Source organism: Variovorax sp. 770b2, assembly GCF_900115685.1.
Taxonomy (GTDB): Bacteria; Pseudomonadota; Gammaproteobacteria; order Burkholderiales; family Burkholderiaceae_C; genus Variovorax.
Genome location: NZ_FOXJ01000001.1, coordinates 2,439,158 through 2,494,345, shown reverse-complemented (window position 1 = coordinate 2,494,345; position 55,188 = coordinate 2,439,158). Strand labels below are relative to the sequence as shown.

The following is a 55,188-nucleotide window of genomic DNA, read 5'->3' as shown; positions in this document are numbered from 1 at the left end:
GCGTCTGGATGTGGCTCTTGCCGAGCTTGCGGCGCAGGCGGCTGATGAACACTTCCAGCGTGTTGCTGTCGGCCTCGTCGCCGAAGCCGTAGAGCGCATCGGCCAGGTTCTCGCGCGTGTGGATGCGCTCGGGGCGCGTGGCCATCACGCGCAGGAGCGCCCATTCCTTCTGGGTGAGCACGACGGGGCTGCCGTCCTTGCGCACGCGGTCGTGGGCCAGGTCGATTTCCAGCGTGCCGAACTGCAGCACGGGCGAGGTGTTGGCGCTGCGCCGGCGCTCGACCGCGCGCAGCCGTGCGAGCAGTTCGGCGGGGTCGTAGGGCTTGATGAGGTAGTCGTCGGCGCCGGCATCCAGCCCGCGGATGCGGTCGGTGACCTGGTCGCGGGCCGTGAGCACGATGACGATGGGGGGCTCGCGCAGCGCGCGCACCTGCGGCAGCAGCGAGAGACCGTCGCCGTCGCCCAGGTGCAGGTCGAGCAGCACCGCCGCGTACTGCACCGAGAGCAGCGCGCCGCGCGCATCGGCCAGGCTGGGCGCCACATCGACCACGAAGGCCTTGGCGAGCAGATAGCTGCAAACGGCATCTGCCAAGGCAGTGTCATCTTCGACAAGCAATATGCGCACGCGTTGGATCTTTGCAAAAAAGCGAAGTCTAGCGCCGCACCGGCAATGGCCTGCGCCCTTGTGTCAGGTTTCGTTCAGGTCGCTTCAGATTGGGTTCATACCGCGAACGTAGGCTCGCGCCAGTTTTTCGAGATCTGTCTTTCGGCCATGACACGCACCACGAACCTCCGCCTGGGAGCCTTGACCTTGCTTGCATTGGTCGCATTGATGACCTGGGACGCCTCCGGCGGCGACCTGTTGCTGGCGCGCTTGGTCGGCACGCCCATGGGCTTTCCGTGGCGCGAGAACCCCTTCCTGGTCCATGTGATGCATGCGGGCGCCAGGGACCTGAGCTGGCTGCTGGTGATCGGCCTCTTCGTGGCCATCCGCTGGCCGCTGGGTGTGCTGCGCAAGCTGGCTACGCGGGAGCGCGTGCAACTCGCTGCAACCGTGCTGGCCTCGGTGCTGGCCGTGAGCCTCATCAAGCATTTCAGCGACACCAGCTGCCCCTGGGACCTGAAGGAATTCGGCGGCGTCGCGCGCTACGTGTCGCACTGGTCGTGGGGCGTGGACGACGGCGGGGCGGGCGGGTGCTTCCCGGCCGGCCATGCCTCGGCCGCGTTCGCCTACGTCGGCGGCTACTTCGTGCTGCGCCGGGTGTCCGCCCGCGCGGCGTTCATCTGGCTGGGCGTGGCGGTGGTCGCCGGCCTGGCGCTGGGGTTGTCGCAGCAACTGCGCGGCGCCCACTACATGAGCCACACGCTCTGGACCGCGTGGGTCTGCTGGGTGGTGGGTTTCGCCATCGACGTGGCGGTGACGCACCGCGAGCGCCGCCAACAGAACCTGCTCGAACCGTCTGCTCCCCTTCATGCACGCTCTTGATTTCGCCCTGTTCGGATGGCTCAACGCGGACGCTTCGGCGCCGCTGTGGCTCATCGAGTTCGCACGCTTCGCCTCCGAGGTGCTGCCGGCCCTGCTGGCCGTGACGATCATTGCGGGTGCGATGTTCGACAAACGCTGGCGCTATGCGCTGTTCACCGCGCTGGTGAGCGTGCTGCTGACGTGGCTGGTCGTGAACGCCTTCCGCTCGGCCTTGCCATTCCCCAGGCCCGCGGCCTACGGGCTGGGCATCCAATGGGCACCGCAGGGCGCGCGGCCGGGCTTTCCGAGCCTGCATACGGCCACGACCTTTGCCGCCGCGTTCTCGCTGTGGTGCCTGCCGCATCGCGCGCCGATGCTGGCGGCGCTCGCGGTGGCGGCGGTGGTGGGCTGGAGCCGCCTCTACCTGGGGCTGCACTTCCCCTCGGACGTGGCCGCGGCCGTGCTCCTCGGGGCGCTGGTGTCGATCATGGTCGAGCGCGGCGCGAGCCGTCCGTTGAGCCTCGCTCTGGCCAGGATGCCGGCCCGCCGTAGGCGAGCGCGCGCGCGGCGAGCCTGAACACGGACTGAACCGGGAGTTCAGGTTCCTTTCAGGCGCGGTCCCTACATTCGCTGTATGTCTTTTTCGCGTACCGAGCCCGCACCCGCGCACCGCGCAGCTTTTTCCGAGGCATCGGCGCCACACTTTTCTTCGGCCGATGCGCCGTGGAAGCGCCTGGACCAGTGGCTCGCGCGCCCGCGGTCCGCCGGACAGGTCGTGCTCTGGCTGGGCCTGTACCTGGTGCTGACCACCAACTGGCCGCTGTGGAACGAGCTGGCCCGCATCGGCGGGGCACCCAGCACCTACCTGCCGACGGTCATCGCCATGAGCCTGCTCACGCTGTGCGGCACGGTGGCAATGTTGTCGCTCACGGCCTGGTCGCGCTGGCTCAAGCCGCTGTGGTTCGCGGTGGTCGTGCTGGCCGCGGTGGTGCAGCACTACATGCTGGAGTACCGCATCGTCATGGACCCGACCATGATCGCCAACGCGCTGCAGACCGACCCGAACGAGGCACGCGACCTGCTCAGCTGGCGCATGGCCTTCAACGTGCTGTTGGTCGCATTGCCCGCGGGGCTGCTGCTCTGGCGCGTGCGCATCGCGCCCATGCGCTTTCTTTCCAAGCTCTGGCGCAATGCGGCCCTGCTGCTGCTGGCCGTGGTGGTGGCGCTGGGCACGGCGGTGGCCATGAACCGGCAGCTCGCGCCGCTGATGCGCAACAACATCCACCTGCGCTACATGATGAACCCGATCGCGAGCCTCTACTCGACGGGCTCGGTGTTCATCAAGCCGCTGTTCAAGCGCAGCGGCAAGCTCATTCCGATCACCGCCGGCACGTCGCTCGGCGCGAGCTACGCGGCCCAGGTGCGCCCCCCGATGTTCGTGGTGGTGGTGGGCGAAACGGCGCGTGCCGACCACTTCGCGCTCAATGGCTATGCGCGCGACACCACGCCCGAACTGGCCAAGCGCGGCGTGCTGAGCTACCGCGACGTGCATTCCTGCGGCACCAACACGCTGGCCTCGGTGCCGTGCATGTTCTCGCCGCTGGGCAAGCAAGGCTACGAATCGCGCAAGGACGACTACGAGAACCTGGTCGACGTGCTGCAGGCCTCGGGCCTGGCCGTGCTGTGGCTGGACAACCAGGCCGGCTGCAAGGACGTGTGCACGCGCATTCCGAATGCGTCGGCCTTCGACGGCCTCGACGCAGCCACCAAGAAGGCGCTGTGCGACGGCGACGAGTGCCTTGACGACGTCATGCTCAAGGGGCTCGACGCGCGCATCGCCGCGCTGCCGGCCGAGCGCCGCGCCAAGGGCGTGGTGCTGGTGATGCACCAGATGGGCAGCCACGGGCCGGCCTACTACAAGCGCTCGGCACCCGATGTGAAGCGCTTCACGCCCGAGTGCAAGACCAACGCGCTGGCCGAGTGCGGGCACAACGAGCTGATGAACGTCTACGACAACTCCATCGCCCAGACCGACCGCTTTCTGGCCGACACCATCGACTGGCTGAAGACGCAGTCGAAGCAGTACGACCCGGCGATGCTGTACGTGAGCGACCACGGCGAATCGCTCGGCGAGTACGGCCTGTTCCTGCACGGCGTGCCGTACAGCTTCGCGCCCGAGGCACAGAAGCACGTGCCGATGGTCACCTGGTTCAGCGAAGGCATGAGCGAGCGCCGCAAGCTCTCGCGCGCATGCATGGAAGCGGGGCTGGATGCGCCGCTCACGCACGACAACCTCTATCACACGGTGCTGGGCGTGATGGACGTGGACACGCCCACCTACAAGCCCGCGCTGGACGCGCTGGCTTCGTGCCGCGCGAAGGCCTGAAGGCCCTTCGCTCTACTTCTTCTCGCGGGGCAGCCGCCCCATCAGGAAGAACTCGTGGTTCGGCTGCATGCCGCTGAAGCTCGCGAGCCGGTTGCTCAAGCCGAAGAACGCGGTGATGGCCGCAATGTCCCAAATGTCCTCGTCGTCGAAGCCGTGGGCGTGCAGCGGCGGAAAGTCGCTGTCGTCGATTTCGTGCGAGCGGTCGCAGACCTTCATCGCGAAGTCGAGCATCGCGCGCTGGCGCGGGGTGATGTCGGCCTTGCGGTAGTTGACCGCCACCTGGTCGGCCACCAGCGGCTTCTTCTCGTAGATGCGCAAGAGTGCGCCGTGCGCCACCACGCAGTACAGGCACTGGTTGGCCGCGCTGGTGGTGGTGACGATCATCTCGCGGTCGCCCTTGGTGAGCGAGCCTTCTTCCTTGAGCATCAGCGCGTCGTGGTACGCGAAGAAGGCGCGCCACTCGGCCGGGCGGCGCGCGAGGCCCAGGAACACGTTGGGCACGAAGCCGGCCTTTTCCTGCACGGCGAGGATCGCGGTGCGGATGTCTTCGGGCAGGTCCTTGAGTTCGGCGAGGGGGTAGCGGGCAGCCATGGTCTTTGTCTCCTGGTGTTCGATGCCAGGATCATAGGCACGTGCGGCACGTGCGGCACGTGCCCACCCGCAGCCCGCCATCGGGCCCCCGGGGCGCTGTCTACTTGAGCGCCTTGCCCTGCGTCGCGCCCAGCGGCGTGTGCAGTTGCGAGGCCACCCACTCGCCGGTGTTGTCGTCGCGGCCCTGCAGCAGGTAGCGCGTGTCGGGCTTGCCGTAGTTCTGCACGGCCATTGCCGAGAACTTGCCGATGTCGGTCTTCGGATCGCGCAGGCGGTTGACGATCAGCACCTTCTTCGTGTCGGCGAAGTCGGCCATCATGTTCTGGTCGCCCTCGCTGTCTCCGGCGATGAAGCTCGGGCCGTAGCCGTACTTGCTCACCAGGAAGCGCTGGATGTTCTTCGTCTTGCCCGGCCCCTGCGTCTGGTCGTAGCCGCGGCGGTACTCGGGCTGGATCACGCCGTTGGCGTCGCGCTCCAGCTCCATCGCGAGCACGCGCTCGGGCGGGTTGTTGTAGCCGAAGGCGGGGTTCGAAGAGATCTCCTTGATCACGTCCACGAACGACGCCGAGCACACCCACACATCGAAGCCCGCGTTGCGGAACGCGGCGTACAGCGCCTGCATTTCGGGCTGCAGCCGGAGGCCGTTCTTCCAGCTCACCGAGACCACGCCGGCCTGGCCCGGCAGCGCGGCTGGCGAGGTCCACTTCACCTTGGCGACCGGCTCCTTCAACTGCCAGGCCACCGTGTCGGCCGTGAGCTTGCGCACCTGCGCCTCGGTCATGCCCACGAAGAGGTACGTGACCCAGGGGTAGGCCGTGTCATGGTCGAAGGTGTCGCCGATGGCCTCGTAGAGATAGCGCACCTTGGTGGTGAAGGCGATGTAGTTCGCATCGAGCTTCACGGCCGCCAGCGGCTTGTTGCCCTTCAGCGCGCTGCAGTTCTGGTAGAGCCAGGTGTAGCTGGCCACGATGTCGGGCACCAGGAGATCGATGTTGACCGGCTTGCCCGCCGCGTTGTTGTACGCGGGCAGGAAGTCTTTCTTCGGGATGTTCTTGCGCAGCGCCACTTCGAGCTGCGCGGGCGTGGCGCCGAAGGCCAGGTTCTCCAGTTGGTAGATGAGCGAGGCTTCCTCGATGTCCAGGAAGACGCTGGTGTTGTCCCAGTCGAACACCACGTAGGGCGGCTTGGCGGCGTTGTAGCCCGCGCTGCCTTTGCCGAGACTGGCGATCAGGCCCTCGATCTGCGCGCGGTTGAAGGCGTCCCAGTGGGCGGGCGACAGGCCCTTGGTGGACGAAAGACTGGCGCAGCCGGTGGCGACGAGCGCGGTGGCGAGCGGGGTGAGGAGGACGAGGCGGCGTTGCATGCGTTCCCTGTTGTTGTGCGTTGTGGATGAGAAGCACCGAGCGTATGCAGCGCCCGTGACACTTCCGCATCGACCTACGCATCAGCCGTGCCAGGCTCGCGGGCGAGCGGCACGCGTTTGCGCTGCGCGGTGGAAGCTGCATTTGTTGGCGCGAATCGAGACTTCGTGCCGCACGCAGCAGCCGCACGGCAGGCGCTCTTCCTTAAAGTGAATGCCCCTGTCACTCAGCACCCCACCAAGGGGCGCAGCAAGGCGCAACACACAGCAAGCCGATCGATTGAATGAAGAACCGCTACGCCTCGCGGCGGGTTGTCGGTGCGCAGGCACCGATGCAAAAGCGAGGTATCAAAAGGCGACGGCCGGGGTGTACCAAGCACCCCAGCCGTCTAACCAAAGACGTGCAACAACCTCTTAAGGACCGCACCCCAATGGCTACCAAGACTATAGCCCGGCCTCGCACGCCGGTATCCCCCGCCGACCCCGACCAGGACCCGACGGATCTGCTCGAAACCACGCTCGCGCAACTCGAAGCCCTGATGTGGACATGCCACGGCGAGGACATCGACTGGCGCACCGGCGACGGGCCCCGACAACTGGCCAACCTGCACTGGCTCGCAGCCGACCTGACGCGGCGGGCCGTGGAGTTCTTTCAGTTGAGCATGAGGGCGCGACGCAATGCGCCTGAGACTGGCCGGTAAAGGCTGGTTTGGCAGGCTGCGGGTTCTTCGCGGCCTGCCATTTGCGAGTGGGGCAGGGAGTTCGCGAGAAGGGCGTGGATGGGTACCATCCGCCATCGCCCGACATCCGTCGACCAATTCCAATTTCCCAAGCCGACGCACCATCACGACTGGCCCTCCACGTTGGAAGCATATGTCCCTGCGCTCCCTCTTCTCGAAACTCGGCCGGAACCCGCCCCCTGTGCAGTCGGGGATGTCGTCGGTCCACGCAACGTCCGGCTGCACACGCCACGACCATCCCGAGTTTCAGATTCGCGTCTCGAACGGCGCCGTGCCGGCTGAAGACATCTCCTGGCTTCTGCGGTTCTTCGAGCAACGTGTAGCCCAGGGCGCGAAGTTCCAAAGCGGCGAGAGCCTGCAGGTCGGCTGGATGCTCACGATGCTCGAGGACGGACCGCAAGGATTCCTGCGGGTTCTGGAGCCCGACATGAAGGGTGTTCCGGTGAAGTTCGTCGACTCGGTCGACAGCACGCTGATGCACCTGCGAAATCAGCAGGACGTCGCGAGGAGCCTCTCCCTCCCGGTCGAGCCGGCGTTTCCGTCGCTTCGCCAAAGCGCTGTCGTGCATGTGAACTACAAGGAAGCGAACCGGGTCCTGCTCACCCGAAGCGAAGCCCTGGACGGGGCGGACTCCGGCTGGTGGCTATCGGACCTGGACGATGAGGCGGGCTCCGAGGACCCGGCCCGTTTCATCAAGACGTCCCTCTATCAACTCGGCATCGACCGTCCGGAGCTGGTCAAGTTCTTCGCTGTGCCGGCGGGATTGCAGGTTTTCGTGGACGGCGCGCGCATCGGCGTGCTCGGGGAAGATGGCGAGGTGCCGCAAATTCCGGGCTCGTATTTGAGCGAGTTGAACAAGCTCCGGCAACATCGGGTGTCCTCGGAACGCGGGTCTTCTGGGGGCTGAGGCCAGCTACCGGCCAGAAGCAGACGATTGCGGATTGCAGAACGAATTAATGCGCTATGACCTTGCCTGCTGAACCTGAACTGCTGGTTCTCTTCAAAAGAGTACAGAAAGTTTTGCCCTTTGAGTCGACTGATCTTCGCCAAGCGAACGTTCGCTCGACTCCCCTTGATCTTGATGAACTCATGGATCATCCCAGCGAGTATTTGGCCGGAATAGCTGAAGCTGCCCTCGAAGAGAAGGGATCCTTCTGGTCAGACGTGCAACTGATGCTTGAGCGCTGGAAATCCGAGCCATCTGCCTTCGATCTGATTCTCGGCGACGAGGGATTTGTTGCAGTCTTAACTGCGCTGGCCGATTTGCCTGGGCAAGCATTCCAGGGCTCGCTAGGAGTCAGTCGCCATCTGCCTTCGAAGATCGATGATGCGGCTGCCTATCGATGTACTGCGCTGCTTGTGCTCATTAGCCTTCGTTCGATCTGCTTCGGAGAACGCCGTGGACTCGATCAGGTTGCGGATTTCGTTGAGCGCAAGGGATGGCGATTCGCGAGGCTCTTGCCCGATCATGTTGGCTTCGCTATCAGCGGATTTCGGGTGTTCTATGGGTTCACGCATAGCCTAGAAGATGCGGACGCCCTTCTGGACTGGTCTCGAAATATCCTGAGCGCAAAACAAAATCGGTACGTTCAAGTCTCTCTGCTTGCTGCCATCTATTTGCTTTTGACAACGGTCGGACGAACTGCGCTGGCCAACGACCCCGAAATCCTTCTGCGCTTTGCACGATAGTCCACTTTGTGGCGTTGTAGCCAGTGGACATGCTCATGCTTGAACGTCAGCTTTTGGGCGAGTTCGATGACTGCAATGGGCCTGACGCCGCCGATCTCCCTTCGACTACAGTCGGCCAGAAGCCAGACCTTCAACCTCAGCTTCCAATTTCGATGAAATCTGCGCTTTCCGTGAACGCCGCGCTTGATGGACTGGCGACCTTAGTCGGCCAAGACATCGCTTTGGTGGGCATCCTGCGCTTCGAGTTCGAGGGGACGGCCCTGGACCATTTCCCAAAGTCAGAGCGCCGCAATGCTGAAGATGACGGGCCGCTCGAGCCATCGAGCGTGTGGCTAAGTGTCGGGTCGGGCGCCCTTCAATTCAACGAAGAGCAGCTTCGGCGATGGCACGGAAAGCGTGTCACGGTACTTGGCACCTTGCTAGGTCCCGATGAAAAGCTCGGAGGGTGTGGCCATTTCTCAGCTTTTCCCGCCGAGGTATTGGCTCGCTCCATCGAGCGGCTCTAGCCGGCCACAACCAGTCACTCATCACCTACCGTCACATGCATTCATTGATCACTGCCGTCGTCTTTTTGGTCGGATTAGCAGCGTCAATTTTCAGTTGGATGTGGTTCCTTGAAAAGAAAAACGCCACAGCTCTTCCAGCCGGTCTTGCCCTCAACTTTGCCCTTTTCGGCGCTTTGGGCCTCTTGGGAGGCCGTACTTTTGACTTTGCTTCCGGCGGAGCGGCCGCGGTCTTCATGTTCGCAGTGGGCGCGTTCTATGCATGGATGGAGTACAGAAAGAAGCGCTAGATTTTGCTTGTTCGAACCTGTGAGTGCGCCCGACCTGCCTCGTCCTGGTTGACTGCTTCCGAGCATCACGTAAGCCCGCTTCGGGCCCGAAGCGGAAGTTGCTACGGCTTATGAGCGGTCACTCAGCGGCCCTCAGATGCGCCCTGTTCCCAAAAATTCTTCCCTATTCGATTCCTCTGCCCGGCTGCGCTCGCGCTGATTGCAGCTCTTCATCAATCTGGAAGAGGCTGTAGCACCTTGGCGCCGCCCTTGTGAGGTCCTAGCACATAGCCTTCGGGTGATTGGGGAAGCACATTCACGCATGCACTCGAACAAGCATTGACGAGTAACGGCAGCACGTCTGTTGCCATGCCAAGAGAAATCCAGACCTGCTCGAAATTCGCGGGGTCAATTTGTCCGTCACAGACGCTACAGCGTGCCGGAGCCAGTTCCGCAATCACTGGTGTGAGCACAGGAAAAGGTTGCCGGAGTTTGTAGTTCCCATAAAGCGCTCGGGTGCTGACCGTGCTCGAACGAAGATGATGGCATCTAGTAATTTCATACGGAAACCAATGGAGGCCATAGGAGGTATATGGAATGAACTGCCTTAGGTTTTCCATCGCACCTATCTCTGGAGGGATGCGAACAAGGCTGCTTCCGTAGAGGTCTAGCTTCTCAACGTGCTTGAGATTTTTTATGGATGGAGGCAGCGTAAGTACTTGGCTCCAGAGTTCAGGTCCTAAGTCTTTTTTAGGCGCGAACACTTTTCGCTGATCGTTGACAGCTGCTTCAATAAGCTCCTGAATCGCTGCCCAACCAGGCAACGACGTGTCCTGTGCTTGAAGATGGAATTTCATTTCCGGCCACGAAGGTTGGCGCTTCTCTTCTATTGCGTCGTAGAGCAGGTCCAACGCTTGATCGTCGGGATACATCGAACATTCATGCATAGTCGCACGCACTCCTTTTTTCCATCCTCGGGTCTATGGCGCCTTCCACTGAGGACACGCATCCTCTCAAAGATGCGACCAAGGCGAACGTCTGGTCATGGCCGACTCATTCTGGCCTTGATGCAAACTGGCTTGAGCGGGCCCGAAGCAGGCGATCAAGACCGCTCTCGCAAGAACGATTCTTCGTCGCCATAGAGACTGCTTGAAGCAAAACGCACAACGAAACCGGCACCTTCATCTCGAGCTTCGTAGCCCGGTGAGCCATCGTCCCGCTGGCTCTCCTGCACCACCAGCTTCATCGCTGTCCAGGAAACGGGGCCAGCCAAATAGATGCAGTTGAAAAATGCCAGTCCGACCGGCTCCCGTCGCTCGGTCGTATCAGTCAATTTCACAATGAGGCGGTCTTGGTCGTCCCTAAATGAATTAATACTCGCAGCCGCTCCGCGCCAGCCATCAATACGTTGCTGAAACGCCGTCATGTCCAAAGCTTTGAATTTCATCTCGATGTCTACTTGTGGCCGAATTCTGCCTTCGCCTACACATGTCCCAAGTCATCGAGCCGGCGAAGCTCCTCGGCGTCCTCCTCGGACGCCTGGAAGATGTTTCGCAGAATCTGCGGAGTGATTGGCCGACCAGCCTCACTGACAAGAGGCTGATGCCCGCCACACTCCAGAGCCGAAAGCAGCGCACGCGCTTTTGCAAAGACGTCTTCTGTTCGATTGAAAAAAAGCTCCTGGTCGAACACGGGCTTCCCGGCGGAAAGACGGTCTCGCACGTCGAGAACCCCGAGATTTGTAATGCGCCGAACTTCGCTCACCAACGAGGCGGACGGGTCGCACGGCGCTGTAGAAATGGTCACGCGGCTCATCTTCGTTGAGAGGTGATAGGGAATGACTGGTCTTGGCCGCATTCTGCCGTCGCGCTCAAGTGCCCAGTCGAACCAGGTCGCCGAACGAATTCGACGCTTCAAGGTCCGTCGGCGTCATTGAAACTGTGACCGTATCACCTCGCTGACGTGCGCGGACCAAGTACGAGCCCGGCGCGGCATCGACGAACACGTTTCCATATTCGGCTTCCGGCTCCAGACCAGCGGAGCTCATCATCTCTCCGGCACCGAAGAAGAACCGCCCGCTGGTGTTCCGCACGACCAACTCCACGTCTGCGTCGTCCGCTAGTTCCTCGTGCGGCGCGACTTCGAGCTGATAGCGCCCGTCGGCGCTGACGTTCAAGAACGCAGCGTTCGCCCGGTTCACCTCGAGTAGTTCTTCCTGAGGCAACGACCACCAATCGGCATCCTCGTTGAGGCGATGCCTCATGCATTCCGGGTCAAAAAGGACGATGGTGGCGGTGTCGGTTGTTACGGTTGTGCGCATCGCTCAATGTCTGGTGTTGGCCGCTATAAGCAGTAAGGGGGCGTCAATCCGAGAAGGTGCGAGGGCCTCCCGAAAATTGCCAATGCGCCGGCGAAATCTTTTTATGGTCGTTGGAATGCCCATTCCATCTGTATGTGTGATTGCCGACTAGTTCCGTCTCAAGATGCACTCTCGCGTATGTGAAGTCGAGCATAGCCAGCAACCGCTCAAATTTCAGCAACCACTCAGCCCATTCCCATTCAACGGCCTTGTAGGAAGCGCCGAACGAAATCACCCTGTACAGGTATGAGCCATGTGGTCCGTAGCCAGGCGGAGTGACGCTGAACATCGAACGTGTAAGGAACGGCCAATCGTCAACCTCCGGCAAGCGCATCAATGCTTCCTCCGTACGAGCGTCGGCGCCGGGAACGTCCATGGATTGAAAGACTTCAACGGACCCATATACAACTGTTTGATGCCCCACTTCATGCACTCCGTTATGCGCCGTCCGGTCGCTGATTTTTACGTAAGAAAACCGGCTATCGCCGGTTTCTGCCGCGGCAACGATGGTCTGCTTCTGGCCGACTCCCGCCTGTCGCAACACCCTCGCGAAGGGGCCCTCGGCCGACCTTCGCTTTGCTGCCAACCGGTCGTTCATGACAGCTTCACGCACAAACCATCGACGTGAGCAGATTCGCTTGCACAGCGATCAGCCGGGGCCGCCCAGAAATTCCTTGGCCCGCGCCAGCAATTCCCTGGTCGGCTTCTTGGCCGGACGTCGATCCGCTATCTTCCCGGCAAGCCGCTCGACGATAAGGCGGTGCCCCATGCCAATGGCGATCTCCAGCAGCTCCTCCTGGTGCGGATGGATCACCGTGTAGTCCCTGTCGACTTCGGCACACCGTGACACGGCTTCATCGAACAGCCGCGCAAAGCGGTCCGTATCGTGCCGGGCGTTCAACAGCAGCTGGAAGAAAGCCCACTCCACCATGTGCTTGTCATTCGGAAGCCCTTGCCCGGCCCAATCGAAGGCGATGGCCTGGCGCAATAGCGGTTCCGCCGTCTCGATCTGCGCGGCACGATTGAATGCGATGCCCGCGCGCACGAGGTGGTTCATCGCCTGGTTGGGCCTGGACTGATTCGCACGATGTTCGGCATCCGCCCGTTCGGTTGCAAGACAGAAAAGCAAGGCGGCCTCCGCATGAAGCTGTCGGTCCTGCCGGCGATGCGCGCGATCGCCAATATCGAATGCCGAGAAAGGCGCGTCGGCTTTCTCCTTGATCAGTGCGCGTGCGGCATCGCGGTCAAAAGTCGGCAGGTTCATTGCTGGATAAAAAAAGCGGAAGGCGAATGGTGCAGTGACCGTGCAGGCCGGCTTGTGGCCGACTGCGGCTGTCGTGCCCTGCAGCGTCATGAAAAGGACCGGGCTCTCATTCTCACCCGTCGCTTGTCTCGCGGAGTTCTGGCCGACTGCTGCCACAGGACGATCGGCAACCACGCCGCAAACTACACCGCCCTGAACGTCCCATGCACTCCCAACGGAAGCGCATACGGAAGCCGGACTTGCGCCACCGGCCCATCACCGACGTGATGCACATTGAACACGGAGATCACAGTCCGCCTCTGCACCGTATCCAAGGCAGTACCGACGGCCCATTGCGAATTCCTCCCCGCGTACACATGCTCCTCGGCAATCCAGTCGTCGCCAAAACCGTATGACTGAATGGTCCCCTGCTTCACGTCGAAGCTCGCCAGATCCCCCCAGTCCGGCATGCCGCTCGGCCGCCCGGGGTTGCGGGCCACGCACAGCACCTGCTCGTAGTCGCGCCCGGAAAGCGCAGGGTCGATGACCGGAAATTCGCCTTCCAACGTATCGAACCGCGTGACCTGCGGCGACCTGCCCGCGCGGAGTTCGACCAGCGTCATCACCGGCCCCTGCACATGCACGTACTTCCCGCGCATGACGTTCCAGCCGGTGGCCATCGCCTGCGGCTCCGCGTTGGCAAAGACGTCGAAGCGGATCACCTCGTCGTCGTCTTCCCAGGCGTTGCCCACGTGGTGAATGATCCATGCCGGAAGCTGGTACCAGGTCTGCTCCCAGCTGCGCTTGTCGATCACCAGCACGCGGGTTCCGAGTTCCGGCGTCCAGTTCACCGACAACCCGAATGCCTTGCCGGCGATCAGCTTTTCCCTGTCGAACAACGCGGGAGGAAGCAGAAAGACCAGATGGTTCCGAGTGACGGCAAAGTCGTGCATCGGCGGCAGGTCCTTCACCGCGAAACGACGGCATACCTTCACCGCCCCGGTGGCCGATAGCTTGTAGACGCTCAGCTCCGATGCAATCGGGTCCGATCCAAAATTCCAGAGATCGCCATGGCCATTGGTGCCGATCTTCGGGTGCGCCGAAAAAGGCCTGAGCAGTTCGGGGCTGTCCGCGCGATAGATGCCCTTTGTCTCCAGCGTCTCGGGGTCCAGTTCATGGGGCGATCCGGGTTCCCACAACGCCAGCAGCCGGCCCGCGTGATAGACCGCGCTCAGGTTGGCCGAGTTCATCTCGTCGATGTCGGTATTGAGTTCGGTTTTTCCGGGCACTGCCGAGCCGAACGCGCTGAGCAGGTACTCGCCGGCCGCTTCCTCGGCCTGAAATTTCTTCGTGCGCACGAAGCGGCCGGTATGCGTCACCGTGCCATCCGCAAAGCGAAAGGCCTGGATCATGCCGTCGCCGTCCCACTTGTGGGCGTAGCGGCCCGCGCCGCGATCGTGCATGGCGGGGCCGTTGCGGTACAGCACGCCTTGCAGATCCTTCGGCAATTTTCCGGTGACCTCGAGCGGTCCCGTCTGCATGTCGGCGCTGACAGGTGTTTCGTAGCCCACCGTCCAGGGCTTGTGTCGCCGGGCTTGAAACGCCTTCTTGATGTCCCCGTCTTGCCAGCTCATTGTTCCCGCCTCATTTCTGTTGGCTCTTTCAACTTGCACCGCAACGCAACGATTTCGATGAACCCGCGAGGGGTCGCGAATTCATCGATCGGTCAATATAGCGGTCATGGCTCGTGCGTTGTTCGGGAGCAGGTCGGGAGTGTCCGTTCCGGGCCACATGCAAGCGTCGCGAACGACGGGTCTCCGGTCGGGAGGCTAAGCGTCGATGCGCTCTGCTTGTCGCGCGATGAAGGCCGCCACGCGCTGCACGAGTGCCCGGTCGCCGCCTGCAGCCGCCACGCTGGCCGCCGCCTGAACGGCGACGGTCTCGCCGATGGCAAGGATCACTTCCTCCGCCGCTGCAGCCGCCAGGCCGAAGTGCGGCGCCGCCTCTCGCGCCAGCGCCATGCTGGACGCGTGCTGCCCCGCAAGAACGGCCAACTCCTGATAGCCCGTGTGTCCGCCCAGCTGCATCACCAGGTCGAAGGCGGGGGCAAGGCGCCACCGTCCGTCCTCGCCCCGCAGCGCGCCGTGGTTCTTCACGTGATCGTCGCTGTTGCCCACTGCCAGGTTGAACACCAGCCGCCGGAACAACTCGGCCAGGTCTTCCTGCGGGCGGCGTGAAATGCGCCGCAGCAGTTGCGCCAGTTCGACGTAGCTGCCCCGGCTGGATTCATAGGGCACGTCGAGCAACGCCGACGCCGAGAGGTAGTGAAAGCGCCGCTCGTCGGTCACCGGTCCCGCGCGGTCGAAGCGCTCGACCAGCAAGGCGTGCCCCGACGCCAGGGGTTGCAGCAGGAAGGGCGGAACCTCGATGCCGCAGGCGTTGGCCAGCCAGAGCGTGGCCGCCTCGATCACTTCCACGTCGTGGTCGTCGCCGCGCGATGCGAACTTGGCGATGAAGCGCCGCCCCTCGTGCACGAAGGCTGCCTTGGGCCGCGCACCGCCCAGGCTGCCGCCGCGCAGCAGCCGGTGCATGTCGGGCCCGATCTCCATGCCGGCTTCGACACGCCGCGATGCCTCGGCCAGCGCCTGCAGCGACAGCAGAGCCGAAGGCGGCTCCTCGCTCTGGATGGGCAGCGATTCGGCAAACACCATGGCGCCGATGCGGTCCTCGTTGGTCAGCAGCAATGCATCGATATCGGACAGGGGCTTGCCCTGGCGTATCTCGAGCACCTTGCGGCCCCAGCTGTCGGGCAGCGCATCGCGCAGCGTGAGCGGCATGGCACCGCCTTCGCGGATGCGGCGCTCGGGCAGTGCGAAGGCCGCATCGCGCAGCGGCAGGTACTCGGGGTTGAGGGGCGCGGCGGCCGGGTCTTCCAGGTAGCGCCGGCCGTAGGCGAATTCGCCGGACTCCACCACACCGCGGCGAACGACCTTCATCAGGCCTGCCGGTTGCACCCGTTCGCCGGTGTGGTGCGCGAGGCCGACGTAGATGCGCCGCTCGACATCGGCGTCGTCAGAAGTCACGTTCGCCCTCCGCGATCACGCCCGCGGCGCCTTGCGCGGCCGGCCTGCGCACGCGGCGCTTTGCGGCCAGGCCGGCGGGGGCAAGGGCCACGCCGTCGAGCGAATCGATTTCGCCGAAGAGCCACAGCGCATGGGCCAGCAGGCCGATGCTGGTGCCGGGCTTGCCCGATTCGAGTGCGCGCAGGGTGTTGGGCGAACACAGCAGCCGCTCGGCCATTTCGGCGATCGTCCATTCGCGATGAACCCTGTGCGCGCGCAGGCGCAGGCCCAGCCTTTCAAGGGGCGCGGTGGTTTGCGAGGGCAGGGCAGAAAGGCTGTGGCTGCTTTTTGACATCAATAAAATGACTATTAAACGGCTTAAGAGTCATTTTATTGCGTATTTGTGAATATGGGAAGGCCGCCTCATCCAGGCAGCGCCGCCCTTCGCCCGTCCTGCTGCTCCAGCCCCGCGAGATCGCTCTCGTCCTTGAGCGCGACGCCGGTCAGCCCCCGGCTCAGGGACTCGCGCATCAGCCACGCCAGCTTGAACGCGGCGGCCTCGTAGGGCAGGCCCTCGGGCCGCACGTTGGAGATGCAGTTGCGCGCCGCATCGTTCAGCCCGCGCTTGGGCGAATGGGTGAGGTAGATGCCCAGGCTGTCGGGTGAACTCAAGCCCGGCCGCTCGCCGATCAGCATCACCGAGAGCATCGCGCCGAAGAGCTCGCCCACCTCGTCGGCCAGCGCCACGCGCGCCTGCGTGGCGATGACCACGGGCGAGAAGCGCGTGTCGGCCGGCAAGTGCGAGCGCAGGGCGGCGAGCAGCGGTGCGGCGTGGCGCGCGACCGCGAGCGATGAAAGCCCATCGCCGATGACCACGCAGACATCGCAGCCGTAGCGCCCGATGCCGCGCAGGCGCCCGTCGTCTTCGTCGTCGAGCTGGCGGCCCAGGTCCGGACGGCGCAGATAAGTGGTGCGGTCCGCCGCACGGCTGCGGGCGCGGGCGACTTCCCAATGCTGCGCGCCCAGCGTGGCTTCGAGCGCATCGACATCGAGCGCCGCATGGATCGCATCGCGCGCCATCGCATGCGCCCAGCCGAAGCGCAGCGTCTCGTCGGTGGGCATGCCGGCGCCGGCGCGCCCGAGCGCCAGGCGTGCGGGCGTGGCGGAGCGCCATTGCGCCCAGGGGTTGGGTGTGACGGCGTCGCTCATCGTGCGGCGAGGGCGTTGAGCCCGCTCATGTCGGCCAGCAGGCGGTTGGAAGAAGGCGGCGCGAGCTGTCCCGCCGCATCGGTGATCTGCATGCGCTGCAGCCACGCCTCGAACTCGGGCGCGCGCTTCAGGCCCAGCGTCTGGCGCAGGAACAGGGCGTCGTGGAACGAGGTGCTCTGGTAGTTGAGCATCACGTCGTCCGCGCCCGGAATGCCCATGATGAAGTTGATGCCCGCGGTGCCCAGCAGCACGAGCAGCGTGTCCATGTCGTCCTGGTCGGCTTCGGCATGGTTCGTGTAGCAGATGTCGCAGCCGATCGGCAGGCCCAGCAGCTTGCCGCAGAAGTGGTCTTCCAGGCCGGCTCGGATGATCTGCTTGCCGTCGTACAGGTACTCGGGCCCGATGAAGCCGACCACCGTGTTGATGAGAAAGGGCTTGTAGCGCCGTGCGAGTGCATAGGCGCGCACCTCGCAGGTCTGCTGGTCCACGCCGAAGTTGGCATTGGCCGAGAGCGCGCTGCCCTGGCCGGTCTCGAAGTACATGACGTTGTCGCCGACGGTGCCGCGCTTCAGGGCCAGCGCCGCCGCATAGGCCTCGTCGAGCAGTTCGGGCGTCACACCGAACGAGAGGTTCGCCTTCTCGGTGCCCGCGATCGACTGGAACACCAGGTCCACCGGCGCGCCGGCCTCCGCGAGCCTGAGCGTGTTGGTCACGTGCGTGAGCACGCAGCTCTGCGTGGGAATCTCGAAGCGCTGGATCACCTCGTCGAGCATGTGCAGCAACTGGCCCAGCACCGGCATGCTGTCGGAGGCGGGGTTCAGGCCGATCACCGCGTCGCCCGCGCCGTACAGGAGGCCATCGAGCGTGGAGGCGGCCACGCCGCGCAGGTCGTCGGTCGGGTGGTTGGGCTGCAGCCGCACCGACAGGTGCCCGGGCAGGCCGATGGTGTTGCGAAAGCGCGTGACCACGCTGCACTTCTTCGCGACCGACACCAGGTCCTGGTTGCGCATGAGCTTGGACACGGCCGCGACCATCTCGGGCGTGAGTCCGGGGGCGAGCGCGGTGAGCGTGGCGGTGGTCGCTTCATCGGACAGCAGCCAGTTGCGAAAGTCGCCGACCGTGAGGTGCGACACCGGCGCGAAGGCCGCTGCATCGTGGCCGTCGAGGATGAGCCGCGTGATGTTGTCGCTCTCGTAGGGAACGAGCGCTTCGGTCAGGAACTGCTTGAGCGGCGTGTCGGCCAGCACATGGCGCGCGGCCATGCGCTGCTGCGCGGTGGCGGCGCCCACGCCGGCCAGGTAGTCGCCCGAGCGCGCGGGGCTGGCGAAGGCCATGACCTGTTTCAGGTCGTCGAAGGTGAAGACCTGTTCTGCGATGGTGGTGCGGTAGCGCATCGTCTTTCAGGCGTCGGTTCAGGCGTTGGTGGCGGAGGAAGAAAGCATCTCGTCGGGCGCGGCCGCCTTGCGCTGCGAGGAGGTCGCAAGAAAGTAGCCGTAGGCCGCGGCCATCAGCACCAGGAACAGCACCGTCAGCATGAAGTTGAACCACACCATGGCGCCCAGGCACACCACGCCCAGGCCGAGCGCAATGGCCGGGAACACGGGATAGAAGGGCGCGCGGTAGGTGCGCAGCAGGCCGGGCTCGCTCTTGCGCAGCTTGAAGAGCGCGGCCATGGAGATGAGGTACATCACGATCGCGCCGAGCACGGCCATGGTCACGATGTTGGCGGTGAGCGTCTGGCCGCCGAACTGCACCCACTCGTCGCTGAAGATCGCGACCACGCCGATCACGCCGCCGGCCAGCAGCGCGCGGTGCGGCGTGTCGAAGCGCGGGCTCAGGCCCGCGAAGTAGGCCGGCAGGTAGCCGGCACGCGCCAGCGCGAAGATCTGCCGCGAGTAGCCCATGATGATTCCGTGGAAGGACGCGATGAGCCCGAAGAGCCCGATCCACACCAGCATGTGCAGCCAGCCGCTGTTGTCGCCCACCACCGCCTTCATGGCCTGGGGCAGCGGGTCGTTGATGTTGGCCAGCTTGCGCCAGTCGCCCACGCCGCCCGCAAAGATCATCACGCCGAAGGCCAGCACCACCAGCGTGACGATGCCGGTGGTGTAGGCGATGGGAATGGTGCGGTGCGGATCGCGCGCCTCTTCGGCCGCCATGGCCGCGCCTTCGATGGCCAGGAAGAACCAGATCGCGAACGGGATCGACGCGAAGATGCCCGAGATCGCCGCGCCATTGAGCACATTGCCGCCGGCCCAGCCGTTGGCGACGAAGTTGGCCATCGTCCAGCCGGGCGTCACCACGCCCATGAACACCAGCAGCTCGACGATGGCCAGGATGGTGACGAACAACTCGAAGGCCGCCGCGATGCCCACGCCCACCCAGTTGAGCGCGATGAAGATCACATACGCCCCGAGCGCGAACCACTTCGGGTTGATGCCCGGGAACTGCACGTTCAGGTAGGCGCCGATGGCCAGCGCGATGGCCGGCGGCGCGAAGACGAATTCGATCAGCGTGGCAAAGCCCGCAACGAAGCCGCCGGTCGGCCCGAAGGCGCGCCGCGCATACGCGAAGGGGCCGCCCGCATGCGGGATGGCGGTGGAGAGCTCGGTGAAGCTGAAGATGAAGGTGGTGTACATCGTGGCCACCAGCACCGTGGCGACCAGGAAGCCGAGCGTGCCGGCCGTGTTCCAGCCGTAGCTCCAACCAAAGTACTCACCGGAGATGACCAGGCCCACCGCGATCCCCCAGAGCTGGATGGGGCCCAGGACCTTTTTCAGGTGACCCGTGCCCTGGGCAGTCGATGCGGCCGGCGTGGCTTCGGTGGAGTGCATGAGGCTTCCTCTCTTCGTGAATGTTGACAGTGCGCATTCAGCAAAGCAAGGGTCGTTCCACTACGTACATCGCGCTACATCGGCCGCAGATGCGCGCTGGCCATAATCGGGGCCTTTCAATCCCCGAGGTGTTTCGTGAAGTCTCTTTTCTGTGCCGCTCTCGTCTCCGTCTTCGCCATCCCCGCAGCCTTTGCGCAAACCGCCGCCGTGACCACGCCCAGCGGCCTCATTTACCAGTCGCTCAAGGAAGGCACCGGCGCATCGCCCGCCGCCACCGACACTGTCAAGGTCCACTACCGCGGCACCTTCCCCGACACCGGCAAGGAGTTCGACAGCTCCTACAAGCGCGGCGAGCCGACCGAGTTCCCGCTCAACGGCGTGATCCCGTGCTGGACCGAAGGCGTGCAGAAGATGAAGCCGGGCGGCAAGGCCAAGCTGACCTGCCCGCCGTCGATTGCCTACGGTTCGCGCGGCGCGGGCGGCGTGATTCCGCCGAACGCCACGCTGAACTTCGAAGTCGAGCTGGTCTCGGTCACCAAGCGCTGATCGCCCGGGGCCTCGCGGATCGCCCAGGCACCGGCCGCCTGCATGAAGCGGTCGGCCGCCTGCAGCTGGGTGGCGCAGATCCATTCGTCCGGCTGGTGCGCCTGGGCGATGGAGCCGGGCCCGCACACCACCGTCGAAATGCCGACCTGCTGGAAGAAGCCCGCCTCGGTGCCGAACGGCAGGTCCGCCTCGGGCCAGAGCGCGCCGAGTTCGCGCGCCACCGAGACCGCCGCGTCGTTGTTGCGCGTGGACAGCGCCGGCACGCCGGCGATCTGCACCGCCTGGACCGTGACGCCGGCGGGAAGGTCCGTCAGGGCCTCGCGGACCGCATCGCGCACGAGCTGCGCCGCCGCTTCATCGTGCGGCCGGAATTCCCACAGGACCTCGCAGCAGCCCGGCACGATGTTGATGGCCGTGCCGCCGTCGATCCGGCCGATGTTGAGCGTCGCCTCGTTGCCCTGCCTGGCAAAGCTTCGCCGTAGGCCCGCCAGGCGGGTGACCAGGTAGGCCGCGGGCTCGATCGCGCTGGCGCCCAGCGACGGGTCGCTCGAATGCGCGGGCAGTCCGCTGAAGAGCGCCCGGTGCCCGAAGAAACCGCGGTGCCTGACGCCGATGCGCATCTCGGTCGGCTCGCCGACGATGGCCAGCGCAGGCGCCTGCACCTGTGTCTTCAGGCGGCTCACCAGCCGGGGCACGCCCAGGCACCCGATCTCTTCGTCATAGGAGAACGCGAGGTGGATCGGCCGGCGCAGCCGCCGCAGCTGCCACGAAGGAACGGCCGAGAGGCAGGCGGCGATGAAGCCCTTCATGTCCGCCGCGCCGCGGCCGTGGAACCGGCCATCGCGTTCCACCAGCGTGAAAGGGTCTGAAGTCCAGTTCTGGTCCGCCACGGGCACGACGTCGCTGTGCCCCGAGAGCACCATGCCGCCCGCGGCGTCGGGGCCGATGCTGGCAAGAAGGTTCGCCTTGCGTCCGTCTTCGCTGTGCACCAGCTGCACTGTCGCCCGGTGCGTCTCCAGGTAGTCGGCGATCCACTGGATCAGGTGGAGGTTCGATCGATGCGAGGTCGTATCGAAGGCCACCAGCGTCCGCAGGATCTCGACCGTGGTCATGCGGTGCGGCCGGCCTGGGTGCGGGGGTCAGACAAGACAGTCATGTTCGGGTCTCGTGGGGTTCTTGGATTTCGTGGGTCTCGCGGGTTTCGCGGGTTTCGTGCGAACGGGAACGCGGGCTAGAAACAGCAGAAGCCGGTGCAGGTATAGCAACAGCGCCATGGGACGAACATCCCATGCCTCGCTCGTGGGTGTCAGGACTTCAGGGCTTGCTTGGCAGAATGATTGCGTCATGTGGTGACCTCGCTATGAGGGACAGCATGACAGTGGAAAACGCGGTGATATTGGTGAAAATTTGGCGCTGCAAAGACTGCACGGCGCATCCCGTCTAGGCGTGCGTGGCCACGGCCGGCCCCATCGATTCGAACAGCCTTTGGTACTCGTTCAGCGCCAGATCGCGCAGTGATAGGTGATGGTTGGGATCGATCGTTATCCCATGAATGGAGAAATCAAAGTTCTCAATACTCATCAAAAAATCGGATCGAAGTTTGATAATCGACGCCAAATCGCTTGCGTCGAAATCTCCAGCGGCAGAGGAAATTTCGGGTATCTCCGGATCACCATGAGGGATCAGGCAGGTCCAGATAAGCCCATGGCGCTCCACAGCCGGGAACATCGTGACGCTGAAGCATTCCGCGGTCTTGGGCGCGAGCTTCTCGGGCACCTTGCGGCACTGCCCATCGGACCCGAAGCGCAGGCCGTGGAAGGCGCACACCAGTTCGTCCCCCTCGATGCGCCCGGCGCTCAGCGGCAGCCCGCGGTGCGGGCACACGTCGCGGCCGATGCGAATGCCATCGGGCATTCGATAGATGGCCAGTCGCAGATCCAGCAGGGTCAATTGCCTCGGCTTTGCCGGCACCACGTCGGCGCGGGCGACGGGAAACCATCGCCTGGCCAGGAGGGCCCAGTCCTGCCCGGAGAACGTGCAGCCCGGCGGCAGGAATCCGTCGGGCAGGGGGAGGGCGCGCGGGGAGGGCGGTTCCATGGCTTGCGCTGCCTCCCTGGCTACTTGACCAGGCCGATCCGGATTCTCCGGTTGTGCTGTCCCTTGTTCTCGATCTTCAGGATGCGCAACGGTGCCGATTGCGAGGTCTTCGTCAGGTGCGTGCCGCCGCAGGCCTGCCGGTCCAGCCCCACGATCTCGATGATGCGGGTGGTGCCGTCGCCCTGGGGCGGCGGTGCGACCGAGCGGCTGCGCAGCACCCCGGGTTCGCGCGCGAGCGCGGCTGCATCGAGGTACAGCGCATTCACCTGCAGCCCATCGGAGATGAGCGTGTTGAGCTCCGGCTCGAGCTTGCGCAGGTCGTTGTTGTCGACCTCGGGCAGGTCGAAATCGATGCGGGCCGTGCCGTCGGCCGCCATTTGCACGCCCGTGACCAGCGAGCCTTCGAAGCGCTGATAAACCAGCGCATTGAGGATGTGCAGGCCTGTGTGCAGCTGGCTCATCAGCGAACGGAACTCGGGGTCCACGCTGGCGGTGACCGTTTCGGCGGGCGTCGCGCCGATGTCGGCTTCGTCGAAGCAATGCCACGCATTGCCGCCTTCCATTTCGACGCGGCTGATTTTTACCTGGCCCCCGTTCCATTGCAGCGTGCCGCGATCGGCCAATTGACCGCCGCCGCCCGGATAAAAGAAAGAGCGGTCCAGCAGGACGGCATTCGGGCGACGGGCCAAAACATTGGCTTCGAAATTGAAACAATCGGGTTCGGTATGGCAAAGATAACGCGACATGATTCCTCGGTTTGCAAAAGGCCTATGAAAAACGGCGGGCCGTGACGATGCCGACCAAAATGATCGCGCCCCCCACGAATTCGGTAATGCTCAGGTATTCCTGGAATAGATAGGCGCCGAGCACGGTCGCAATCACGGGCTGTACCAGCAGCGTGATCGAAGAAAGTGCGGCGGGCAATTTGGCCAGCGCATAAGCAATGAGGCCTTGTCCGCCCACATGCGACACGACCGCCAGCGCCAGCAGCATCAACATGCCGTGGACCGTGTGCGGAACCAGCGATTCGCCGCGCAGCAGCGTGATGGGCAAAAGAACGATCAGCGTGCCGACGCTGCTCCATGCCATGACGGTCATCGTCCGGTAATTCGATCGCACCAGGCTGACCGCCAAAAGGTACGAGCCGTAAAAAACGGCCGTCAATAGCCCCAGCAGATTTCCCGTCATGTAGTTCGAACCGAAATCGAGTCGGTGGCCGATCAGGATGAATGCGCCGGCCAATGCGAATAGCATGCCGAACATGAAGCCGGAATTGAATTTTTTACCCAGGAAAATATTGGACCCGAGCACCACGAAAATAGGCGCGAGATTGGCCAGCAGATTCGAATTGGCCAACGTGGTCAGCGTCATCGACCAGTGATAGAGCGCCAGGTTTCCCGAGAAAATGAACCCTACGAGAATGAGCTTGATCGGAATGAGCGGCGTTTTTTCGGATGTCGAGCCGCTCTTGCTCACGGGCTCGGCTCTCGCCGCAAGCATATCGAGCAGAAAGAAAATGGGAATTGCCAGTGCCACCCGATAGACCGCGCTCGCGGTCGGGGGCAATTCGCTGTGGCGAAGAAAAACGCCGCCCAGCGCCAACGCCGCCGCGCCAAGCAGAAGCGCAACGAAAGAAAGGAAATTGTTTTTTGAAGCTACAGGCAGTGCAATGGTCGTCATGGTTGATTCCGATACGACCGAGTCTCCATCGGTCGTATCAGTCGGTTTGTTTTTGGTGTCAAATAAAATCTCCGGGTTGAAGCGCTAATGCCCTTCAAATCCCTCGATCACCATCAGCTGCATATCGACTGCAGCATCCTTTCGCAATCCTCGCGCAAAGGTGTATTCAGGCGATTCGTAGAATTCTCTCGCCGCATCGGCGGATTTGAATTCGACAAGAACCACGCGCCGCTCATCCATCGCGCCTTCCAGATGCATGCGCTCGCCTCCGCGTGTGAGAAACCTGCCTCCGAATTTTTCTACGATGCCGGGCGTGAGTTGCTTGTATTCGTTGTATTGATCCGGATCCACAATGGACATCCGGCCAATCAGATAGGCGACCATATCGCAACCTGATTCGATATGTGAAATGCCGTTCAAGCGCAAAAGCTCGAAAGCCGCGCGCTATACATAGGCCAATTTTCTTTCCTGGGCCACGCCGGATTGCAGCAATGCCGCATTCAGAACGTCCCAGAGGCCGGTGAGCGAATCGAGGAAATCGTCCGCACCCTCGATCACCAGGTGGGCGTATTCCGTCTTCAGGGCGAGTTCGACCGCGGTGCGGGCGTTCTGCTCGTGGTGCTGCTCGGCGCCGACTTCGCCCCAGTGCTCCAGCAGGTAGTGCATTTCGGGCACGTCCAGGTCCACGTTGTAGATGCCGCTGTCCACGAGGCAATACTTTTCGCCGGGAATCAATTGCTGGTTCGAGATCATTTCCAGCGCGAGCGTGGTGCCCAAATTCCGGTAGGTGTTGTCGATGTCCGTCATCTTGCGGTGATCGAAGACGCCGATGGCCTTGCGAACCTGCGCTGTCATTCCGGTTTCCATGTCGTAGCCGGGCAGGGAGCCGAGCAATTGATTGGAAAAATCCTTGAGCTTGGCTTCGACCTGCTCCTGGTTGTAGAGATCGGAAAACACGGGCTTCTCGCCCGATTGATTCACGATATAACCGGCCATCGTCGCCAATTCGGGGCCGTGGCCCGATTCGCTTTCGACAATTTCCTCGAGCAATTCGCTTTGCCGGTGCAGCCCGTGCGCCTTGAGCGCATCCGGAAAATTCCATCCAGGGCGCGTCGATGCGCAGAAACTCTGGATCTGGTGAAAAAGAGCTCCCACCACGGGAGGCTCGGGCTCGACCTTGACCCAATTCTGGAAAATCGGGTGCGAATAGCATCGATGACTTTTAACTCTCTCAACCAGATCGGAAATGGTAACGCTCATTTCGTGCTCCTAATTACAGTTGGTTAAAAAATGCCGTGGGAATTGACTATTTGCTTGCCATCAACATTCGCCCTCCAGGGTGATCTAGAACTTCGACCCGCACATTCGAAAAGCCTGCGCGGAACAATTTTTCAGTCCATTCTTCTTCGCTCAAGAGCTTTCTGGACATGAAATGGTTGTGCAAATGATTGAACGCCGCGGCAAATGGCTTTTCCCAGTTGGACGGTGCAACGGGAATGGCATCCACGATGATCAGCGTGCCCTTGATGGCGTGGGCGCAGCACGCGCGCAGCAGGGCGTCCAGGGTTTCTTCTTCGGCGGGAAGAAGGTCGTGCATGACGAATCCCGCGTGAATGATGTCCGCGTCCCGGATGAGGGAGGCGTCTTCCACGAGAACCTGGATGGGCGCCGTGACGAATTGGAGCCTGTCGCTCATTCCCGCTTCGCTGGCGGCGCGAACGGCTTGTTCGGTAGCCGATGCGCTGAGGTCGATTCCAACGCCTTTGGAGCCCGGAATTTTCTTGAGCATGCGAATCAAAAATCCGCCGGAACCCGATCCGAGGTCCACGATTTTCTTGGGCGCCATCGCGACAATGGCATTTTCGGGCTGGGGATAAAAGGATTTCTCGCCCATCCATTTCGATGTGCGGGCCACCAATCCGCCGCTGCGGGGGTATTTGAGCTGGGCCTCCTCGTTGTTTTCCGAGAATTCCTTGGCGTTATTGATCAAAGGAGCGCAGGCACGCAACGCCCAGGAGAGATATCCGACTTCATTGATCAATTCATCGAAATTGCTGCCGGCCTTGTAGGTTGCCGGCGCATCCGTACTCAAGACGTCGATGATTCCTGCCTTGCTCAGGGAATCGAGATAGGCGGAAATCACCGACTCCTTGATTCCGCAGGACATGGATGCCGTTGCGGCATCCACGACCGGCGAATTCTGGAGAATTTCTATGATTCCGTATTCAGCGCCTATTTCCAGCAGGATGGCAGAGCCTGCGAGTGAAGAGCCGGTAATGCTGCGATCGACGTTTTGCATGGGCCACCTGTGAGTTCAACGTTATTGGAAACCAATTGATTACTTTGCAATAAGCTGCGAACCATTGATTGCACGATAGAGAGCGTGCGCAGACCCGTATTGGCAAAAATTGCAGTTGCGGGCCATTGCGTCAAAAAGCGCGCGCACACAGGCCCCGCCGCCCGGGTGCAGCATGAAAAAAAAAGAAACGGGGTCTTCAGCGCGCGGCCCAGGCGCCGGGCGGGCGGGGTCTCAGCAGGTGCGGGCGCGCACGTACTGCAGCGGCGTCATGCCGAAGGTGCGCTTGAAATGCCGGGTGAGGGCGCTCTGGTCGTAGAAGCCGCTCGCGACGGCCGCTTCGATCAGCGGCCGGCCGGCGGTGAGGTGGGCGATGGCCGCCCGCAGGCGCAACTGCGTGAGGTAGGTGTGGGGCGTGAGCCCGATCGTGCGGTTGAACGCGCCGATCAGCTGGAACGGTGTGAGCCTGGCCGCTGTGGCCATCTGTTCGAGGCTCAGTCGTTCCGAGAAGGCATCGCGCAGCAGTTCCAGCACCGGCGCAAGCACGCGTGCATCCGTGGGGGCCTGGAGCACGCGCTGCCCCGGCTGCGCATGGCTCTGGAAGAGCGTGCCGAAGCTGTGCACGAACAGCTCCTGCTGGCGCAGCGGGTCCCACTCCGCGCTGTTGCCGTCGAACGCCCGGTGAAGGTCCAGGAAGCTGGCGATGAGGTCCTGGTCGGCGAAGACGTTCGAGCCGAAGTACCGGGGCTGGTCGATCCCCAGCGTGGCCATCAGGTGCCTGATGCCCGGGTCGGCCAGGTAGATGGAGCGGTACCGCCAGCGTGCGCTGCCGCCCATGCGGCCCGAATGGGGTTCGGCCGGGTTGAAGACCAGGAGCGCCTGCTGGTGGGCCATGCCCGTGCGGCCGCGGCTCTTGAACTCCGCGCCGCCGGCCTCGGTGACCGCGATCACGTAGGAATGGTGCACGTGCGGCGCGTATTCGTGCGTCGTGAAGTCGGCATGCAGCATGTCCATGCCCGGCATGCCGGGCACATGCCAGTAGCGCGACGTATTCAGAGGGTCCAGCTTGGCCAACGAAAGCCTCCGTTTGGATCGGCAGTTGCAGCGCCCGGCGCCTTCAACCGATGGCATGGCACCCGGATGGTGAGCCTGGCCGTCTATTTCCCGTGATTACAGCGCGATCCGGGGCGCATGGGCCACCGCCGGATCGCTGCATGTCGATTTCAAGCAAAGGCTGTGCCATTCCAGGGGCCCGGTGCGGCGGGCCTGACCCGGGAAAGATCAGATTCACGAATGCCGGGGAATGCTTCACCATGCCCCGCGGCGCAGTCACTTCCTGGAGACCTTCATGAACATGCCTCTCGAAAGCACCGAACCGGCGTTTCAGTCGACGCTGGCCGATGGCGGCGATACGCACAAGGTGTTCAACCAGGCCGATCCCTGCGTCGGCCACAACGCATTCACGGGCGACGTGGCGCTGCGGGAACTCGTCGCGCGCCATGCGGCCTGGAGCATTCCGGATGCGACGGCGCTAGGCGCGTTGGCAGGCAACGAAGAGGTGCAGGACCTTGCGCGCCTCGCCAACGAACACAGCCCGCAACTGCGCACGCACGACCGCTTCGGCAACCGCCTGGACTGGGTCGAATTCCACCCCGCCTGGCATCAGCTGATGACGCTGGCATTCGCGCATGGCGTGCCCAGCCTGGCCTGGACAACCAGCGAGCCTTCGGGGCACCTGGCCCGCGCGGTGCTGAGCTACCTGTGGAACCAGGTCGAGAACGGCACCGGCTGCCCCACGGGCATGGCCTACGCGGCATGTGCAGGCTTTGAGGGGCGGCCGGAGTTTGCGATGTGGCGCGAAAAGACGCTCTCCGGGCACTACGACCCGCGCCGCCTTCCGCTCCCGCAAAAGACGGGCGCCGTGATCGGCTACGCCATGACCGAGAAGCAGGGCGGCTCCGACCTGCGCCAGACGCAGACCACGGCCACCTTCGCCGGCACCGAGAACGGCGCCCGCATCTACAGCGTGACGGGCCACAAGTGGTTCTTTTCGGTTCCGACCTCGGACGGCTTCTACACGCTGGCCCGGACGGCATCCGGCGTCAGCTGCCTTTTCGTTCCGCGCTTCCTGCCGGACGGCAGCGCCAATCGCATCGCCGTGCAGCGCCTGAAAGACAAGTGCGGCAACCGTTCCAACGCATCGAGCGAGGTCGAGTTCAACAAGACCCGGGCCATGCTGGTCGGCGAGGAGGGACGCGGCATCCGCGAGATCCTGTCGCACGCGCACCTCACGCGGCTGGACTTTGCCGTGGGCTCGGCGGGCCTGATGCGGCAGGCGCTGACATTGGCGATCCGCCACGCAGCGACACGCGACGGCTTCGGGCGCCGCATGGCCGACCTGCCGATGCAGACGAATGTGCTGGCCGACCTGGCGCTGGAAAGCGAAGCGGCCATGTGGTCGGCGATGCGCGTCGCGCGGGCCACCGACAGCATGGCATCGAACGAACGCGAGCGGCTTCTCGCGCGCGTGGCCACGCCGGTGGTCAAGTACTGGAACTGCCAGCGCGCGACCTATTTCGTCTACGAGGCACTGCAGGTTCACGGCGGCAACGGCTTCATCATGGAGAACCCCATCGCGCGGCTGTACCGCGAGGCGCCGCTCAATTCGATCTGGGAAGGCACGACGAACATGATGTGCATGGACGTGGTGCGCGCGCTCGGCCGCGAGAAGGGCGCGCTCGATGTGTTCCTGGATGAAATTGCTCCACCGGAAATTGCCGATGCGGCGCACGCGAAGTTCATCGCCGGCCTGCGCGACGATCTTCGCGGTGGAGCGATCGACGAGGGCAATGCGCGCGCCGTCGTGACGCGCATGGCGCTTGCGCTGCAGGCGAGCGAGATGCTCAGGCACAGCACCGATGCCGTTGCGCAGCGCTTCGTGGCATCGCGCCTGGGCGGTCAGCATGCCGGCATCATGGGCACGCTGGCCACGGGGGCAGACCTGCGCGAGATCGTCGCGCGCGCGGACGTGACCGCGCCTGGCGCATCCTCTTCGTGAGACACCGCGCAACCGGCTTTGCCGGGCCGCTGGTGTCGCCCCCGGCGCGGGGAAAAGAGATGCGGCGCGAAGCCCGGGAGCGTGTCTATATCTGTGCCATGCCGCCGTCGACGTACAGCTCGATGCCGTTGACGAAACTGCTGTCGTCGGAGGCAAGAAACACGACGGCCTTCGCGATTTCATCGGGCGTGCCGACCCGGCCGAGCGGAATGTTCTGCGCCTGCCCTTCGATGAAGCCCTGCACCTGTTCCGGGGTGAGGCCCAGCAGGTCGTAGCCGGCGGTGGGCACCACGCCCGGGCTGATCGCGTTGACGCGGATGCCTGCGTCCTTCAGGTCCACCGTCCAGCTGCGCGCGAAGCTGCGCACCGCCGCCTTGGTTGCGCTGTAGACGCTGAAGGCCGGCGTGCCCTTGATGCTGGTGATCGACGCGTTCAGCACGATCGATGCGCCCCTGGGCATCAGCGGCAGCGCCTTCTGCACGGTGAAGAGCAGGCCGCGCACGTTGGTGTCGAAGGTCTTGTCGAAGTGCGCTTCGGTGATCTGGCCCAGCGGCGAGAGGCTGCCGCCGCCCGCGTTGGCGAACAGCACGTCGAGCCGGCCCTTCTGTTCCTTGATGGCCGCGTAGAGGCGGTCGAGGTCGGCCAGCTTGGAGACGTCGCCGAGCACGCCGGTCACGTTGCGGCCGATGGCCTTCACCGCCGCATCGAGCTCGGCCTGGCGGCGGCCCGTGATGAACACGTGGGCGCCTTCGGCCACGAAGCGTTGCGCGGTCGCGAGGCCGATGCCGCTGGTGCCGCCGGTGACGAGGGCGATCTTGTCGTTGAGCTTGGGTTGGGACATGACTTCTTCCTTGGAGATTGCTGCGAGGCAGCGTTGACGATGCAAGGAAGTTTGGGCGCGACCCCCTTCGAGACCAAGGTGCCGCGCGTGACTTGTTTATTTCCGAATCACTAATAATCCGCCGATGGACCAGATCACCGCCATGCGCGTCTTCGCCCGGGTGGTCGAGGCCGGCACCTTCACCCGCGCGGCCGATTCGCTGCAGATGCCCAAGCCCACCGTGACGAAGATGGTGCAGCAGCTGGAGACGCATCTGCGCGTGAAGCTCTTGCAGCGCACGACGCGGCGCGTGACGGTCACGCCCGAGGGCGCGGCGTATTACGAGCGCACCGCGCGCGTGCTGGCCGAGCTGGAAGACATCGAATCGGACCTGACGAACGCGCAGGCCAATCCGCGCGGCCGGCTGCGCGTGGACATCGGCTCTTCGCTGGCCAACCGGATACTGATTCCGCAGCTGCCCGCGTTTCATGCGCGCTACCCGGAGATCCAGCTCGAACTGGGCGTGAGCGACCGGCCGGTCGATCTCATCGGCGATGCGGTCGATTGCGTGATCCGCGGCGGCGTGCTGAGCGACCAGCAACTGGTCGCGCGCCGCATCGCGCTGCTGCCCTACGTGACCTGCGCGACGCCCGGCTACCTGAAGCGCCACGGCGTGCCGAAGGTGCCCGCCGACCTGAGCGATGGCTCGCACCGCGTGCTGAGCTATTTCTCGTCGCTGAGCAACCGACCCTTTCCGCTGCGCTATGCGCGCGGCGACGAGCGCATCGAGATCAACGGGCATTCGGTCGTGGCGGTGAACGAGAGCACCGCGCATTTGACGACGCTGCTCACGGGGCTGGGCGTGGGGCAGACCTTCGCGTTCATGGCCGCGCCGCACATGGCCAGCGGTGCGCTGGTCGAGCTGCTGCAGGGCTGGGCGCCCGAGCCGCACGCCATCCACGTCGTGTACCCGCCCAACCGGCACCTGAGCGCCAAGCTGCGCGTGTTCGTCGATTGGGCGGTGGAGATCTTTGCGCCCTACAACAAGGCCGCCAAGCGCTGAAGCGCCCGCGGCTTCGGCCCCATCACCCCGGCTGGTACTGGTACAGCCAGGTCTCCGTCAACGTCTGCTCGCCGTTCTTCAGGTAGAGCCGCATGTCGATCGGCTCGTTGCCCTCGGGCGTGAAGTCGAACTGCGCGCGCCAGTGGCCGGGCACGCCGTTGGGCACGGCCTCGGCGAACACATACGAGAACTTGCCGCGCGGCGCCGTCAGCACGAGCTCGGGCTTCACGCCGAAGGGCACCGTGGTGAGCGGCTGGCCGATGAACTCGACCATGAACTTGCGCACGCCCTGCGGACGCGGCTGGCCCGGCTGGCCGCCGCGGCCGATGCGCGTGGCCACGCAGCGCGCGAGCGGCGAGGGAAAGGGCTCCTGGTCGGTCCAGTGCAGCCGGTACTGCAGGCTGTAGCTCGCGCCGGCCTTGGCATCGGCCTTGGGCACCCAGAAGGCGACGACGTTGTCGTGGATCTCGTCGTCCGTCGGAATCTCGATGAGCTGCACCGAGCCTTCGCCCCAGTCGCCCAGCGGCTCGATCCAGAGGCTGGGGCGCTTCTCGTAGCCGACGCCGTCCTGGTAATGGTCGAACGACCGGTCGCGCTGCAAGAGGCCGAAGCCGCGCGGCCTGGTGTCGGCGAAGGCGGAGGCGCGCGTCTGCGTGGGGTTGTTGAGCGGGCGCCAGATGCGCTCGCCCGCGCCGTTCCAGATCGCCAGGCCATCGGAGTCGTGCACCTCGGGCCGCCAGTCGATGGCGGTGGGCTTGATGGTCTCGGAGTACCAGTACATCGAGGTGAGCGGCACCAGGCCCAGGCGCGCCACGTCGCGGCGCAGGAACAGGCGCGAGTCGATGTCCATGATCACGGCCTTGCCGCGCTGCATCACGAACTTGAAGACGCCCGTGACGCTCGGCCCTTCGAGCAGGGCGTAGACGGTCATCGAGGTGGTGTTGTTCGCGGCCGGCGTCTCGAAATAAAAGCGCGTGAAGGTGGGGAATTCCTCGGGCTTGTCGGGCACCGCCACGTCCAGCGCGAGGCCGCGCGCCGACAGGCCGTACTGGTACAGCTCGCCGATCGCGCGGAAGTACGAGGCACCCAGGAAAGCGACCCAGTCGTTCTTCTGCCAGTCGAGCTTGCCCTGGTCGCCCAGGCGGCTTTCCTGCAGGCGAAAGCCCGCGAAGCCCGCGCCGGGCGGGAGCGCCCGCGCGGGGCTGTCGGGGGGCATCGAGAAGTAGTCGGGGCTGTAGAGCACTTCGCGGGCGAAGGCGTCGCCGTCGGAGTTCTCCAGCACGTGCATGCGCACCGGCGTCTGGAAGAAGCGGCCCAGGTGAAAGAAGGTGACGGGGAACGCGCCGGGCCCTTCGCGGAAGAGGGCGTTGGCGGGGTCGAACCTGATCTTGCCGTGGGCGTCGTAGTCGATCTTCTCGAGCACCTCGGGTGCGAGCGGCGTGGCGGCGACATAAGGCTGCGCGGCCAGCCGCTTGGCCTGCGCGACGAGCCGATCGAACGAGAAGGGCGAAGGCTGGCTCAGTTGCAGGCCGTTGGCGGCCAGCGCCTCTTCGGGCAGTCCAAGGGCGGCGAGTGCGGCGGCGGCACCACCTGCGGCAAGGAAGGATCGGCGATCAAGCATGTGTTTCTTGAGGGTTTCGGTTCTTTGGGGGGAAGGGAAAACGGAGCGAGGCGCGGAGTGATTTTCCGCGATGGAAGCAGCCGCCAGCATGCCGCATCTGCAGCGGCACCCCGCGTCAGCCATTCCGCGCAATGCAGGCCGGACAAAGCCGTCGATTCGGAGAATTGTGCGTTTATGTATCGGCGACCTTCAGCATGTCCACGGTGCCCAGCGCATACACCGCATAGAGCGGCACGCCGAAGACCATGCGGAACACCGGGCCGAGCACCGTGGAGGCGAGGCCGAAGCCTTCCATCACGCGGTAGGTGCTGTCCAGGCGCAGGCGCGGGTGCGGCTCGGTCAGGTCCGCGGGCCGGCGCAGGCCCCAGAGAAACTCGGCGCCCGTCGGCCGCACCGACGGATGGTTGCGGGCGCGGCCGGTGGCGATCCAGCACATGGCGTCGAAGGCCAGCACCGAGCCCGCGGGCGCCCGCTCGCCGAAGGCGGCGAGCACGGCCTGCACGGTCTCGGGCTTCAGGTACATGAACACGCCCTCGGTGAAGAGAAAGACCGGCTGCGCGTTGCGCTTCTTCGGCAGGCCCAGCTGGTCCCACCAGTCGGGCGATGTCAGGTCGAGCTCGCGCACGTCGTGGCGCGGATGGGTCTCGGGGATGAGTTCGCGGCGCAGCGCGAGCACCTCGGGCAGGTCGGCATCGGTCATGCGCGACTTGTCGTCGTCCAGCCACTGGAAGTAGTGGCTGAGGCCGCAGCCCATGTTCACCACGTGCGCGCCGGGATGGCGCTTCAGAAAATCCTGCGCGAGGCTGCGAAAGCGGCGCGTGCGCGCCAGGATGCCGTAGATGGTCGCCCGGTCTTCGGGCAGGGCCTGCCCGTCGTCGCGGATCTTCTCCAGGATGGCCGCGGCATAGGCGTCCCGCACGGCCACCTGCGGAAAGATGGCGTCGCCGGACGCGCGCGCGGCCAGGGGAATCCGCAAAGTGGAGGGAACAGCCGACAGGCGCCGGGCGAGCTTGCTGGTCGTCATGAATGCAGGAGCGAGATCATGCGCAAAGTCTCGCGGCTCCCGCGCGCCCGGGCAAGTCAGTCTTTTGTACAGCCACCCGGTCAGGTGGCCGTCAAGTCTTTACTTGGCCGTCGGCATCACGAACTCGGCGCCCTTGGGCGTGCTCTCGGGCCAGCGCTGCATGATCGACTTCTGCTTGGTGTAGAAGCGCACGCCTTCTTCGCCGTAGGCGTGCATGTCGCCGAACAGGCTCTTCTTCCAGCCGCCGAAGCCGTGCCAGGCCATGGGCACCGGGATCGGCACGTTGATGCCCACCATGCCCACCTGGATGCGGCGGCTGAACTCGCGCGCCACGTTGCCGTCGCGGGTGAAGCAGCTCACGCCGTTGCCGAACTCGTGGGCGTTGATGAGGTCCACCGCGTCCTTGAAATTGGCCACGCGCACGCAGCTGAGCACCGGGCCGAAGATCTCTTCCTTGTAGATGCGCATCTCGGGCGTGACGTGGTCGAACAATGTGCCGCCCATCCAGAAGCCGTCGCCGCAACCCTCGCCGGCCACGTTGCCGTCGAACGAACGGCCATCGACCAGGAGCTTGGCGCCTTCCTTCTCGCCCAGGGCGATGTAGCCGGTGATGCGCTCGTGCGCAGCGCGCGTGACGATCGGGCCCATCTCGGCCGCGAGGTTGGTGCCGTTCAAGACCTTCAGCGACTTCGTGCGCTCGATGAGCTTGGGGATGACCTTGTCGGCCACGTCGCCCACCAGCACCGCCACGCTGATCGCCATGCAGCGCTCGCCGGCCGAGCCGTAGCCCGCGCCGATCAGCGCATCGACCGTCTGGTCGATGTCGGCGTCGGGCATGACCACCATGTGGTTCTTCGCGCCGCCCAGCGCCTGCACGCGCTTGCCGTGGCGGGCGCCCGTTTCGTAGATGTAGTTGGCAATGGGCGTGGAGCCGACGAAGCTCACGGCCTTGACGTCGGGGTGCTCGATCAGCGCATCGACCGCGACCTTGTCGCCCTGCACGACGTTGAACACGCCATCGGGCAGGCCCGCTTCCTTGAACAGCTCGGCGATGCGCAGCGACGGGCTCGGGTCGGTCGGGCTGGGCTTGAGCACGAAGGTGTTGCCCGCGGCAATGGCCACCGGGAACATCCACATCGGCACCATCACCGGGAAGTTGAAGGGCGTGATGCCGGCGACCACGCCCAGGGGCTGGCGCAGCGTCCAGTTGTCGATGCCGGTGCTCACCTGGTCGGTGAAGTCGCCCTTGAGCAGCTGCGGGATGCCGCAGGCGAACTCGACGATGTCGATGCCGCGGCTGACTTCACCCTGCGCGTCGGTGAAGACCTTGCCGTGCTCGGCGGTGATGAGGTGGGCGAGCTCGTCCTTGTGCTCGTTGAGCAGCTGCAGGAACTTGAACATCACGCGCGCCCGGCGGATCGGCGGCGTGTCGGCCCAGGCCGGGAAGGCCGCATTGGCGGCGGCCACGGCGGCGTTCACATCGGCAATGGCGCCGAGGGCGACCTTGGCGGTGACGGCGCCGGTCGCGGGATTGGTCACGTCCTGCGTGCGGCTCGATTCGCCGGGCGCGTGCTGGCCTGCGATGAAGTGGGCAATCGATCCGGGCTTTGAGGATGCAGAGGTCATGGGAGGGCCAAGAAGTGGTGGGGATGCGCCCAAGTCTAGGAAGGCGAGGGGTGCCTGCCTATACTCCAGCGCTGAATTGTTTGTTCGCCAAACTGAACAATGGAACCATGGATACGAAAAAAGCCGAGTCGCTCTGGGCCCATCTGCACTGGCTGATCGTGCTCGGCCAGCAGGGCAGCTACACCGCCGCCGCCGCGCGGCTGGGCGTGAGCAAGGCCGCGATGAGCCAGCGCATCACCGAGCTGGAGCGGGCGGTGGGCGTCACCCTGGTGCGCCGGACCACGCGCAGCATGCGGCTCACCGAGGCCGGACAGCGCCTGGTGGACCAGACCCGCGAGCCCTTCGAGCAGATCGCCCACAGTTTCCTGAACGCGCGTGACCTGGCCGGCGAGCCGCGCGGGCTGATCCGGGTCACCGTGCCGGTGGCGCTGGGGCGGCAGCAACTGGTGCCGCGACTGACCGAATTTCTCCTGGCCCATCCGTCGATCCGCATCGAGATGGAGTTCTCGGACCGGCTCAGTTCGCTGGCGATGGAGGGCTTCGACCTGGCGATCCGGCATGCGTCCGCGCCGCCCGACACGCACGTGGCCTGGCGGCTGTGCGCCACGCGCTCGGTGCTGGTGGCGAGCCGTGCCTATCTGCGCCGCAAGGGCACGCCGCTCACGCCGCACATGCTGGCCGCGCACGATTGCCTGCACTACCCGCGCGGGCAGGAGACGAACGTGTGGTCGTTCGAGCGGCGCGGTGGCCGCGCGCGCCAGGCCGAGCGCATGACCGTGCCCATCGACGGGCCGCTGGCGGCCAACAACAGCGAGGCGCTTCGCGACGCCGCGCAAGCCGGCCTGGGCGTCGCGCTGCTGCCGGACTTCAGCGCGCAAGCGGGCCTGCAGTCGGGCAAGCTGGTGGAGGTGCTGCCCGACTGGCGGCCCACGGGGGCTTTCGCCGAAGAGATCTACGCCATCCGGCCGTATTCGCTGCACATACCGCGGGCCGTGACCTTGTTTGTCGATCACTTGCGCGAAGCGCTGAAGGCGGGGTTCCAGGTGTGAATGCGAGGGTGAGCGTGGGCGCAGCTCAGAGCTTCTTCTTCATCGAGGCGAGATAGAAGCCTTTGACGTAGTCGTCGATGCGCCCGTATTCCTCATAGCCCTGCTTGAGATAGAAGCCGCGGGCCTGCCACTCGAAGGTTTCGAGCGCCGCGCCGCGCGCCCCCAGCTTCATGGCGCGCGCTTCGGCCTCGGCGAGCAGGCGCGTGCCCAGTCGTTGGCCGCGTGCGGCCTCGGCCACCCAGAGCACATCGATGCGAAGCCAATTCAGGAAGACGTAGGCGCGCAGTCCGCCCACCAGTTCTTCGCTCGCATCCCTGGCGTTGAGGCACACCGGCTGCGCCTGCGGGTACTCGCCGACGAAGCCGTAGTTGAACTGCCGCAGGTGGCGGCCGAGCACGCCGCTCCTGACTTCTTCTTCGGTGGCGATCGCGATGTGGGGAGGTGTCGGGCTGGTCATCGGCGGATCATGAATCGCACCAGTGCCGAAAGTCATGGGTGTGAAAAAAGATATTTTTTGACATGATATGTCGTCACACATATAGTGAACGCATCGAAGTCCCGATCGCTTCCAACGGGACATGACCACAAGGAGAGGTATGCAATCACTGCTCGATCAACTCAAGGGCCTCGATGCGCTGGCGGGCGCCGCAATGGGCGGGCTGCCGGTGCAGCTGCAGCCCATTCCGGGCAGCACGCCCGTGGTCCAGGTGAGCATCGAGGGGCGCGATGAGCTGCCTATCTTCATTACCAGTTCCGACATGCAGATCATCTGCATCTGCTACCTCTGGACCGAAGACGAGGTCAAGCCCGAGCGCCGCACCGAGTTGCTCGAATCGCTGCTCGACCTGAACCCGTCGGTGCCCCTGTCGTCCTTCGGGCGCGTGGATGGCCGCTACGTGCTCACCGGTGCGCTGGGACGCAATGCGCGCGTGGAAGACGTCGCACGCGAAGTGGCCGTGCTCAGCGACAACGCGCTCGATGCGCTGGACGCCCTGTCCGAATTCCTGAATTAAGCGGAGACCCCCATGACAGTCATCAAGAAGCTTGTCACCCTGCTGCGCGGCAGCGCGCGCGAAATCGGCGAGAGCGTGGTCGACAGCAACGCCACGCGCATCTACGAGCAGGAAATCATCGACGCCAAGCACAGCATCGGGAAGGCCAAGGGCGACCTCACCGGCGTGATGGCCAAGGAGATGCAGTCGGCCCGCGAGATCGAGCGCCTGAAGAACGAGATCGCGCGCTACGAAGGCCTCGCGGTGGAGGCGCTCAACAAGACGCAGGAAGGCCTCGCGCTGGACGTGGCGGCCAAGGTCGGCACCATCGAGCAGGAGCTCGAGGAGCAGGCCAAGGCCCACGCCTCGTATGCGCTGCAGGTCTCCAGGTTGAAGGAACTGATCAAGTCGGCCGAGGCGCGCATCCGCGAGCACGAGCGCGAGATCGGCATCGCCAAGACCACCGAGAGCGTCTACCGCGCCACGCAGTCCATTTCCGAGAACATCGGCAGCGGCGGCTCGCGCCTGGCCAATGCGCGCGAATCGCTCGAACGCATCCGCGCGCGCCACGAAGACCTGGCCGACCGCATGACGGCCAGCCAGGCGCTCGAAAACGAACTGGGCCACCAGGCACTGGAGAAGAAGCTGGCCGCCGCGGGCATCGGCAGCGACGCCGACCGCACCGGCAAGGTGATGGAGCGCATCCGCGCCCGCCAGGCCAACCCGAGCGGAGCCGCCTCCGAATGAACGTGCGGGTCAAGCCGGTTCGCTGGCAGGGCTCGGACGAGGCGATACGCGCCGTGCAGGTGGCGTTCGACGTGGAGGAGGCCGTGCTGGAGGCGGTGCGCACGGCGGCTTTCGAGCAGCACGTGTCCACCTCCGACCAGATCCGCCAGGTGCTGGGCCTTGCGACCACGTCCAGGCCCAAGCGCCCGCGCCTGACGGTCTCGCTCAGTGGGGCGGACTACGAATTCCTGGCGAAGCGCTACGGCCTGGCCGCCGACGACCGGCTGGCCATCAAGGAGAGGGCCACGCGCGACCTGATTGCATTTGCAAGTGGTGAGAAGAAGGGCGCCGGCGCAGGGAAGCCGGGCCGCAAATAGAACAACAAACACAACCCGCTCGCGGGAGGATCAATGGGCAATTTCATGGATGCGGTGGTGGCGTACCCCACCGCGATCTACACGGTGCTGCTGGGCGTCGTGGTGATCTATTGGGTGCTCGCGGTGCTCGGCATGGTCGACATCGAACACAGCGGCATCGACGTCGACCTGCACACGCATGCCGACGGCGACTCCAGCGATGTCGGCCAGCTCGCCAGCTACGTCGTGGCCTTCGGCCTGAACGGCGTGCCGTTCTCGGTGGCGGTGAGCCTGCTGGTGCTGGTGTCGTGGACCGTGTGCTGCCTCGGCGGCGAGTGGCTGCTGCCGCTGGTGCCGACGATGCTGCTCAAGCTCGTGGCCGGCACGGTGCTGCTGGTGGTCAGCGCGGCCATCGCCATTCCCGTCACGGCCATCGCCATCCGGCCGCTGCGCGGCCTCTTCGTGAGCCACACGGCCGTGAGCAACGCCGCGCTGGTCGGCCAGGCCTGCCGCGTGGTCACCGGCGTGGTGAACGAAAAGGACGGCCGCGCCGAAATCTCGCGCCGCGGCGCGAGCCTCAACATCCGCGTCTGGGCACCCACGCCCAACACGCTCAAGCGCGGCTCGCACGCGCTCATCCTCGAATACGACGAGGTGGCCGGGCGCTACCTCATCGCGGCGCACGAAGACATCGTCTGATCACGCGCACCCCTTACTGTTCGTCCGCTCTCAAAGCAAATCTGGAGAAAAAATGGAGCCCATCATCTTTGCCGTGGTCATACTGGCCGTGGTCATCCTTGGCCTGTTCGCGATGTTCGCCAAGTTCTATCGAAAGATCGAACAAGGCCACGCACTCATCGTGAACACGCTGCGCGCCGAGCCCGAGGTGACCTTCACCGGGCGCATGGTCTATCCGATCATCCACAAGGCCGAGCTGATGGACATCTCGGTCAAGACCATCGAGATCGACCGCTCCGGCAACGAAGGCCTCATCTGCCGCGACAACATCCGCGCGGACATCAAGGTGAAGTTCTTCGTGCGCGTGAACAAGACCGCCGACGACGTGCTGAAGGTGGCGCAGGGCATCGGCTGCGCGCGGGCCTCCAACCACGAGACGCTGGAGGAGCTGTTCTCCGCCAAGTTCTCCGAGGCGCTCAAGACGGTGGGCAAGTCGATGGACTTCGTGGACCTCTACCAGGCACGCGACGGCTTCCGCGACCAGATCATCAGCCAGATCGGCAACGACCTCTCGGGCTACGTGCTCGAAGACGCGGCCATCGACTACCTGGAGCAGACCCCGCTGTCGGAGCTGGACGCCAACAACATCCTCGATGCGCAGGGCATCAAGAAGATCACCGAACTCACGGCGGTCGAGCATGTGCGCACCAACGAGCTGCGCCGCAACGAGGAAATGCAGATCAAGAAGAAGAACGTCGAGACGCAGGAAGCGCTGCTCGAACTGGAGCGCCAGCAGGCCGACGCCACTTCGCGCCAGCACCGCGAAATTGCCAGCGTGCGTGCCCGCGAAGAGGCCGAGACTTCCAAGATCCAGTCCGAAGAGCGCACCAAGTCCGAAACCGCGCGCCTGCTCTCGGAGCAGACCGTGGCCGTGCAGCAGGAGAACGTGCAGCGCGAAAAGGAAGTGGCCGAGAACAACCGCAAGCGCGCGGTGGCCGTCGAGGAAGAAAAGGTCACGCGTGCCCGCGACCTGGAGATCGTCGACCGCGAGAAGGAAGTGACGCTGCAGCGCATCGAGAAGGACAAGGCCGTCGAAGTGCAGAAGAAGGCGATTGCGGACGTGATCCGCGAGCGCATCGTGGTCGAGCGCACGGTGGCCGAGCAGGAAGAGGCCATCAAGGAACTGCGCGTGGTGGCCGAAGCCGAGCGCACCAAGAAGTCGGTCGTGATCATGGCCGAGGGCCAGGCCGACGAGAAGATGGTGATCGACGTGAAGGCGGCCGAAACCCAGGAAAAGCGCGCGCGCCACAAGGCGGCCGAAGAACTCACGCTGGCCGATGCGAAGCTGAAGGTGGCCGAGCGCGATGCCGAATCGAAGAAGCGCGAAGCCGAGGGCATGGAAGCCATTTCCGCCGCACCGGGCCTGGCCGCCGCCAAGGTCGAGATCGCCACCGCGCAGGCGCGCCTGGCCACCTTCGAGGCCGAAGCCTCGGGCAAGGAAAAGCTGGGCCTGGCCGACGTGCACGTGCGCCAGGCCGATGCCGACGCGATCCTCAAGGCCGGCCAGGCCGACGCGCAGGTGATCGAGGCGCGCTCGCAGGCCGAAGCCGCCGGCATGCGCGCCAAGTTCGATGCCGAAGCCTCGGGCAAGGAAAAGCTCGGCCTCGCCGACGTGAACGTGCGCACGGCCGACGCCGAAGCCACGCTCAAGTCCGGCCAGGCCGATGCGCAGGTGATCGAGGCCCGCTTCAACGCCGAGGCCAAGGGCCTGCACGAGAAGTTCGAGGCCATGAAGTCGATGAGCCCCGAAACCCGCGACCACGAAGAGTTCCGCATGCGCCTGGAGAAGTCGCACATCGAGACCATGAAGGGCATCGACGCGCAAACGTCCATCGCCAAGGAACAGGCCGACGTGCTGGGCACGGCGCTGGCCAACGCCAAGATCGACATCGTGGGCGGCTCGGGCGACTACTTCGACAGCTTCGTGCGCTCGCTCTCGGTGGGCAAGGGCATCGACGGCGTCATCTCCAAGAGCCAGGCGGTGCAGGTCGCCTTCAAGGACCAGCTCTCGGGCGAACGCGACGTGGTGAAGGACCTGCGCGACATCGTCGGCGCGCTGGGCAATTCGTCGGGCGAGATCCAGAACCTGAGCGTCGCCTCGCTGATGAGCCGCATCGCCGCCGATGGCACCGACAAGCAGAAGTCGGCGCTGCAGAACCTGATCTCCACTTTCCGTCCGTTGAACGGGAACGTGCAGTGAACCCCAACCTGAAGTGCAGCTGCACCGGCCGCGCGCCGATGCAGCCGGTGGCGCTGGCCGAGGCACTGCTGGGCGTGCAGTGCGCCGATTGCAGCGGCATGGTGATGGCCATGGACGACTGGCGTGCCTGGAAGGCCGCCGACCCGAAGCGCGTGCCGCACGAGGTCGACGACGAAGTGATCGAGGTGTTCGACCTCGCCGCCGTGCGCCACTGCCCCGAGTGCGACCGGCTGATGCAGCGCCTGCGCGTGAGCGCGGGGCCCGACTTCCGCATCGACCGCTGCGTGGCCTGCCAGAACCTGTGGTTCGACGCGGGCGAGTGGCGCGCCCTCGTGAGCCGCGGCCTCGCGGGCCGGCTCGACGAACTGCTGTCCGACGGATGGCAGCGGCGCCTGCAGACCGAGGAGGTGCGCGAAGCCCGCCTGGCCGCGCTGCGCCGCCGCTACGGCAACGACTGCATCGACGAGCTGGACCGCATCCGCGCCTGGCTCGACACCCAGCCCCACCGCGACGAACTGCTCGCACTGCTGCGCGCGGCCTGACCGCGCCGATCCATGCAACCCACCGACGAAACCGGCGCGCCATCCGGCGCCCAGGCGCCAACCGACCCGACCGAAGCGCTGGTCTCGGGCAGCGGCAGCTACGACCTGCTGAAGAAGCGGCTCGAAACCCAGGGCGAGGGCCTGCTCAAGAAGACGCAGGCGCTCAACGAGCAGCGGCTGGCCGAGTTCGGCCGCTCCGACCAGACCCTGATCCTGCGCACGCGCGCGCGCACCGAGAACAACGCCGTGGCGCGCGACATCGTGCGCATCGGCGACCTGCTCTTGTTCGGCTACAACGTGTTCATCGGCCTTCGCAAGGAAACGGCCGTGGGCGACGTGTTCGGCCTCTACCGCCTCGCATCGCCGGGCGAAGCTGCCACCGAGAACGACGAGCTGCAGCCCGTGCCGCTGGCCGGCACCTTCCTGGAGGACACGCGCTTCGTCTCCGACTTTCGCGAGCTCTACGCCTACTACAAGCAGGCCACGCTGCTGCAGCTGCGCGTGACGCAGGACAAGCTGCTCGCCTCGTTCCAGATCGGCCAGCAGCTGCACGACGTGCGCGTGTTCCGCTGGGCCATCGAGCGCGACGGCAGCATCCAGTACATCGACAACCGCGGCGAGCGCGACATCGCGCTGCCCGCGAGCCACGATTTCGAATGGACCGTCGCCACGCGCGAGGACCACGTGGGCGGCAAGCACCCGCACGTGAACGTGCTGGACACGGTGTTCGTCGAAACCCTGGGCGGCGACCTCACGATCAAGATCGAGAACAACACCGAGACGGGCCTCGGAATCTACAGCGAGCCGGTGGAGGACAAGAGCCAGTCGCTCACCGATGCCGAGATCGCCTGGGCCAAGCTGGGCATGTTGATCCTGCTGCGCGTGAAGCCGTACCGCGAGCAGGTCACGCGCTACCTGGTGTTCAACATCCGCACGCAGCAGGTCGAGCGCATCGACGCCATCGGCGGCTCCTGCGTGCAGCTGCCCGAAGACCACGGCATCATTTTTCCGGGTGGGTACTACCTGCAGTCCGGCGAATACAAGCGCTTCGACCTGCCGGCAGAGGTGGTGGAGCACCTGCGCTTCAAGCGCATGCTGCGCTCGCCCAACGGCGAGGACGTGGCCTATGTCTTCTACGACCCGAAGCCGGGGCGCTACGCGCTCTTCAACTACAACCTGATCGACAAGAAGCTCGCCACGCCGATCATCGCCAACGGCTACGCGCGCTTTGCGGACGGCCGCATCCTGGTGTTCCACGACAACGACTGCGAGCCGACGCGCGTGCACCCGATGCAGCTGTGGCAGACGCCCTTCGCCAGCGAAGAGCATGTGAGCGCGCAGCCGCCCGCCACCGGCTTCTTCGGCAAGATCGGCAACGCCGAGCTGGTGCGCGGCGTGAGCGACCTCATGGGCATCGCCCGCGCGGTGCGGGAGCAGGCGCCGACCAAGGCCGCCTACGAGGACCTCATCCGCCAGTGCACCCGCGTGAGCGACGCCTATTTCTGGCTCGATGCGCCCGAGGCCACCGGCCTCATGGCCGAGCTGCGCAGCATTGCCGACGTGGCGCGCAGCACGCTGGCCGAATTCGAGAAGGTCGACACCATCCGGCGCGAAACCGCGCGCGCACTGGCCCGGGCCGAGGACGCGCAGCATGCGCTGCTGGTCGACATTGCCAGCACCATCTGGCGCGCGCCCGACGATTTCGTGAAGGCGCTCGGGCGCCTGCGCGAGCGCCGCGGCGCGCTGCAGATGCTCAAGGAGCTGCGCTACGCCGACCTGCCGCGCATCGCCGCGATGGACGCCGCGCTGGAGGTCGAGCAGCAGCGCATCGGCGAACGCGCGATGCAGTTCCTGGCGGCCGACACCGCCTTCAACGGCCAGCGCCAGGCGCTGGACAAGCTCGCGCTTGAATTGCCCAACCTGGCCACCTCGCCCGCGCTCGGGCAGATGCTAGCGACGCTCGACGAGCAGGCCGCGGGCCTCGATTTGCTGACCGAGCAGCTGGGGAGCCTGCCGGGCGGCGATGCGGTGATCCGCACCTCGATCCTGGACCGCATCTCGCTGATCTACGCCGACATCAACCGCATGCGCGCCGATGCGCGGATGCGGCGCAAGTCATTGGGCGCGACCGAGGCGCGCGCGGAGTTCGGCGCGCAGTTCAAGCTCTTCAGCCAGGCGGTGGAAAACGCGCTGGAGTTCGCCGACACGCCCGAGAAGTGCGACGACGCGCTCACGCGCCTCCTGGCCCAGCTCGAGGAAATCGAAGGCCGCTTCGCCGAGCAGGAAGATTTCCTCGCCGACATCGCCGAGAAGCGCGAGACCGTCTACGAGGCGCTGTCCGCGCGACGCCAAAGCCTGGTGGAAGCCCGGCAGCGCCGCGCCCAAGGCGTGGTCGATGCGGCGGGGCGCATCCTGGACGGCATTCCGCGCCGCATCGCACAGCTGGCCGACCTGACGCAGGTCCACAGCTACTTCGCGGCCGACCCGATGATCGGCAAGCTGCGCACGCTGATTGCCGACCTGCGCATGCTGGGCGCCGCGGTGCCCGCCGACGAGCTCGACACGCGCCTGAAGACCGCGCGCGACCAGGCGCTGCGCTCGATTCGCGACAAGCGCGAGCTGGTGAGCGAGGGCGGCGACACGCTGCGCCTGGGCCGCCACGCCTTCACCGTGCACCGCCAGCCGGTCGACCTGACGCTGGTCGCCCGCGACGAAGGCATGGCCTACCAGGTGACGGGCACCGACTACCAGAGCCCGGTGGACGAGCCCCGCCTGCTGCCGCTGCAGCGCTACTGGAACCAGTCGCTGGTGTCGGAGACGTCCGGACTCTCGCGCGCCGAATACCTTGCGGGGCGCCTGCTGGAAGCGCTGCTCGACGGCAAGGCCGAGCGCAGCTGGGCCGATGTGCTCACGTTGCTGGCCGAAGACCCGCTGCATCCGCAGCTGCTCGACATGGTCCGCCGCTTCGCCGCCGCGCGGTACCAGGAGGGCTACCAGAAAGGCATCCACGACGACGACGCCCTGCGCCTGTTGGGCGCGCTCGTCGCGATGCAGGACCAGGCGGGCCTCCTGGCCTGGGGCCCGACCGAGCGCGCGCTGGCCTTGCTCTACTGGCAGCACGGCCACCTGATCGCACACCGCGAATCGCTGCTGCGGCGCGCGCGGGCCGCGATGCAGATGCAGACCCTGTTCGGCCGGCGCGACGCGCTGGAGCAGCTCGAAGCGGACACGGCGCGCGCGCTGAACCATTTCGCGCGCGACGTGGTGCCCGACATGCTGCCGCTGGCGCAAGGCGCGGACGAAGAAGCACGCGACGCGCACGACGGCCGCGTTTCCACCCTGTGCGACCAGGCGGCCGCCTACCTCGTGCGCGAACTGGCCGGTGAGCGCGGCGGCGAAACCTGGGCCGTCTCGGGTGCGGGCGAAGACCTGGCGGCCGCGCTATTGCGCGAGCTGGAGCGCAGCGGCCGGCGCGACGCCTGGCAGCACGACCTGGATGCCGCCCCGCCCGCGGAGCGCTGGCGCCTCGCGCGCGACTGGGTGCGCGCCTATGCCGTGCACCAGGCACCGCAGTCGATCGACTGGGTGGACGACGCAGCCAGCGTGCTGGCCATTCCGCTGCAGCGCACCCGCGTCAACGCGGCGCTGGACCGCACGGTCGAAGGGCTGCGCGGCGAGCACCCGCGTGTCGCCGAAGGCCGCCTCACGCTGAACCTCAACGACTTCTGGCGCCGCTTCCTGTTCCACACCATGCACGCGGTGCCGGGCTACGAGGCGCTGCAGAGCCTGCGCCACGAGCTGCTGGAGCGCGAGAAGGCACGGCTCAAGCTCGGCCAGTTCCAGGCCAGGCCGCTCTCGACGTTCGTGCGCAACCAGCTGATCGACGAGCTCTACCTGCCCATCATCGGCGACAACCTGGCCAAGCAGATCGGCTCGGCGGGCGAGGGCAGCCGCACCGACCGCATGGGTCTGCTGCTGCTGATCTCGCCGCCCGGCTACGGCAAGACCACGCTGATGGAGTACGTGGCGGACCGGCTCGGCCTGATCTTCGTGCGCATCAACTGCCCGGCGCTCGGCCACGGCGTGACGGCCATCGACCCGGCCAACGCGCCCAACAGCGCGGCGCGGCAGGAGCTGGAAAAGCTCAACCTGGGCCTGGCGATGGGCAGCAACGTGATGCTGTACCTGGACGACATCCAGCACACCAGCCCCGAGTTCCTGCAGAAGTTCATCGCGCTGGCCGACGGCACCCGCCGCATCGAGGGCGTGTGGAACGGCGAGCCGCGCAGCTACGACATGCGCGGCAAGCGCTTCGCGATCGTGATGGCGGGGAACCCCTACACCGAGTCGGGCGACGTGTTCAAGATCCCGGACATGCTGGCCAACCGCGCCGACATCTACAACCTGGGCGACGTGCTCTCCGGCCGCGAGGCGGCCTTCGCGCTCTCGTACATCGAGAACAGCCTGACCTCCAACCCCACGCTGATGCCGCTGGCCTCGCGCGACCCGAAGGACGTGCCGCTGCTGGTGAAGATGGCGCAGGGCCACGACGTGCCGAGCAGTGCGCTCTCGCACGCCTACAGCGCGGTGGAGCTGGAAGAAATCAAGGCGCTGCTGCAGCGCCTGTTCCGGGCGCGCGACCTGCTGCTGAAGGTCAACCTCGCGTACATCGAATCGGCCGCGCAGCAGGAGGCCTACCGCGCCGCGCCGCCGTTCAAGCTGCAGGGCAGCTACCGCAACATGACCAAGCTCGCGGGCAAGATCACCGCGCTGATGCGCGACGACGAGCTCGATGCGCTCTTGCGCGACCACTACCGCGGCGAGGCGCAGACGCTGACCACCGGCGCGGAAGAAAACCTGCTGCGCCTGGCGCAACTGCTGGGCAGCCCGACGCCGGAAGAAAGCGCGCGCTGGACCGCCATCTGCGAGGCGTTCGTGCGGCAGCGCAAGCTCGGCGGCGCCGACGTGGACGGCAGCCAGCGCATCGCGAGCAGCATGCTGGACGTGGCGCGCGCCGTGGATGCGCTCAAGCCCGCGCCGCCCCCCGAAGGCGCGAGCGAAAGCCAGCGCCTGGCCGATGCGATGCTGCAGATCGCGGTGACCTACCGCGAACTGATCCTGCCGCTGGTGACCGCCACCGAACGCCGGCTCGAACTCGACCGCTCGATCAAGCAGGACATGGAGCGGCTGGCCGCCGAAGTGCACGCGACGCGGGCCGCGCCCAGGCGCGCGCCGCCGACCAAACCCGACAAGGATCACTGAGACATGCAGACCCCTTCCGCATCCGTGGCCGGCGAGCCGCAGGCCGCCTTGCCCGAACTGCTCGCGCAACTGGACGCCACCCTGGCCGACGCGCGCCTGAGCGACGACGAGCGCCGCGTGCTGGTCCACACGCTGCGCGAAGCCTCGCCGCCCGAAGACGGCCTGCGCCAGCTGCGCAACCGCGCCTTCGACCTGGTGCGCGCGCGCACGGCCGACCCCGAGCAGCTGTCGCTGCTCAAGTGGCTCGAAGGCGTGGTGCGCGCGATCGACACCGGCCGCTCGCCCGACGCGGTGGCGGTGCGCTCGCAGGCCTTCTTCAGCCCGGGCACGGGCTGCCTGCAGGCGATCAACCAGCAACTGAAGGCGGCGAAGCGCTCGGTGGACCTGTGCGTCTTCACGCTGTCGGACGACCGCATCACCGCCGAGGTGCTGGCCGCGCAGCGGCGCGGCGTGGCGGTGCGCTTCATCACCGACAACGACAAGGAGTTCGACCGCGGCAGCGATGTCGGGCAACTGCGCGCGGCCGGCGTTCCGGTCGCGGTGGACCGCACCGAGGCGCACATGCACCACAAGTTCGCGATCTTCGATGGCGCGCGGCTCATCAACGGCAGCTACAACTGGACCCGCAGCGCCTGCGACTACAACGAGGAAAACGTGATCCTGAGCAACGACCCGACGCTCGTTCGCCGCTTCGCGGACGAATTCGACACCTTGTGGAAAGAACTGCAGGCCGACTGATGGCGAGACGAATCGACTACGACTGGGAGCTGCCTCCCGAGATGCAGCAGCGGCTGGGCGGGACCACCTACGGCGCGCAGCGCATCATCCACGAACAGGGCCACCTGATGGTGATCCTGCACGAGCCGCCCGCCGGCACCGGCGCCGAGCGCAAGCCCTCGGTGTTCCTGCGCAAGCCCGACGGGGCGTGGCTGCACAAGGGCAACAACCCCGGCGAACGCGCGCTCGCCAAGCTGCTGGAGAGCTATCGCGCGGCGTTCAGCACCTTCGAGATCCGCCACCAAGCGGCGGAGGCCTCGGAAGACCTGTTCCAGATCCTCGGCCCGCTGATGCCGCTCACGCGTGCCGCGCGGAACATGCAGGACACGCTGCAGGCGGCCCGCGAGGCCGTCAAGGACGACGTGATGCTTGTCGACCTGCGCGACCTCGCCGTCGAAATATCGCGCGGCTTCGAACTGCTGCTGGCGGACACGCGCATGTCGCTGGACTACCGCCTCGCGCATGCCGCGGAGGCGCAGGCGCGCTCGGCCATGGAAATGAACCGCGCGCAGCACAAGCTCAACACCATCGCGGCGCTCACTTTCCCGCTGATGGCCATCGGCGCGGCCTTCGGCATGAACCTGCACAGCGGCGCAGAGAACCTGCCGGGTTGGGTGTACTGGGTGATCTTTGCGGCCGGCATCTGGCTGGGCGTGATGCTGCGCGGCTGGGTCAAGGCGCCCGTGGCGCCGCCGGTCGTTGCAAGGCCTGCGTCCACGCTGAAGAAGAAATAGGGCGGACAGGGCGAACACGGCGGTCCGGCCTTCGTGATTCGCGAGGTCTCGCTGCCGAATGGGCACTTCTCTTCATCGCGATCTGCTTCTAGAGTCGCCTGCGTCCGCACAAGGAGAAAAAACCCATGATCGACCACCTGGATCACCTGGTGCTCACGACCGCGAACGAAGAGGCCTGCGTGCGCTTCTACGTCGACGCGCTGGGCATGACGCTGGAGACCTTCGGCGCCGGCCGCAAGGCCTTTCGTTTCGGCCACCAGAAGATCAACCTGCACGTGAAGGGGCACGAGTTCGAGCCGAAGGCCGATGTGCCCACGCCCGGCTCGCTGGACCTGTGCTTCATCGCCAGCGTGCCGCTCGAAGCGGTCATCGAACGCCTGGGCGAGAAGGGCGTGGCGATCGTCGAAGGCCCCGTCATGCGCACGGGCGCCACCTCGCGCATCCGCTCGGTCTACGTGCGCGACCCCGACCTGAACCTCATCGAGATTTCAGAGCTCGCGCCCTGAAGTTCGCGCCCGATGGCGCCGTGCCGTCGCTACGCCTTGACGCCGAGCACCGACAGGATGATCGCCGCCAGCGTCAGGGTCACCGGCAGGCGGTGCGTGGCGATGGCGTGGACCTGGGCGACCGACAGCCTGGTTTGCTGAAGAAGGTTCTTTTCGGAATGAAGGGCTGTGGACATATCAAATACTCCTGAGTGGCTGCGAACGGCTTGTTCGCATGGGTTCGAAGATAGGCCTCGGGGAAGGGAGCGACACGGCGCTTTCGACGATGCGGCGTTTCCGTTTTCGCAACGATCGGGCGTTCAGGTCCTGGAACTTCCCGCCGCCTCCAGGATCAGGCTGGCGATCCGGTCCGGGTGCGAAATCAATGAAAGATGGCTGGATTCGATCTCGATCGTCTTCGCCTTCATGCGCTGGGCGAGAAAGCGCTCCAGCTCGGGCGAGGTGGTCCGGTCCTTGGTGGAAACCGCGTACCACGAGGGCTTGGTGCGCCATGCGGCCTGCGTGGTGCGCGAGGCGAAAAGCGTGTCGGAGATGCGGCCCTGCACGGCGTACAGCACGCGCGCCCTGGCCGGATCGAGGTCGCCCGCGAAGTCGCGGAGGAACGCCTCTTCGCTCAGCTGCGCAAAGCCGTTCGCCTTGACCAGGCCGGCGGAGGCGGGCGGCGTGGGGAACTTCGCGGCGAGCGCGCCGTAGTCCTCACCGGCATCGGGGGCGCGCGCGGCCACGTAGACGAGCGCCGACACCTTGGGGTCGACACCCGCCTCGCTGATCACCGTGCCGGCCCACGAGTGGCCGACCAGCACCGTCGGGCCGTCCTGCAATGCCAGGATGCGCCGCGTGGCCTCCACGTCGTCGGCCAGCGAGGTCAGCGGGTTCTGCACCGCGGTGGCCTTCAGGCCCGCTTGCTGCAGCCGCCCGATCACGTCGGACCAGCAGGAGCCGTCGGCATAGGCGCCGTGCACCAGCACCACGTTGCGCACGCCCGGTGCCAGCGTCTGCGCGAGGCCGCGGGTGGAGAGGGCGGATGCGGCAACGCCTGCGACGATGGCGGCGGAGAAAGAGCGACGGTTCATGGTGTCTGGGTCCTTGTGTGGCAACGGGTGATGAAGAGAGAGTCGATGTCCGTACTCTCGGCGTCACGCGTTCCGCACGAATTGCGTCCGCCCCCGTTTCGATGCAGATGAAGCGGGCGCGGATTACAGACGAAACATGGAGGCCGGACACGCGGTCCGGCTCGCGGCGCAAGCTAGCCCGCGATGAGCTTCTGCACCAGCTCCGCGGTGGTCGCCGCCGCGTACTTGCGCATCAGCCGCGCCCGGTGCAGCTCCACCGTGCGGTGGCTGATGCCCAGCGCCTTGCCGATCTCCTTGGAGGTCAGCCCCCGCATCACCTGCGCCGCCACCTCGCGCTCGCGCGGCGTGAGCTCGGCCTTCACCGCGCGGCGCGAGCCCAGGTCCTCGAAGGTCCAGATGCCGGCCTCGTGCGGCGCGGCACGGTTCATCGCGTGGCCGGTGACGTGGCACCAGAAGGTCTCGCCGGCCATCGCGCCATGCAGGCCGCCCAGCCGTTTCATCATGCGGTTGTCGGCGTAGTTGCCGTTGGCGTTCAGGAACGGTTCCATGCGCTTGCCGATGCGCTCGAACTCGGCCACGCTGGGGTAGAGGATGCTGAACGAATGCCCCACCAGGGCAGAGGGCGTTGCGCCGAAGATCTCGCACACCCGCTGGTTGCAGGCCACGATGGTGCGGTTGCTCGAGACGACCATGCCGACGGGGGCATGCTCGAAAGCCAGCCGGTAGTCGATTTCAGGCAGGAGGGCGATCTCGGGCATCGGGGGTCACCATTACGAAATACTACGTATGCGGGTACGTAGTATCGTTGACGGCTTCCCACCCCATCACCCACCCACTCTTCACCATTCCATCAAGGAGCCCGAGTGAACAAGATTTATCCCTCCGCAGACGCGGCACTCAAGGGGGTCGTGGCCGACGGGCAGACGCTCGCGGTCGGCGGCTTCGGCCTGTGCGGCATTCCCGAGGCGCTGATCGAGGCGCTGAAGGACTCCGCCGTGCAGGACCTCACCGTCATCTCGAACAACGCGGGCGTCGACGGTTTCGGCCTCGGCAAGCTGCTCGAGACGCGCCAGATCAAGAAGATGATCGCCTCCTACGTGGGCGAGAACAAGGAGTTCGAGCGCCAGTACCTCGCGGGCGAACTGCAGCTCGAATTCACGCCCCAGGGCACGCTGGCCGAAAAGCTGCGCGCGGGCGGCGCCGGCATTCCGGCCTTCTTCACCAAGACCGGCGTGGGCACGCAAGTGGCCGAGGGCAAGGAACTGCGCGAGTTCGGCGGCGAGACCTACGTCATGGAGCATTCGCTCGTGCCCGACGTGGCGCTGGTGAAGGCCGACGTGGCCGACAAGTCGGGCAACCTGCGCTTTCGCCTCACGGCACGCAACTTCAACCCCGCAGCCGCGATGGCCGGCAAGGTCTGCATCGTCGAGGTCGAGAAGATCGTCGAAGTGGGCGAACTGGCACCGGACGACATCCACCTGCCGGGCATCTACGTGCACCGCATCGTGCTCAACAGCAACCCCGAGAAGCGCATCGAGAAGCGCACCGTGAGCGCCGCGGTGCCGGCCGATGCGGCTGCCGCCAAGGTCGAGGCCCAGGCCGCCATCGCGCAGGCTGCGGCCGGCAGCGAAGTGCCCGCCAAGGTCGTCAACAAGAAAGAAGGAGCCTGACATGCCCTGGACCCAAGACCAGATGGCGGCCCGTGCCGCGCAAGAACTCGAAGACGGCTTCTACGTGAACCTGGGCATCGGCATCCCGACGCTGGTGGCCAACCACACCGGCACCAAGGAAGTGTGGCTGCAGAGCGAGAACGGCATGCTCGGCATCGGCGCCTTCCCGACCGAGGACAACGTCGACGCCGACCTCATCAACGCCGGCAAGCAGACCGTGACCACCATCCCCGGCTCGGCCATCTTCGGCAGCCACGACAGCTTCGCGATGATCCGCGGCGGCAAGATCAACCTGTCGATCCTGGGCGCCATGCAGGTGAGCGCCGAAGGCGACCTGGCCAACTGGATGATCCCCGGCAAGATGGTCAAGGGCATGGGCGGCGCCATGGACCTGGTGGCCGGCGTGAAGCGCGTGATCGTGCTGATGGAGCACGTGGCCAAGAAGAAGGACGGCACCGAGGACCTGAAGATCCTGGAGAAGTGCACGCTGCCGCTGACCGGCGTGGGCGTGGTCGACCGCATCATCACCGACCTCGCGGTGATGGACGTGGTGCCCGAAGGCCTGAAGGTGATCGAGCTGGCGCCCGGCGTGAGCTTCGATGCGCTGCAGGCGAAGACGGGTGCCAAGCTGATCCAGTAAGGTGCGCCCGCACCACGACGACAAGGGGCCGCTTTCGCGGCCCTTTTTTCTTGGATGAGAAACTACGCACATGGCTTATCTCGACATCGACAACCTTCGCAGCATCTTTCTCGACGACGAGGCGCTTCGCGCAGTGCATCTGCAGCGCCTGCCTTGCGGCGCCCTGAACATCACGAGCGGCCGCATCGTGGCCTGCGACCCGCTGGTGCAGCCCGAGCGCCAGCCCTTTGCGCGCGAACTGCAGGCGCGCGGCGCGTTCCCCGTCGAAGTGCTGCACGACAAGGGCCGGCATGCGCTGGCCGTGCTGTGGCTGCGTGACCGCGGCAGCGTGCGCGCCGCCGACCTGACCTGGCAGATGGCGCTGATCGAAGGGGAGTCGCCCGACGCGCTGGGCGACGACGAGTTCTACGGCTACCCGGTCGACGCAGGCCTCGGTTGCTTCATGGGCCCGGAGGCCGCAACCGCGATGGCCGAGCGCGACAAGCGCGAAGCCGCCGACCCCGATTTCAGCAACTACTACGACGACGTGCTCGCCGGCGAGATGGGCGATGCCGACGTCGTCGACCACTTTCCGCTCGGGCCGGGTTCGGCGAGCAACATGGTGATCTTCCGCTCCGGCTGGGGCGACGGCAGCTACCCGAGCTTCTGGGCGCTCGATGCAGCGGGCGAGCCCGTGGCGCTCGTGACCGACTTCATGACCATGGAAGGCGGCGACGCGCGCGACGAAGACGACAAGCGCAGCGATGCCTACAAGGCCAGTCTTTCGCCGGAGAAGCACAAGGCGCTCGATGCATTGGGCGCGGCGGCGGTCGAAGGCGATGCCGCGGCGATCGGGACGCTGCTCGGCGCGGGGCTCGCGCAGCCCAACGAGATCATTCCGTCGTTCGGCGAGACCGCGATCACGAGCGCCATCCGCATGAACCGGCTCGACGCGCTGCGCGTGCTGCTGGCGGCGGTGCAGGGCCTGCCGATGCCGCCGCAGTTCTACAGCATGGACAAGGAAGAGAGCTACATCGACTACGCGCGGGGGCTCAAGAAGCCGCGCATCGACGGGATGATCGAGCTGCTGGAAAAAGCCGCGGCGCCGGTGGCAAAGCCCGGATTCCTGAAGCGCCTCTTCTCCTGAGCGCTCAAGCGCCCAGCGCAGCGCGCACCTTGTCGCTGAGCCCGCGCAGCCGCTCGACGGGCTCGTTGGAGAACACGAAGCGCAGGTACTGCGCGCCATGCGTTTCGCCCCAGCCTTTCATCGCCGTCGCGCAGACGCGTGCTTTCAGGAGACGTTCCGACAGCGTCTGTCCGTCGATGCCGAAATCGCTGGTCCGCAGCAACAGCGACCAGCCACCGGCCGGAATGCCGACCGGCAGGCCCTTGAGTTCGTCCAGCACCGTGTCGCGCCGGCGTTCCAGTTCGGCCACATACGGCGCGAGCGTGCGAGCGGACTGTTCCAGCGCCGTGGCCACCGCGTCCTGCGCGATGCCGACGGGCACGACCACATTGGCGAGCGACACGGCCACCAAATCGGGCATGTAGCTTTCCGGCGCCACGGTCCAGCCCACGCGCCAGCCGATCATGCGCAGTTCCTTGGCCGACGAGCCCACCGTGATCGTGCGCTCGGCCATGCCGGGGAGGCCCGCCGGGTGAATCACCTTGCGCCCGTCGTAGAGCAGGCGCTCCATGGCCGTGTCGAGGATCAGCGTCAGGTCATGCCGCACGCACAGCGCGGCGATGGCGCGCCAGTCGTCGTCATCGAAACAACCGCCCGTCGGCATCGACGGCGACATCAGCAGCATCACGCGCACGCGCGGCCCGATGGCGGTTTGCAGCGCCGCGCGGTCCAGCTTCCATTCGCCACCGGGCGTGAACTGGAAGGGCACGTACTTCGGCGTGCCGCCTGCGAGGCGGATGCGGTTGAGCAGGCCCGCATAGGTCGGATCGGTCACCAGCACCTCGTCGCCCACCTCGACCGTCGCGAGCAGCGCATTGAGGATGCCCGAGAGGCCGCCCGCGGAGATCACGCAGTTGCGCGGGCCGTAGTCCACGCCCGAGAGCGCCGACACATGCCGCGCGGCAATTTCGCGCAATCGCGATTGGCCGACGAAGGGCAGGTAGCTGTTGTCCGAATCTTCCGAGGCCGCGCGCAGGGTGCGCGCGACGGCTTCAGGGTCCGGTGGGATATCGACGTCGAGGTTCTCGAGCCGGAGAAAGGGCGGCCCCTCCGCATCGTCCGCGATGGCGCCCATGCGGTCGACGCCGATGCCTGCGATGTGTTCGAGCCGTGCGGGGCGGTGACGGGGCATGCGTGTCTCCTGCGATGACGTGCTATGCGCCCCGCTTGCGCGGGCGCACCGGCCGTGGGGGCGCGTCGGTTTGCTGTTCGGATTC

58 protein-coding genes (2 of these 58 only partly in view) are annotated in these 55,188 nt (G+C 65.5%); 25 read left to right on the top strand and 33 right to left on the bottom strand.

Annotated elements, in window-relative coordinates; genetic code table 11:
* A protein-coding gene (locus tag BM133_RS11395) for a winged helix-turn-helix domain-containing protein (RefSeq protein WP_093433765.1) crosses the window boundary here: on the bottom strand, window positions 1-625 show its 5' portion. Its footprint begins 50 nt before the window's first position; only the first 625 of its 675 coding nucleotides appear in the window; its start codon is at window positions 623-625; the stop codon falls past the left edge of the window.
* A gap of 147 nt (window positions 626-772) precedes the next feature.
* Between BM133_RS11395 and BM133_RS11390 the strand changes: the two genes are divergently transcribed.
* Genes BM133_RS11390 through BM133_RS11380 form a run of 3 tightly spaced genes read left to right on the top strand, consistent with a single transcriptional unit; the run spans window position 773 to window position 3,851 of the window.
* Window positions 773-1,486, top strand: coding sequence for a phosphatase PAP2 family protein (locus BM133_RS11390; RefSeq protein ID WP_093433763.1), 714 nt, complete (start codon window positions 773-775; stop codon window positions 1,484-1,486).
* Entirely contained in the window at window positions 1,473-2,042 is a 570-nt protein-coding gene (locus tag BM133_RS11385; RefSeq protein WP_093433761.1) for a phosphatase PAP2 family protein, read from the top strand. The genes BM133_RS11390 and BM133_RS11385 overlap by 14 nt, the downstream gene beginning before the upstream one ends.
* A 57-nt stretch (window positions 2,043-2,099) precedes the next feature.
* Window positions 2,100-3,851 (top strand): phosphoethanolamine transferase, encoded by a 1,752-nt coding sequence (locus BM133_RS11380; RefSeq protein WP_093433759.1) that lies wholly within the window; start codon window positions 2,100-2,102, stop codon window positions 3,849-3,851.
* Window positions 3,852-3,863: 12 nt separating this feature from the next.
* On the opposite strand, the gene BM133_RS11375 is transcribed toward BM133_RS11380, so the two are convergent.
* Entirely contained in the window at window positions 3,864-4,442 is a 579-nt protein-coding gene (locus BM133_RS11375) for a peroxidase-related enzyme (RefSeq protein WP_093433757.1), read from the bottom strand.
* A gap of 100 nt (window positions 4,443-4,542) precedes the next feature.
* Complete coding sequence (locus tag BM133_RS11370) at window positions 4,543-5,805, bottom strand: HAD family hydrolase (RefSeq protein ID WP_093433756.1); 1,263 nt, start codon at window positions 5,803-5,805, stop codon at window positions 4,543-4,545.
* 428 nt (window positions 5,806-6,233) lie between these two features.
* Here BM133_RS11370 and BM133_RS11365 point away from each other — a divergent pair, with 428 nt between their 5' ends.
* From BM133_RS11365 to BM133_RS11345, 5 genes are all read left to right on the top strand, one after another.
* Entirely contained in the window at window positions 6,234-6,503 is a 270-nt protein-coding gene (locus tag BM133_RS11365) for a hypothetical protein (RefSeq protein WP_093433754.1), read from the top strand.
* A gap of 172 nt (window positions 6,504-6,675) precedes the next feature.
* Complete coding sequence (locus tag BM133_RS11360) at window positions 6,676-7,449, top strand: immunity protein Imm33 domain-containing protein (protein WP_093433752.1); 774 nt, start codon at window positions 6,676-6,678, stop codon at window positions 7,447-7,449.
* 56 nt (window positions 7,450-7,505) lie between these two features.
* Window positions 7,506-8,231, top strand: coding sequence for a hypothetical protein (locus BM133_RS11355; RefSeq protein WP_143100117.1), 726 nt, complete (start codon window positions 7,506-7,508; stop codon window positions 8,229-8,231).
* A 35-nt stretch (window positions 8,232-8,266) separates the two neighbouring features.
* Window positions 8,267-8,737 (top strand): hypothetical protein, encoded by a 471-nt coding sequence (locus BM133_RS11350; RefSeq protein WP_143100116.1) that lies wholly within the window; start codon window positions 8,267-8,269, stop codon window positions 8,735-8,737.
* A 44-nt stretch (window positions 8,738-8,781) separates the two neighbouring features.
* Window positions 8,782-9,024, top strand: a complete 243-nt coding sequence (locus BM133_RS11345) for a hypothetical protein (RefSeq protein WP_218158357.1) — start codon at window positions 8,782-8,784, stop codon at window positions 9,022-9,024.
* A gap of 212 nt (window positions 9,025-9,236) precedes the next feature.
* Here the strand turns inward: BM133_RS11345 and BM133_RS11340 are convergent, their stop codons facing one another.
* The 12 genes from BM133_RS11340 to eat all read right to left on the bottom strand — a co-directional run bounded on the left by BM133_RS11340 (window position 9,237) and on the right by eat (window position 19,710).
* The gene (locus tag BM133_RS11340; RefSeq protein WP_218158356.1) at window positions 9,237-9,935 is read right to left on the bottom strand and encodes a hypothetical protein; all 699 of its coding nucleotides are present in this window, start codon (window positions 9,933-9,935) and stop codon (window positions 9,237-9,239) included.
* A 170-nt stretch (window positions 9,936-10,105) separates the two neighbouring features.
* Window positions 10,106-10,450, bottom strand: a complete 345-nt coding sequence (locus BM133_RS11335; protein ID WP_093433747.1) for a hypothetical protein — start codon at window positions 10,448-10,450, stop codon at window positions 10,106-10,108.
* Window positions 10,451-10,485: 35 nt separating this feature from the next.
* Window positions 10,486-10,818, bottom strand: coding sequence for a hypothetical protein (locus BM133_RS11330; protein ID WP_093433745.1), 333 nt, complete (start codon window positions 10,816-10,818; stop codon window positions 10,486-10,488).
* Window positions 10,819-10,873: 55 nt separating this feature from the next.
* A complete protein-coding gene (locus BM133_RS11325; RefSeq protein ID WP_093433744.1) occupies window positions 10,874-11,323 on the bottom strand; it encodes a DUF6386 family protein in 450 nt (149 codons plus the stop codon).
* A gap of 43 nt (window positions 11,324-11,366) precedes the next feature.
* Window positions 11,367-11,960 (bottom strand): hypothetical protein, encoded by a 594-nt coding sequence (locus tag BM133_RS11320; protein WP_093433742.1) that lies wholly within the window; start codon window positions 11,958-11,960, stop codon window positions 11,367-11,369.
* Between the two features lie 51 nt (window positions 11,961-12,011).
* On the bottom strand, window positions 12,012-12,716 hold the full coding sequence (locus tag BM133_RS11315; RefSeq protein WP_143100114.1) for a hypothetical protein: 705 nt from the start codon (window positions 12,714-12,716) through the stop codon (window positions 12,012-12,014).
* 92 nt (window positions 12,717-12,808) lie between these two features.
* A complete protein-coding gene (locus BM133_RS11310; protein ID WP_093433739.1) occupies window positions 12,809-14,239 on the bottom strand; it encodes a carotenoid oxygenase family protein in 1,431 nt (476 codons plus the stop codon).
* A gap of 195 nt (window positions 14,240-14,434) precedes the next feature.
* Window positions 14,435-15,688: a type II toxin-antitoxin system HipA family toxin gene (locus tag BM133_RS11305; protein WP_093433738.1), complete on the bottom strand. Its 1,254-nt coding sequence runs from the start codon at window positions 15,686-15,688 to the stop codon at window positions 14,435-14,437.
* A complete protein-coding gene (locus BM133_RS11300) occupies window positions 15,678-16,022 on the bottom strand; it encodes a helix-turn-helix domain-containing protein (protein WP_093433736.1) in 345 nt (114 codons plus the stop codon). Before BM133_RS11300 ends, BM133_RS11305 begins: the two co-directional genes overlap by 11 nt.
* Before the next feature lie 68 nt (window positions 16,023-16,090).
* Window positions 16,091-16,876, bottom strand: coding sequence for an ethanolamine ammonia-lyase subunit EutC (eutC, locus tag BM133_RS11295; protein WP_093433735.1), 786 nt, complete (start codon window positions 16,874-16,876; stop codon window positions 16,091-16,093).
* Window positions 16,873-18,270 carry an ethanolamine ammonia-lyase subunit EutB gene (locus BM133_RS11290; RefSeq protein ID WP_093433733.1) on the bottom strand — a complete coding sequence of 466 codons (1,398 nt, stop codon included), beginning with the start codon at window positions 18,268-18,270 and terminating at the stop codon, window positions 16,873-16,875. The genes eutC and BM133_RS11290 overlap by 4 nt, the downstream gene beginning before the upstream one ends.
* Before the next feature lie 18 nt (window positions 18,271-18,288).
* Complete coding sequence (gene eat, locus BM133_RS11285) at window positions 18,289-19,710, bottom strand: ethanolamine permease (RefSeq protein ID WP_093433732.1); 1,422 nt, start codon at window positions 19,708-19,710, stop codon at window positions 18,289-18,291.
* A gap of 135 nt (window positions 19,711-19,845) precedes the next feature.
* Between eat and BM133_RS11280 the strand changes: the two genes are divergently transcribed.
* Window positions 19,846-20,256: an FKBP-type peptidyl-prolyl cis-trans isomerase gene (locus BM133_RS11280; protein ID WP_093433730.1), complete on the top strand. Its 411-nt coding sequence runs from the start codon at window positions 19,846-19,848 to the stop codon at window positions 20,254-20,256.
* Here the strand turns inward: BM133_RS11280 and argE are convergent.
* The 8 genes from argE to BM133_RS11240 all read right to left on the bottom strand — a co-directional run bounded on the left by argE (window position 20,169) and on the right by BM133_RS11240 (window position 27,403).
* On the bottom strand, window positions 20,169-21,368 hold the full coding sequence (argE, locus tag BM133_RS11275; protein WP_093433729.1) for an acetylornithine deacetylase: 1,200 nt from the start codon (window positions 21,366-21,368) through the stop codon (window positions 20,169-20,171). The genes BM133_RS11280 and argE overlap by 88 nt on opposite strands.
* A gap of 328 nt (window positions 21,369-21,696) precedes the next feature.
* Window positions 21,697-22,353 carry a Rieske 2Fe-2S domain-containing protein gene (locus BM133_RS11270; RefSeq protein WP_093433727.1) on the bottom strand — a complete coding sequence of 219 codons (657 nt, stop codon included), beginning with the start codon at window positions 22,351-22,353 and terminating at the stop codon, window positions 21,697-21,699.
* 20 nt (window positions 22,354-22,373) lie between these two features.
* Window positions 22,374-23,099, bottom strand: coding sequence for an alanyl-tRNA editing protein (locus tag BM133_RS11265; RefSeq protein ID WP_093433726.1), 726 nt, complete (start codon window positions 23,097-23,099; stop codon window positions 22,374-22,376).
* Between the two features lie 22 nt (window positions 23,100-23,121).
* Window positions 23,122-24,033: a DMT family transporter gene (locus tag BM133_RS11260; protein WP_093433724.1), complete on the bottom strand. Its 912-nt coding sequence runs from the start codon at window positions 24,031-24,033 to the stop codon at window positions 23,122-23,124.
* A gap of 84 nt (window positions 24,034-24,117) precedes the next feature.
* On the bottom strand, window positions 24,118-24,417 hold the full coding sequence (locus tag BM133_RS11255; protein ID WP_093433723.1) for a DUF1330 domain-containing protein: 300 nt from the start codon (window positions 24,415-24,417) through the stop codon (window positions 24,118-24,120).
* A 60-nt stretch (window positions 24,418-24,477) separates the two neighbouring features.
* A complete protein-coding gene (locus BM133_RS11250; RefSeq protein ID WP_093433721.1) occupies window positions 24,478-25,293 on the bottom strand; it encodes a hypothetical protein in 816 nt (271 codons plus the stop codon).
* A gap of 46 nt (window positions 25,294-25,339) precedes the next feature.
* Entirely contained in the window at window positions 25,340-26,332 is a 993-nt protein-coding gene (locus BM133_RS11245) for a class I SAM-dependent methyltransferase (protein WP_093433720.1), read from the bottom strand.
* A 231-nt stretch (window positions 26,333-26,563) separates the two neighbouring features.
* Window positions 26,564-27,403, bottom strand: coding sequence for an AraC family transcriptional regulator (locus BM133_RS11240; protein ID WP_093433718.1), 840 nt, complete (start codon window positions 27,401-27,403; stop codon window positions 26,564-26,566).
* Between the two features lie 274 nt (window positions 27,404-27,677).
* On the opposite strand from BM133_RS11240, the gene BM133_RS11235 reads away from it, so the two are divergent.
* Complete coding sequence (locus BM133_RS11235; RefSeq protein ID WP_371286318.1) at window positions 27,678-29,387, top strand: acyl-CoA dehydrogenase family protein; 1,710 nt, start codon at window positions 27,678-27,680, stop codon at window positions 29,385-29,387.
* Window positions 29,388-29,472: 85 nt separating this feature from the next.
* Here the strand turns inward: BM133_RS11235 and BM133_RS11230 are convergent, their stop codons facing one another.
* Window positions 29,473-30,228 carry a glucose 1-dehydrogenase gene (locus BM133_RS11230; RefSeq protein ID WP_093433717.1) on the bottom strand — a complete coding sequence of 252 codons (756 nt, stop codon included), beginning with the start codon at window positions 30,226-30,228 and terminating at the stop codon, window positions 29,473-29,475.
* A gap of 124 nt (window positions 30,229-30,352) precedes the next feature.
* On the opposite strand from BM133_RS11230, the gene BM133_RS11225 reads away from it, so the two are divergent.
* On the top strand, window positions 30,353-31,270 hold the full coding sequence (locus tag BM133_RS11225; protein ID WP_093433715.1) for a LysR family transcriptional regulator: 918 nt from the start codon (window positions 30,353-30,355) through the stop codon (window positions 31,268-31,270).
* Between the two features lie 22 nt (window positions 31,271-31,292).
* On the opposite strand, the gene BM133_RS11220 is transcribed toward BM133_RS11225, so the two are convergent.
* The 3 genes from BM133_RS11220 to BM133_RS11210 all read right to left on the bottom strand — a co-directional run bounded on the left by BM133_RS11220 (window position 31,293) and on the right by BM133_RS11210 (window position 35,541).
* Window positions 31,293-32,891, bottom strand: a complete 1,599-nt coding sequence (locus BM133_RS11220) for an OpgD/OpgG family glucan biosynthesis protein (RefSeq protein ID WP_093433713.1) — start codon at window positions 32,889-32,891, stop codon at window positions 31,293-31,295.
* 172 nt (window positions 32,892-33,063) lie between these two features.
* Window positions 33,064-33,915: a class I SAM-dependent methyltransferase gene (locus BM133_RS11215; protein WP_093433712.1), complete on the bottom strand. Its 852-nt coding sequence runs from the start codon at window positions 33,913-33,915 to the stop codon at window positions 33,064-33,066.
* Between the two features lie 99 nt (window positions 33,916-34,014).
* Window positions 34,015-35,541: a CoA-acylating methylmalonate-semialdehyde dehydrogenase gene (locus BM133_RS11210; RefSeq protein ID WP_093433710.1), complete on the bottom strand. Its 1,527-nt coding sequence runs from the start codon at window positions 35,539-35,541 to the stop codon at window positions 34,015-34,017.
* A 107-nt stretch (window positions 35,542-35,648) separates the two neighbouring features.
* Between BM133_RS11210 and BM133_RS11205 the strand changes: the two genes are divergently transcribed.
* The gene (locus BM133_RS11205; protein WP_093433709.1) at window positions 35,649-36,590 is read left to right on the top strand and encodes a LysR family transcriptional regulator; all 942 of its coding nucleotides are present in this window, start codon (window positions 35,649-35,651) and stop codon (window positions 36,588-36,590) included.
* Between the two features lie 25 nt (window positions 36,591-36,615).
* Here BM133_RS11205 and BM133_RS11200 read toward each other — a convergent pair whose 3' ends face one another.
* Window positions 36,616-37,047 carry a GNAT family N-acetyltransferase gene (locus BM133_RS11200; protein WP_093433707.1) on the bottom strand — a complete coding sequence of 144 codons (432 nt, stop codon included), beginning with the start codon at window positions 37,045-37,047 and terminating at the stop codon, window positions 36,616-36,618.
* Between the two features lie 139 nt (window positions 37,048-37,186).
* Here BM133_RS11200 and BM133_RS11195 point away from each other — a divergent pair, with 139 nt between their 5' ends.
* From BM133_RS11195 to BM133_RS11150, 10 genes are all read left to right on the top strand, one after another.
* Window positions 37,187-37,603: a YjfI family protein gene (locus BM133_RS11195; RefSeq protein ID WP_093433706.1), complete on the top strand. Its 417-nt coding sequence runs from the start codon at window positions 37,187-37,189 to the stop codon at window positions 37,601-37,603.
* A 12-nt stretch (window positions 37,604-37,615) separates the two neighbouring features.
* A complete protein-coding gene (locus BM133_RS11190; RefSeq protein ID WP_093433704.1) occupies window positions 37,616-38,329 on the top strand; it encodes a PspA/IM30 family protein in 714 nt (237 codons plus the stop codon).
* Window positions 38,326-38,685 carry a hypothetical protein gene (locus BM133_RS11185; RefSeq protein WP_093433702.1) on the top strand — a complete coding sequence of 120 codons (360 nt, stop codon included), beginning with the start codon at window positions 38,326-38,328 and terminating at the stop codon, window positions 38,683-38,685. Before BM133_RS11190 ends, BM133_RS11185 begins: the two co-directional genes overlap by 4 nt.
* A gap of 33 nt (window positions 38,686-38,718) precedes the next feature.
* Window positions 38,719-39,363, top strand: coding sequence for an OB-fold-containig protein (locus tag BM133_RS11180; protein ID WP_093433701.1), 645 nt, complete (start codon window positions 38,719-38,721; stop codon window positions 39,361-39,363).
* Between the two features lie 52 nt (window positions 39,364-39,415).
* Window positions 39,416-41,602, top strand: coding sequence for a flotillin family protein (locus tag BM133_RS11175; RefSeq protein ID WP_093433699.1), 2,187 nt, complete (start codon window positions 39,416-39,418; stop codon window positions 41,600-41,602).
* Window positions 41,599-42,144, top strand: coding sequence for a TFIIB-type zinc ribbon-containing protein (locus BM133_RS11170; protein ID WP_093433698.1), 546 nt, complete (start codon window positions 41,599-41,601; stop codon window positions 42,142-42,144). The genes BM133_RS11175 and BM133_RS11170 overlap by 4 nt, the downstream gene beginning before the upstream one ends.
* A 12-nt stretch (window positions 42,145-42,156) precedes the next feature.
* Window positions 42,157-47,406, top strand: a complete 5,250-nt coding sequence (locus tag BM133_RS11165; protein WP_093433696.1) for a DNA repair ATPase — start codon at window positions 42,157-42,159, stop codon at window positions 47,404-47,406.
* A gap of 3 nt (window positions 47,407-47,409) precedes the next feature.
* Window positions 47,410-48,144, top strand: coding sequence for a phospholipase D-like domain-containing protein (locus tag BM133_RS11160; RefSeq protein ID WP_093433695.1), 735 nt, complete (start codon window positions 47,410-47,412; stop codon window positions 48,142-48,144).
* Complete coding sequence (locus BM133_RS11155) at window positions 48,144-48,917, top strand: magnesium transporter CorA family protein (RefSeq protein ID WP_093433693.1); 774 nt, start codon at window positions 48,144-48,146, stop codon at window positions 48,915-48,917. The genes BM133_RS11160 and BM133_RS11155 overlap by 1 nt, the downstream gene beginning before the upstream one ends.
* Window positions 48,918-49,042: 125 nt before the next feature.
* Window positions 49,043-49,423, top strand: coding sequence for a VOC family protein (locus BM133_RS11150; RefSeq protein WP_093433691.1), 381 nt, complete (start codon window positions 49,043-49,045; stop codon window positions 49,421-49,423).
* Window positions 49,424-49,452: 29 nt separating this feature from the next.
* On the opposite strand, the gene BM133_RS35140 is transcribed toward BM133_RS11150, so the two are convergent.
* From BM133_RS35140 to BM133_RS11140, 3 genes are all read right to left on the bottom strand, one after another.
* Entirely contained in the window at window positions 49,453-49,599 is a 147-nt protein-coding gene (locus tag BM133_RS35140; protein ID WP_177224783.1) for a hypothetical protein, read from the bottom strand.
* Between the two features lie 123 nt (window positions 49,600-49,722).
* Entirely contained in the window at window positions 49,723-50,496 is a 774-nt protein-coding gene (locus tag BM133_RS11145; RefSeq protein ID WP_093433690.1) for an alpha/beta fold hydrolase, read from the bottom strand.
* Between the two features lie 173 nt (window positions 50,497-50,669).
* A complete protein-coding gene (locus BM133_RS11140) occupies window positions 50,670-51,236 on the bottom strand; it encodes a LuxR C-terminal-related transcriptional regulator (protein WP_093435260.1) in 567 nt (188 codons plus the stop codon).
* A gap of 123 nt (window positions 51,237-51,359) precedes the next feature.
* Here BM133_RS11140 and BM133_RS11135 point away from each other — a divergent pair, with 123 nt between their 5' ends.
* The 3 genes from BM133_RS11135 (at window position 51,360) to BM133_RS11125 (ending at window position 53,932) form a co-directional block, all read left to right on the top strand.
* Entirely contained in the window at window positions 51,360-52,166 is an 807-nt protein-coding gene (locus tag BM133_RS11135) for a CoA transferase subunit A (RefSeq protein WP_093433688.1), read from the top strand.
* Between the two features lies 1 nt (window position 52,167).
* Window positions 52,168-52,806: a 3-oxoacid CoA-transferase subunit B gene (locus BM133_RS11130; RefSeq protein WP_093433686.1), complete on the top strand. Its 639-nt coding sequence runs from the start codon at window positions 52,168-52,170 to the stop codon at window positions 52,804-52,806.
* Window positions 52,807-52,876: 70 nt separating this feature from the next.
* Window positions 52,877-53,932 carry a DUF4241 domain-containing protein gene (locus BM133_RS11125; protein WP_093433685.1) on the top strand — a complete coding sequence of 352 codons (1,056 nt, stop codon included), beginning with the start codon at window positions 52,877-52,879 and terminating at the stop codon, window positions 53,930-53,932.
* Window positions 53,933-53,936: 4 nt separating this feature from the next.
* On the opposite strand, the gene BM133_RS11120 is transcribed toward BM133_RS11125, so the two are convergent.
* On the bottom strand, window positions 53,937-55,103 hold the full coding sequence (locus tag BM133_RS11120) for a pyridoxal phosphate-dependent aminotransferase (protein ID WP_093433683.1): 1,167 nt from the start codon (window positions 55,101-55,103) through the stop codon (window positions 53,937-53,939).
* Window positions 55,104-55,125: 22 nt separating this feature from the next.
* Window positions 55,126-55,188, bottom strand: partial view of a LysR family transcriptional regulator gene (locus BM133_RS11115; RefSeq protein ID WP_093433682.1) — the 3' end only. It continues 897 nt past the right edge of the window; the window shows 63 of its 960 coding nt (coding positions 898-960); its start codon lies off the right edge, out of view — the gene reads right to left on this strand; it ends in the stop codon at window positions 55,126-55,128.

Coding starts and splice junctions, on each gene's coding strand:
- BM133_RS11190 (WP_093433704.1), top strand. CDS start 37,616: ATGACAGTCATCAAGAAGCTTGTCACCCTGCTGCGCGGCAGCGCGCGC.
- BM133_RS11380 (WP_093433759.1), top strand. CDS start 2,100: ATGTCTTTTTCGCGTACCGAGCCCGCACCCGCGCACCGCGCAGCTTTT.
- eutC (WP_093433735.1), bottom strand. CDS start 16,876: ATGAGCGACGCCGTCACACCCAACCCCTGGGCGCAATGGCGCTCCGCC.
- BM133_RS11335 (WP_093433747.1), bottom strand. CDS start 10,450: ATGAAATTCAAAGCTTTGGACATGACGGCGTTTCAGCAACGTATTGAT.
- BM133_RS35140 (WP_177224783.1), bottom strand. CDS start 49,599: ATGTCCACAGCCCTTCATTCCGAAAAGAACCTTCTTCAGCAAACCAGG.
- BM133_RS11175 (WP_093433699.1), top strand. CDS start 39,416: ATGGAGCCCATCATCTTTGCCGTGGTCATACTGGCCGTGGTCATCCTT.
- BM133_RS11385 (WP_093433761.1), top strand. CDS start 1,473: ATGCACGCTCTTGATTTCGCCCTGTTCGGATGGCTCAACGCGGACGCT.
- eat (WP_093433732.1), bottom strand. CDS start 19,710: ATGCACTCCACCGAAGCCACGCCGGCCGCATCGACTGCCCAGGGCACG.
- argE (WP_093433729.1), bottom strand. CDS start 21,368: ATGACCACGGTCGAGATCCTGCGGACGCTGGTGGCCTTCGATACGACC.
- BM133_RS11320 (WP_093433742.1), bottom strand. CDS start 11,960: ATGAACGACCGGTTGGCAGCAAAGCGAAGGTCGGCCGAGGGCCCCTTC.
- BM133_RS11160 (WP_093433695.1), top strand. CDS start 47,410: ATGCAGACCCCTTCCGCATCCGTGGCCGGCGAGCCGCAGGCCGCCTTG.
- BM133_RS11250 (WP_093433721.1), bottom strand. CDS start 25,293: ATGAGCGTTACCATTTCCGATCTGGTTGAGAGAGTTAAAAGTCATCGA.
- BM133_RS11270 (WP_093433727.1), bottom strand. CDS start 22,353: ATGGAACCGCCCTCCCCGCGCGCCCTCCCCCTGCCCGACGGATTCCTG.
- BM133_RS11230 (WP_093433717.1), bottom strand. CDS start 30,228: ATGTCCCAACCCAAGCTCAACGACAAGATCGCCCTCGTCACCGGCGGC.
- BM133_RS11210 (WP_093433710.1), bottom strand. CDS start 35,541: ATGACCTCTGCATCCTCAAAGCCCGGATCGATTGCCCACTTCATCGCA.
- BM133_RS11360 (WP_093433752.1), top strand. CDS start 6,676: ATGTCCCTGCGCTCCCTCTTCTCGAAACTCGGCCGGAACCCGCCCCCT.
- BM133_RS11155 (WP_093433693.1), top strand. CDS start 48,144: ATGGCGAGACGAATCGACTACGACTGGGAGCTGCCTCCCGAGATGCAG.
- BM133_RS11235 (WP_371286318.1), top strand. CDS start 27,678: ATGAACATGCCTCTCGAAAGCACCGAACCGGCGTTTCAGTCGACGCTG.
- BM133_RS11390 (WP_093433763.1), top strand. CDS start 773: ATGACACGCACCACGAACCTCCGCCTGGGAGCCTTGACCTTGCTTGCA.
- BM133_RS11290 (WP_093433733.1), bottom strand. CDS start 18,270: ATGCGCTACCGCACCACCATCGCAGAACAGGTCTTCACCTTCGACGAC.
- BM133_RS11185 (WP_093433702.1), top strand. CDS start 38,326: ATGAACGTGCGGGTCAAGCCGGTTCGCTGGCAGGGCTCGGACGAGGCG.
- BM133_RS11130 (WP_093433686.1), top strand. CDS start 52,168: ATGCCCTGGACCCAAGACCAGATGGCGGCCCGTGCCGCGCAAGAACTC.
- BM133_RS11325 (WP_093433744.1), bottom strand. CDS start 11,323: ATGCGCACAACCGTAACAACCGACACCGCCACCATCGTCCTTTTTGAC.
- BM133_RS11165 (WP_093433696.1), top strand. CDS start 42,157: ATGCAACCCACCGACGAAACCGGCGCGCCATCCGGCGCCCAGGCGCCA.
- BM133_RS11260 (WP_093433724.1), bottom strand. CDS start 24,033: ATGACGACCATTGCACTGCCTGTAGCTTCAAAAAACAATTTCCTTTCT.
- BM133_RS11265 (WP_093433726.1), bottom strand. CDS start 23,099: ATGTCGCGTTATCTTTGCCATACCGAACCCGATTGTTTCAATTTCGAA.
- BM133_RS11375 (WP_093433757.1), bottom strand. CDS start 4,442: ATGGCTGCCCGCTACCCCCTCGCCGAACTCAAGGACCTGCCCGAAGAC.
- BM133_RS11340 (WP_218158356.1), bottom strand. CDS start 9,935: ATGTATCCCGACGATCAAGCGTTGGACCTGCTCTACGACGCAATAGAA.
- BM133_RS11215 (WP_093433712.1), bottom strand. CDS start 33,915: ATGACGACCAGCAAGCTCGCCCGGCGCCTGTCGGCTGTTCCCTCCACT.
- BM133_RS11220 (WP_093433713.1), bottom strand. CDS start 32,891: ATGCTTGATCGCCGATCCTTCCTTGCCGCAGGTGGTGCCGCCGCCGCA.
- BM133_RS11330 (WP_093433745.1), bottom strand. CDS start 10,818: ATGAGCCGCGTGACCATTTCTACAGCGCCGTGCGACCCGTCCGCCTCG.
- BM133_RS11350 (WP_143100116.1), top strand. CDS start 8,267: ATGCTTGAACGTCAGCTTTTGGGCGAGTTCGATGACTGCAATGGGCCT.
- BM133_RS11255 (WP_093433723.1), bottom strand. CDS start 24,417: ATGGTCGCCTATCTGATTGGCCGGATGTCCATTGTGGATCCGGATCAA.
- BM133_RS11225 (WP_093433715.1), top strand. CDS start 30,353: ATGGACCAGATCACCGCCATGCGCGTCTTCGCCCGGGTGGTCGAGGCC.
- BM133_RS11365 (WP_093433754.1), top strand. CDS start 6,234: ATGGCTACCAAGACTATAGCCCGGCCTCGCACGCCGGTATCCCCCGCC.
- BM133_RS11355 (WP_143100117.1), top strand. CDS start 7,506: ATGACCTTGCCTGCTGAACCTGAACTGCTGGTTCTCTTCAAAAGAGTA.
- BM133_RS11120 (WP_093433683.1), bottom strand. CDS start 55,103: ATGCCCCGTCACCGCCCCGCACGGCTCGAACACATCGCAGGCATCGGC.
- BM133_RS11315 (WP_143100114.1), bottom strand. CDS start 12,716: ATGACGCTGCAGGGCACGACAGCCGCAGTCGGCCACAAGCCGGCCTGC.
- BM133_RS11150 (WP_093433691.1), top strand. CDS start 49,043: ATGATCGACCACCTGGATCACCTGGTGCTCACGACCGCGAACGAAGAG.
- BM133_RS11180 (WP_093433701.1), top strand. CDS start 38,719: ATGGGCAATTTCATGGATGCGGTGGTGGCGTACCCCACCGCGATCTAC.
- BM133_RS11310 (WP_093433739.1), bottom strand. CDS start 14,239: ATGAGCTGGCAAGACGGGGACATCAAGAAGGCGTTTCAAGCCCGGCGA.
- BM133_RS11125 (WP_093433685.1), top strand. CDS start 52,877: ATGGCTTATCTCGACATCGACAACCTTCGCAGCATCTTTCTCGACGAC.
- BM133_RS11195 (WP_093433706.1), top strand. CDS start 37,187: ATGCAATCACTGCTCGATCAACTCAAGGGCCTCGATGCGCTGGCGGGC.
- BM133_RS11145 (WP_093433690.1), bottom strand. CDS start 50,496: ATGAACCGTCGCTCTTTCTCCGCCGCCATCGTCGCAGGCGTTGCCGCA.
- BM133_RS11205 (WP_093433709.1), top strand. CDS start 35,649: ATGGATACGAAAAAAGCCGAGTCGCTCTGGGCCCATCTGCACTGGCTG.
- BM133_RS11245 (WP_093433720.1), bottom strand. CDS start 26,332: ATGCAAAACGTCGATCGCAGCATTACCGGCTCTTCACTCGCAGGCTCT.
- BM133_RS11370 (WP_093433756.1), bottom strand. CDS start 5,805: ATGCAACGCCGCCTCGTCCTCCTCACCCCGCTCGCCACCGCGCTCGTC.
- BM133_RS11200 (WP_093433707.1), bottom strand. CDS start 37,047: ATGACCAGCCCGACACCTCCCCACATCGCGATCGCCACCGAAGAAGAA.
- BM133_RS11300 (WP_093433736.1), bottom strand. CDS start 16,022: ATGTCAAAAAGCAGCCACAGCCTTTCTGCCCTGCCCTCGCAAACCACC.